Origin of the sequence: Cupriavidus pauculus (assembly GCF_003854935.1) — a bacterium.
Classification (GTDB): Bacteria; Pseudomonadota; Gammaproteobacteria; order Burkholderiales; family Burkholderiaceae; genus Cupriavidus; species Cupriavidus pauculus_C.
In genome coordinates this window covers 850318-907988 of record NZ_CP033969.1, presented here as the reverse complement: position 1 = coordinate 907988, position 57671 = coordinate 850318, and the positions used below count along the sequence as shown (strand labels likewise).

At 69.0% G+C, this 57671-nt stretch carries 49 protein-coding genes, 1 tRNA gene and 1 pseudogene (2 of these 51 only partly in view); 25 read left to right on the top strand and 26 right to left on the bottom strand.

The annotated features are described in order from the left end of the window. Positions 1–819, bottom strand: the 5' portion of a protein-coding gene (locus tag EHF44_RS05835; protein ID WP_124682883.1) for a heavy metal translocating P-type ATPase. 1635 nt of this gene lie to the left of the window's left edge; only the first 819 of its 2454 coding nucleotides appear in the window; the start codon lies at positions 817–819; its stop codon lies beyond the left edge, outside the window. Between the two features lie 173 nt (positions 820–992). Between EHF44_RS05835 and EHF44_RS05830 the strand changes: the two genes are divergently transcribed. Further along, complete coding sequence (locus tag EHF44_RS05830; RefSeq protein WP_124682882.1) at positions 993–1193, top strand: heavy-metal-associated domain-containing protein; 201 nt, start codon at positions 993–995, stop codon at positions 1191–1193. Between the two features lie 48 nt (positions 1194–1241). On the opposite strand, the gene EHF44_RS05825 is transcribed toward EHF44_RS05830, so the two are convergent. From EHF44_RS05825 to EHF44_RS05800, 6 genes are all read right to left on the bottom strand, one after another. Then, positions 1242–1970 carry an OmpW/AlkL family protein gene (locus tag EHF44_RS05825; protein WP_124682881.1) on the bottom strand — a complete coding sequence of 243 codons (729 nt, stop codon included), beginning with the start codon at positions 1968–1970 and terminating at the stop codon, positions 1242–1244. Positions 1971–2258: 288 nt separating this feature from the next. After that, entirely contained in the window at positions 2259–3218 is a 960-nt protein-coding gene (locus EHF44_RS05820; RefSeq protein WP_124682880.1) for a delta(1)-pyrroline-2-carboxylate reductase family protein, read from the bottom strand. 45 nt (positions 3219–3263) lie between these two features. Next, complete coding sequence (gene pbpC, locus EHF44_RS05815; RefSeq protein WP_124682879.1) at positions 3264–5501, bottom strand: penicillin-binding protein 1C; 2238 nt, start codon at positions 5499–5501, stop codon at positions 3264–3266. 9 nt (positions 5502–5510) lie between these two features. Then, complete coding sequence (locus EHF44_RS05810; RefSeq protein WP_437340314.1) at positions 5511–6197, bottom strand: lysoplasmalogenase; 687 nt, start codon at positions 6195–6197, stop codon at positions 5511–5513. Positions 6198–6208: 11 nt separating this feature from the next. Continuing rightward, positions 6209–12190 (bottom strand): alpha-2-macroglobulin family protein, encoded by a 5982-nt coding sequence (locus EHF44_RS05805; protein WP_124682877.1) that lies wholly within the window; start codon positions 12188–12190, stop codon positions 6209–6211. Between the two features lie 92 nt (positions 12191–12282). Continuing rightward, positions 12283–12762, bottom strand: coding sequence for an Lrp/AsnC family transcriptional regulator (locus EHF44_RS05800; protein WP_124682876.1), 480 nt, complete (start codon positions 12760–12762; stop codon positions 12283–12285). A 153-nt stretch (positions 12763–12915) separates the two neighbouring features. On the opposite strand from EHF44_RS05800, the gene phhA reads away from it, so the two are divergent. The 4 genes and pseudogenes from phhA to EHF44_RS05780 all read left to right on the top strand — a co-directional run. Further along, complete coding sequence (gene phhA / locus EHF44_RS05795; RefSeq protein WP_124682875.1) at positions 12916–13857, top strand: phenylalanine 4-monooxygenase; 942 nt, start codon at positions 12916–12918, stop codon at positions 13855–13857. A gap of 127 nt (positions 13858–13984) precedes the next feature. Beyond that, complete coding sequence (locus EHF44_RS05790) at positions 13985–14284, top strand: 4a-hydroxytetrahydrobiopterin dehydratase (protein ID WP_124682874.1); 300 nt, start codon at positions 13985–13987, stop codon at positions 14282–14284. Positions 14285–14388: 104 nt separating this feature from the next. Further along, positions 14389–15093 (top strand): response regulator transcription factor, encoded by a 705-nt coding sequence (locus EHF44_RS05785; protein WP_066737789.1) that lies wholly within the window; start codon positions 14389–14391, stop codon positions 15091–15093. 58 nt (positions 15094–15151) lie between these two features. Then, a pseudogene (locus EHF44_RS05780) lies at positions 15152–16696 on the top strand (sensor histidine kinase); the annotation flags it as partial. A 181-nt stretch (positions 16697–16877) separates the two neighbouring features. Here EHF44_RS05780 and EHF44_RS05775 read toward each other — a convergent pair. Continuing rightward, a complete protein-coding gene (locus EHF44_RS05775) occupies positions 16878–17378 on the bottom strand; it encodes an SET domain-containing protein (RefSeq protein WP_124682872.1) in 501 nt (166 codons plus the stop codon). An 894-nt stretch (positions 17379–18272) separates the two neighbouring features. On the opposite strand from EHF44_RS05775, the gene EHF44_RS05770 reads away from it, so the two are divergent. The 3 genes from EHF44_RS05770 to EHF44_RS05760 all read left to right on the top strand — a co-directional run bounded on the left by EHF44_RS05770 (position 18273) and on the right by EHF44_RS05760 (position 20668). Beyond that, positions 18273–18551: an HU family DNA-binding protein gene (locus EHF44_RS05770; protein ID WP_066737795.1), complete on the top strand. Its 279-nt coding sequence runs from the start codon at positions 18273–18275 to the stop codon at positions 18549–18551. A gap of 243 nt (positions 18552–18794) precedes the next feature. Beyond that, positions 18795–19778: a DUF2272 domain-containing protein gene (locus tag EHF44_RS05765; RefSeq protein WP_124682871.1), complete on the top strand. Its 984-nt coding sequence runs from the start codon at positions 18795–18797 to the stop codon at positions 19776–19778. 107 nt (positions 19779–19885) lie between these two features. Then, positions 19886–20668, top strand: coding sequence for an aquaporin (locus tag EHF44_RS05760; RefSeq protein WP_124682870.1), 783 nt, complete (start codon positions 19886–19888; stop codon positions 20666–20668). Here the strand turns inward: EHF44_RS05760 and EHF44_RS05755 are convergent. Next, entirely contained in the window at positions 20652–22346 is a 1695-nt protein-coding gene (locus EHF44_RS05755) for a carbohydrate porin (RefSeq protein ID WP_124682869.1), read from the bottom strand. The two genes, EHF44_RS05760 and EHF44_RS05755, sit on opposite strands and share 17 nt — an antisense overlap. Before the next feature lie 371 nt (positions 22347–22717). Between EHF44_RS05755 and EHF44_RS05750 the strand changes: the two genes are divergently transcribed. The 5 genes from EHF44_RS05750 (at position 22718) to EHF44_RS28840 (ending at position 29405) form a co-directional block, all read left to right on the top strand. Next, a complete protein-coding gene (locus EHF44_RS05750; protein ID WP_124682868.1) occupies positions 22718–23857 on the top strand; it encodes a TRAP transporter substrate-binding protein in 1140 nt (379 codons plus the stop codon). 132 nt (positions 23858–23989) lie between these two features. Beyond that, positions 23990–24895 carry an EamA family transporter RarD gene (gene rarD / locus EHF44_RS05745; protein ID WP_124682867.1) on the top strand — a complete coding sequence of 302 codons (906 nt, stop codon included), beginning with the start codon at positions 23990–23992 and terminating at the stop codon, positions 24893–24895. A 111-nt stretch (positions 24896–25006) separates the two neighbouring features. Then, positions 25007–26185: a DNA polymerase IV gene (gene dinB / locus EHF44_RS05740; RefSeq protein WP_124682866.1), complete on the top strand. Its 1179-nt coding sequence runs from the start codon at positions 25007–25009 to the stop codon at positions 26183–26185. A gap of 90 nt (positions 26186–26275) precedes the next feature. After that, the gene (locus EHF44_RS05735; RefSeq protein WP_124682865.1) at positions 26276–27466 is read left to right on the top strand and encodes an MFS transporter; all 1191 of its coding nucleotides are present in this window, start codon (positions 26276–26278) and stop codon (positions 27464–27466) included. Positions 27467–27650: 184 nt separating this feature from the next. After that, the gene (locus EHF44_RS28840; RefSeq protein ID WP_124682864.1) at positions 27651–29405 is read left to right on the top strand and encodes a diguanylate cyclase; all 1755 of its coding nucleotides are present in this window, start codon (positions 27651–27653) and stop codon (positions 29403–29405) included. A 30-nt stretch (positions 29406–29435) separates the two neighbouring features. On the opposite strand, the gene EHF44_RS05725 is transcribed toward EHF44_RS28840, so the two are convergent. Then, positions 29436–29930: a hypothetical protein gene (locus EHF44_RS05725; RefSeq protein ID WP_124682863.1), complete on the bottom strand. Its 495-nt coding sequence runs from the start codon at positions 29928–29930 to the stop codon at positions 29436–29438. 384 nt (positions 29931–30314) lie between these two features. On the opposite strand from EHF44_RS05725, the gene EHF44_RS05720 reads away from it, so the two are divergent. The 7 genes from EHF44_RS05720 (at position 30315) to EHF44_RS05690 (ending at position 37797) form a co-directional block, all read left to right on the top strand. Continuing rightward, positions 30315–31283: a Bug family tripartite tricarboxylate transporter substrate binding protein gene (locus EHF44_RS05720; protein WP_124682862.1), complete on the top strand. Its 969-nt coding sequence runs from the start codon at positions 30315–30317 to the stop codon at positions 31281–31283. Positions 31284–31418: 135 nt separating this feature from the next. Next, on the top strand, positions 31419–31892 hold the full coding sequence (locus EHF44_RS05715; protein ID WP_124682861.1) for a tripartite tricarboxylate transporter TctB family protein: 474 nt from the start codon (positions 31419–31421) through the stop codon (positions 31890–31892). 28 nt (positions 31893–31920) lie between these two features. After that, positions 31921–33435, top strand: coding sequence for a tripartite tricarboxylate transporter permease (locus EHF44_RS05710; RefSeq protein ID WP_124682860.1), 1515 nt, complete (start codon positions 31921–31923; stop codon positions 33433–33435). A 122-nt stretch (positions 33436–33557) separates the two neighbouring features. After that, positions 33558–33974 carry a PaaI family thioesterase gene (locus EHF44_RS05705; RefSeq protein WP_124682859.1) on the top strand — a complete coding sequence of 139 codons (417 nt, stop codon included), beginning with the start codon at positions 33558–33560 and terminating at the stop codon, positions 33972–33974. Between the two features lie 8 nt (positions 33975–33982). Then, positions 33983–34876, top strand: coding sequence for a patatin-like phospholipase family protein (locus EHF44_RS05700; protein ID WP_124682858.1), 894 nt, complete (start codon positions 33983–33985; stop codon positions 34874–34876). Between the two features lie 92 nt (positions 34877–34968). Next, on the top strand, positions 34969–36450 hold the full coding sequence (locus EHF44_RS05695) for a dihydrolipoyl dehydrogenase family protein (RefSeq protein ID WP_124682857.1): 1482 nt from the start codon (positions 34969–34971) through the stop codon (positions 36448–36450). Between the two features lie 123 nt (positions 36451–36573). After that, positions 36574–37797: a hypothetical protein gene (locus EHF44_RS05690; protein WP_124682856.1), complete on the top strand. Its 1224-nt coding sequence runs from the start codon at positions 36574–36576 to the stop codon at positions 37795–37797. Between the two features lie 44 nt (positions 37798–37841). Here the strand turns inward: EHF44_RS05690 and EHF44_RS05685 are convergent, their stop codons facing one another. The 10 genes from EHF44_RS05685 to def all read right to left on the bottom strand — a co-directional run bounded on the left by EHF44_RS05685 (position 37842) and on the right by def (position 47187). Next, positions 37842–38180 (bottom strand): helix-turn-helix domain-containing protein, encoded by a 339-nt coding sequence (locus EHF44_RS05685; protein ID WP_124682855.1) that lies wholly within the window; start codon positions 38178–38180, stop codon positions 37842–37844. 58 nt (positions 38181–38238) lie between these two features. After that, complete coding sequence (locus tag EHF44_RS05680; protein ID WP_367613704.1) at positions 38239–38496, bottom strand: type II toxin-antitoxin system RelE family toxin; 258 nt, start codon at positions 38494–38496, stop codon at positions 38239–38241. Between the two features lie 330 nt (positions 38497–38826). Then, positions 38827–38902 (bottom strand) — tRNA-Phe (locus EHF44_RS05675). Between the two features lie 58 nt (positions 38903–38960). After that, entirely contained in the window at positions 38961–39677 is a 717-nt protein-coding gene (locus EHF44_RS05670) for a response regulator (RefSeq protein WP_124682853.1), read from the bottom strand. 57 nt (positions 39678–39734) lie between these two features. Then, positions 39735–42197 (bottom strand): sensor histidine kinase, encoded by a 2463-nt coding sequence (locus EHF44_RS05665; RefSeq protein ID WP_124682852.1) that lies wholly within the window; start codon positions 42195–42197, stop codon positions 39735–39737. Further along, on the bottom strand, positions 42194–43030 hold the full coding sequence (locus EHF44_RS05660; protein WP_124682851.1) for a DUF4390 domain-containing protein: 837 nt from the start codon (positions 43028–43030) through the stop codon (positions 42194–42196). Before EHF44_RS05660 ends, EHF44_RS05665 begins: the two co-directional genes overlap by 4 nt. A 12-nt stretch (positions 43031–43042) precedes the next feature. Continuing rightward, positions 43043–44416 carry a 16S rRNA (cytosine(967)-C(5))-methyltransferase RsmB gene (rsmB, locus tag EHF44_RS05655; RefSeq protein WP_124682850.1) on the bottom strand — a complete coding sequence of 458 codons (1374 nt, stop codon included), beginning with the start codon at positions 44414–44416 and terminating at the stop codon, positions 43043–43045. Between the two features lie 102 nt (positions 44417–44518). Next, positions 44519–45379 (bottom strand): zinc metalloprotease HtpX, encoded by an 861-nt coding sequence (gene htpX / locus EHF44_RS05650; RefSeq protein ID WP_124682849.1) that lies wholly within the window; start codon positions 45377–45379, stop codon positions 44519–44521. A 180-nt stretch (positions 45380–45559) separates the two neighbouring features. Continuing rightward, on the bottom strand, positions 45560–46564 hold the full coding sequence (gene fmt, locus EHF44_RS05645; RefSeq protein ID WP_124682848.1) for a methionyl-tRNA formyltransferase: 1005 nt from the start codon (positions 46562–46564) through the stop codon (positions 45560–45562). Between the two features lie 116 nt (positions 46565–46680). Beyond that, positions 46681–47187, bottom strand: a complete 507-nt coding sequence (gene def, locus EHF44_RS05640) for a peptide deformylase (protein WP_124682847.1) — start codon at positions 47185–47187, stop codon at positions 46681–46683. Positions 47188–47351: 164 nt separating this feature from the next. Between def and EHF44_RS05635 the strand changes: the two genes are divergently transcribed. The 4 genes from EHF44_RS05635 to EHF44_RS05620 all read left to right on the top strand — a co-directional run bounded on the left by EHF44_RS05635 (position 47352) and on the right by EHF44_RS05620 (position 52998). Further along, complete coding sequence (locus EHF44_RS05635; protein WP_124682846.1) at positions 47352–48530, top strand: LysM peptidoglycan-binding domain-containing protein; 1179 nt, start codon at positions 47352–47354, stop codon at positions 48528–48530. 39 nt (positions 48531–48569) lie between these two features. Next, positions 48570–49703 (top strand): DNA-processing protein DprA, encoded by a 1134-nt coding sequence (gene dprA, locus EHF44_RS05630; protein ID WP_124682845.1) that lies wholly within the window; start codon positions 48570–48572, stop codon positions 49701–49703. A gap of 36 nt (positions 49704–49739) precedes the next feature. After that, positions 49740–50147, top strand: a complete 408-nt coding sequence (locus EHF44_RS05625; RefSeq protein ID WP_124682844.1) for a thioredoxin family protein — start codon at positions 49740–49742, stop codon at positions 50145–50147. Positions 50148–50307: 160 nt separating this feature from the next. Further along, positions 50308–52998, top strand: coding sequence for a DNA topoisomerase III (locus EHF44_RS05620; RefSeq protein WP_124682843.1), 2691 nt, complete (start codon positions 50308–50310; stop codon positions 52996–52998). Positions 52999–53056: 58 nt separating this feature from the next. On the opposite strand, the gene EHF44_RS05615 is transcribed toward EHF44_RS05620, so the two are convergent. Continuing rightward, a complete protein-coding gene (locus EHF44_RS05615; RefSeq protein WP_124682842.1) occupies positions 53057–53980 on the bottom strand; it encodes a LysR family transcriptional regulator in 924 nt (307 codons plus the stop codon). A gap of 188 nt (positions 53981–54168) precedes the next feature. Between EHF44_RS05615 and EHF44_RS05610 the strand changes: the two genes are divergently transcribed. Further along, complete coding sequence (locus EHF44_RS05610; protein ID WP_124682841.1) at positions 54169–54417, top strand: hypothetical protein; 249 nt, start codon at positions 54169–54171, stop codon at positions 54415–54417. 65 nt (positions 54418–54482) lie between these two features. On the opposite strand, the gene EHF44_RS05605 is transcribed toward EHF44_RS05610, so the two are convergent. From EHF44_RS05605 to EHF44_RS05585, 5 genes are all read right to left on the bottom strand, one after another. After that, on the bottom strand, positions 54483–54869 hold the full coding sequence (locus EHF44_RS05605; protein ID WP_124682840.1) for a type II toxin-antitoxin system VapC family toxin: 387 nt from the start codon (positions 54867–54869) through the stop codon (positions 54483–54485). Continuing rightward, complete coding sequence (locus tag EHF44_RS05600) at positions 54866–55126, bottom strand: type II toxin-antitoxin system Phd/YefM family antitoxin (RefSeq protein ID WP_124682839.1); 261 nt, start codon at positions 55124–55126, stop codon at positions 54866–54868. The genes EHF44_RS05605 and EHF44_RS05600 overlap by 4 nt, the downstream gene beginning before the upstream one ends. A gap of 113 nt (positions 55127–55239) precedes the next feature. After that, complete coding sequence (locus EHF44_RS05595; protein WP_124682838.1) at positions 55240–55677, bottom strand: hypothetical protein; 438 nt, start codon at positions 55675–55677, stop codon at positions 55240–55242. A gap of 255 nt (positions 55678–55932) precedes the next feature. Then, positions 55933–56127, bottom strand: a complete 195-nt coding sequence (locus EHF44_RS05590) for a YbdD/YjiX family protein (RefSeq protein WP_092138396.1) — start codon at positions 56125–56127, stop codon at positions 55933–55935. 18 nt (positions 56128–56145) lie between these two features. Continuing rightward, positions 56146–57671 carry the 3' portion of a carbon starvation CstA family protein gene (locus EHF44_RS05585; protein ID WP_124682837.1) on the bottom strand. It continues 550 nt past the right edge of the window, so the window shows 1526 of its 2076 coding nt (coding positions 551–2076); its start codon lies beyond the right edge, outside the window; it ends in the stop codon at positions 56146–56148.

Here is a 57671-nt window from a genome sequence, read left to right as displayed (position 1 = left end):
GGCGGCGCTTTCGAAATAGAGATGCGGCATGGCGTCGCCGGCCTGCAGCAGTTGCCAGACCGACAGCGCGTACGCCGCCGACGTACCCAGCGCCACGAGCAGGTCCATGTTGCCCGCGCCGGCCCGCACGGCCTTGTAGCCGGCCTTGTAGAAACGCCAGCCGAACACGAACTGCACCGGCGTGGCCAGCACCCACTGTACCCAGCCGGGCAGCATGGCGTGGATGCCGAACCAAGCGAGCACCATCGGCGCCACCAGCGGCAGCGACAGCGCCGCGGCGATGCCCACCGGCCACGGCCCCGACCAGAAATCGACACGCGCTGGCGCCTCGCCCTGCCCCGGCGCGGCCGGGTCCACCACGGGCCGGGCGCCGTATCCGGCGCGCGTCACCGCCGCCGCCAACTGGGCCACATCGGCCGTGCCGCGCAGGACCGTGACGGTCGCCCGTTCGGTCGCCAGGTTGACCTGGGCCGCCTGCACGCCGGGCACGGCGCTCAGCGCGCGCTCCACGCGGCCCACACACGACGCGCAGGTCATGTCGGCGATGTCCAGTTCCACCTCGTCGCGCGGCACGTCGTAGCCGGCGTCGGCCACGGCCTGGGCCGCTGCCGCCAGCGCGGCGCCGTCACGGGCGTGCAGCGTGGCCTGCTCGGTGGCCAGGTTGACGGCCACGTCTTGCACGCCGGGCACCTTGGCCAGCGCGGTTTCCACGCGGCGCACGCACGACGCGCAGGTCATGCCCTCGACAGGCAGGCGCCATTCGGCAAGCGGTTCGGCCGCGGCGGGGGCGGATTGCAGGGTGGATGCGGAAGTCGACATGGAAGCGGGTTTGGCAAGGGCGCGGGGCGCGATGCATGCACTCTGGACCTTACCATCATTGGAAGGTCAAGGTGCACGGCGGGACGACGGCGGGCTTGCGCTTCCCACGGTGGGAAGGTTCATACTCCGTTGCGTTACCTTCTTCCCTATCCACGTCACCAAGGAGTCACACGATGATCCAGTTCCAGGTCGAAGGCATGTCCTGCAATCACTGCGTCGGCGCCATCACGCGCGCGGTGCAGGCGGTGGACCCGGCCGCACAGGTTTCGGCCGACGTGCCGTCGCAGTCGGTCAAGGTCGAATCGGCGGCCGACCGCCACGCGCTGCAACAGGCCATCGAGACAGCCGGCTACCCGGTCAAGTCGGCGGCATGAAAAAAGGGCACCCGAGGGTGCCCTTCCTGTTTCTGGTCCCGGCCGGGATCAGAACTTGTAGCCGACGTTCAGGAACGTGACCACCGGATCGATCTTGATCTTGGTGTGCGATTCGACCTTGGCGCCGTTCGGCAGCGTGGTCGTGAAGTGGGCCGTGCTGGAGATCGGCACGTACGACACCGAGAAACCGACGAACCACTTCTCGTTGATGGCGTAGTTGGCGCCGACGTTGAACACCGGGTTCCACGACGAGCTGGCCGTGGCCGACATCCGTGCGCCCGGCGCGAATTCCGCGTTCACAAAGCCCTGGTTGGTCACGGTTTCGCTCGTGAACCACGTGTAGTTCACGCCGATGCCCACGTACGGGCGGAACTTGGTCTTGGCGTCGAAGAAATGCCACTTGGCGACGATGGCCGGGCTCCACTGACGCACTTCGCCCAGCTTGCCGTACTTGGCGTAGTCGCGGTCGCCGCTCACGTCGTGCTTCGGCGGAATGCCCAGCACGAACTCGGCCGAGATGTTGTCGGTGAAGAAATGCGCGAACGTCAGGCCGGCCGTGTCGGCCGTGTCGATCGACGCGCCCGTGTTGGGACGCTGCACGCCGCCGGTGGGGCGGCCCGCGATCGAGTCGATCGTCAGGAATTGCGAATCGCCGGTGGGCATCACCCGCATCCACCCCAGGCTCACGATGTTGCTGCCCGCGGACTGGGCCTGTGCGGCGCCAGCCAGTGCCATGGCGGCGCCCGCCATCAGCATCTTCTTATAGATCTTTTTCATTGTTCCTCTTACTCCATCCTCTTTGGAATACCACCACTGCAGGCGGCAATTATCCTGCCTGGCTCTCTCGGACTGTTTCAAACACGGGACGCGATGATAGAAGAAATGCCCTAAAGGCAGGGTTAACCCAAAAGATGGCGAATGAATTTCGCCAATTTGCATGCAAAACGACGCGCCGGCGCAACGGTCGCGTTTCACAAATGAAAAACCACTCGCCGGGAGTGGTTTTGTTGCCGGATAGCCGGCGCTGAAACACCCGTTCGGAATGGTCCGAAAGCCGGTTGGGCGTCACCTGCCGCTGGCGAGGATGCAGGCGGCGAGGTCCCAGAGCGCATAGCCGACGCTCTTGAACACCAGCGGACTGCCGGCGCGCGCCCGCAGCGCGTCGGCCTGCAGGATGGCGGTCTCGAACGGCTGCACGGTCTGCCAGTCGATGCCGGCCTGCAGCAGGTCGCCCGCCTCGTCCTCGATGCCGAACAGCGTGTCCGCAAGCAGCCGGCCGGCGGCCGAAGCGGTGCGACACAACTGCGGCGGCAGCTCGCACATGTCGGGCCGGAACGCGCCCACGGCGGCCACGAAGTGCCGATCGCTCCACAACCCGCTATCGAGGTCCGGCAGCACCGGCGACCGGCTCGACGTCACCGTGACGACCATCGACACACGCGGCAGCACGGCGGCCACACCGTCCACGACCTCGGCAGCCACGCCCAGCAGCCGGGCCTGCGCGGCCAGCGCCTCGGCCTTGTCGCGCGTGCGCGATTGCAGCCAGACCTTGCGCACCGGCAGCCCGGCGATGAACGCTTCCAGATGGGTTTGCGCCTGCACGCCGGCGCCGACGATCAGCAGTTCGCCGGCGGGATCCGGCGCGAACGACTGCGCGGCCAGCAGCGACACGGCGGCGGTGCGCCGGCCCGTGACGGTCGGGCCGTCCAGCATCGCCACGCGCTGGCCGGTATGGGCGTCGGCCACCAGCACTTCGCCCAGGATGTTGGGCAGGCCACGCGACGGGTTGTCCGGATGGACCGTGATGTTCTTGGTCATCACGATGTCGCGGTTGCAGGCCGGCATCACCAGCAGCGTGCCCTGCCCCTGCGCGGCGTCGCCCACCGGCAGTGCGATGCGCGGCGGCGCCATGGCCGTGCCGTCGCGCAGTTCGCCGAGCATCGACGCAATGGCCAGAGCCAGTTCGGGATACGGCAGGCGGGCCGCCGTGGAGGCGGCATCGAGGGTTGGCAACTGGGCAGTCATGGGCGTCGGACGTGAGCGATTGGAAGCGCCATTGTCGCGCACCGCTCAGCGCACCGGCGCGCGCGGCGCCGACACCTTCTGCACGGCCGCCTTCGGCGCCACCCCGTCGCGCACCGTGGCGCCGCGCACCTCGATGCCGATCTCGTGCACCACCTGCCCGCGCGCGTCCACCAGCGCCACGCGATGGCGCCCAGGCCACGGCAGCCACGCCACCTGCCCGCCCTTGCCCAGCGGCTGGCCGTTCAGGCGCCAGCTCACGGCGTCGGCGGTCTGGCCGGTCAGCCCGTCGGCGTGGAACCACACGCGCTGCGCCGCCGGCGGAATGTCGGGATCAAGCGCGAAGATCGTCCCGTCGGCGGGGCTGGCGATGGCTGGCGTGCCCTGCGACTTGCCGGGCTTGCCCACGCCCACGCGCTGCATCGTCGTGCCGGCCAGGAACACTTCCTCGCGCGCCGGCTCCAGGCCGTCCTCGAACTGCAGCGTGATGCGCTCCACGCCACCGGGCATGGCCGGCGCCCGGCTCGGCGTGCCGCGATGCAGCGCCTCCATGACCTCGTGCCACACCGGCGCCGCGCCAGAGACGCCCGACACGTCGTGCATGGCCGCGCCGCTGGCGTTGCCGACCCACACGCCTACCGTGTACCGCTGCGACCAGCCGACGCACCAGTTGTCGCGCATGTCCTTGCTGGTGCCGGTCTTCACGGCGGTCCAGAAGCGCGTGGTCAGCGGACTGTCGAGCCCGAACGTCCGCGCCCGGGCATGGCGATCGGCCAGCACGTCGCCAATTACGTACGCCGCCGCCGGCGACATCACCGCGCGCGACGCCGGCCGCGGCGCATCCATCGCCATGCGCGGCGGTGCATAAGTGCCCGCATTGGCGAAACTGCGATAAGCGTTGGTCAGCGACAGCAGCGACACATCGGCGCTGCCCAGCGCGAGGCTGTAGCCGTAGTAGTCGCCCGACTGCGTCAGCGGCAGGCCCAGCGACACCAGCCGCCGATGAAAGCGGTGCGGCGTGACCATCACGAGCGTGCGCACGGCCGGCACGTTCAGCGACGACCCCAACGCCGCGCGCAGGCTGACCCAGCCCGCGTAGCGATGATCGTAGTTCTGCGGAATGTAGAGGCCGCCGCCGGTGGGCAGGTTCACCGGCCGGTCGTCCAGCAGCGACGCCGCCGTCAGCCGCCGCTCCTCAATCGCCTGCTCGTAGAGAAACGGTTTCAGCGTCGATCCGGCCTGCCGCAGTGCCGCCGCGTGGTCCACTTCCGCCGCCGCCGACAGCGCGCCCGACGAGCCGACATAGGCCACCACGTCGCCACTGGCGTTGTCGATGACCACCACGGCGCCGTCCTCGACATTGCGCCCGGCCAGTTCGCGCAGGTGGCGCGCCAGGCTGTCGGCGGCCACGCGCTGCATGGCCGCGTCCAACGTCGACACGATGCGCGCCGGCGGGGCCGTGCCAGCCGGCGCGGCCGCCCGGGCGCGCGTCACCAGCAGCCGTGCCAGATGCGGCGCAAGGTTGGCGTCGCGGCGCGCGTGCATGCTGTCGGCGCCCGCCCGGGTCGACTTCGCCAGCACCAGCGCGGTGAAGCCGTCGAGCCCGTCGCACTCGCGCGGCTGCCGCATCTCGCGCAGGATGCCGCATGCCCGGCGGGCCACCTGCTGCGCCGACGCATTCGGACTGCGCACCAGCGCCACGGCCACCGCCGACTCGCGGGCATCGAGACCGCTCGGCACCTTGCCGAACAGCGTCTGCGACATCGCCGACAGCCCCACCAGTTCGCCGCGGTACGGCACGAGGTTCAGATAGGCTTCGAGGATCTGGTCCTTGCTCCAGCCGCGTTCCAGCGACGACGCACTGATGGCCTGCCCCACCTTCTGCCCGAAGCTGCGCCCGCCACGGGCGCGCAGGTCGTCGTCGAGCAGCCCGGCCAACTGCATCGTCAGCGTCGACGCGCCGCGCGTGCGCGTGTTCCAGAGGTTGGCCCACGCCGCAGCGGCCACGCCCTGCCAGTCCACGCCGCTGTGCGCGTAGAAGCGCCGGTCCTCGGACAGCACGATGGCGGTGCGCAGCGCGGGCGATGTATCGGCCAGCGTCACCCAGTCGCCGCGCCGTGCCTGGAAGTCGTCGCGCACGCGTGCCACGGGCTGCCCGTGCCGGTCGGTCACGACGATGTCCGCGCTGCGCCAGTTGCCGCGCACCTCGCGGAACGTGGGCACGGCCTGGGCCACCGCCGCCCACAGCAGCAGCACGCCCGCCAGTGCCCAGGTGCCTCGCTTCATGTCACACCCTCACTCGCCGCGCCCCGCCACCACGCCCGCCACCAGCAGCACCTGCGCGATGGCATAGGTCCACCAGATGCCAAGCTGGTACGTGTCGAACGGCGACAGGAAGCGCGCCGTGCCGATCAGCGCATCGGACATCACGAAGCACAGCGCCCCGATGGCCGCCAGCGGCGTGGGCAGCCGCGCCAGCAGCGCCGCGCAGGCCATGGCCGCCAGCACGCCGATGTAGGCCACCACGGGCCACGTCAGCGGGCCCAGGTTCGGCCAGAAGCGGCCCAGCAGCGCACCCGCCGCGCCGATCACCAGCCCGCAGCCAACCAGCCGGTGCGGCCGCAGGTCGGCCCCGAGCGGCACGAACAGCCGCAGGTAGGCCAGGTGCGCCATCAGGAAGGCGCCCAGCCCGCCGATGAACGAGATCTTCAGGCCCGGCATCGCCAGCAGGAAGTCGCCCAGGCCCGAGAACACCAGCGCGGTCACCAGCCAGCGCCGCTCGGGCCGGGGCCGGTGGAACCACGCCGCGCGCGCCAGGAGCAGCGCCATCGCCGTCTTCCACACCGGCTGGTAGGCAATCTGGCCGGTCAGCGGCGTGCCGGCCGGCAGTTCGAGCGACACCTGGAACAGCAGCACGCCGTAGGTCACGCCGGCCAGCACACCGGCGAACCACCATTCGCGCACGCGCGGGGGCATCCGCATGGCGATCCAGTTCACTTGGCGGCCCCCACGGTCAGCCTGGCGTTGGGCGTCTCGCCGAACACGTCGGGCGCATACATCGCCTCCACGCGGCTCGGCGGCAGCGCGAACTCGCCGGCATTGTTGAGCCGCACCGTGTACTCCACGGCCAGCGTCCCCTTCGGCACAAAGCCGAAGTACTCGCGATAGGCTTCCGGCGTGCGTTCGACGAAGTCCGACCATGCCGACTTCTGGTCGCGCGTGGCGATGACCGAATCGCGGCCAAGCCCGCTGCCCAGGATCGTCGCGCCGGTCGGCACCGGGTCGCTGACCACCACCATCGTCATGTCGGCCTGCGCGTCGATGTCGAGCCGCACGCGGTACGTGTCGCCGCGCGACCACTTGCCCGCCACCGCCTGCTCCACCGGCGTCACGGTGCGGCGGATGCGATACCCGGCCGCCACCGGTTCGCGCAGCGGCACGGCGGCCAGCGCGCGAACCGTGGCCCACGGCCGGCCCGCGCCCTGCTGATCCACCTGCAGCGGGGCCGGCGCACCGGGCGTACCGGAAGCAGCCGCCGGCCAGGGCAGGTCGACCATGCCGCTGGCCACGCCGTCCTGCCGCGCGGCCTTCGCCCAGTCGAACGTGCGCGAGGCATCGCCAAGCGTGGCGTGCACCGTGCCGGCCACCGGCGTCTTCTCGTAGACCTGCGCGTAGCGGCGGATCGCCATCACGCCCCAGGCGTTGGCCGTGGTCGTCATCCACGCGCCGCGCGTCTGGCGGCCCAGCAGGCCGGTCACCAGCTGCGGCACATCGTCCTTCCAGGCCGGGAGCTGCGACGCCAGCGCCAGCAGCTTCGCCGCATTGACGTCGCCGCCAGACATCAGCCACCACCAGTTGTCGCTGCGCTCGGTCGAGAACACCAGCCGCGTGCCCTGCACGGTGAGGCGGCTGCGCAGCAACTGCGTGGCATCGGCCATGCGCTTGTCGCGCTCGGGGATGTCCTGCACGCGCGACAGGATGCCGAGCCAGTCGATCAGCGCCGACGTGGGCCACTGCTCGGGCAGGATCTGGATCGACCCGAGCATGCGCGCCTGGGCCTTGCCGGTCCGCGACAGCGCCTCGATGGCGGCCAGCTTGCGCACGTCGAGGTCCATCGACGCCGACGCCGGCGCCCAGCGCGGCGGCGCGATGCGGCCCTCGACAAAGGCGGCCAGGCCGCGCTCCATCTGCGCGCGCTGCGCGTCCGGAATCCGCATCGGCAGGCCCGCGCGCGACGCCTCGTCGGAGATGGCCAGCAGGTAGGCCGTCAGCACCTCGCTGCCGCGTGCGCTGTCGCTCGCCAGCGGGTAGTACGCGGCCAGCCCGTCGGTGTCCAGGTACGACGGCAGCTGCGCCATCAGCGCATCCCACGCGGCCGCGTCGCCCATGCCGAGCGATTTCGACGAGCGCTGCTCCAGGCAACTGTACGGATAGACGCGGAACCATTCGCGCACGCCCGGCATGCCGCCGGCCAGCGACGACTGCACCGACACCTGCATGCCGCCGCGCAGCCGGCCCGACGGATCGGCCAGCGCGCCGGCCGGCGCCTGCACCGGCACCGACAGGTTCGGCGTCAGTTGCGCCAGCGTGGCCTGCTGCACGGTCACGGGCACGGCCGGCACGATCTGCTGCGCGATCTTGAGCTTGTCGCTGGCGCCGCCCGTGCCCTTCTCGGCCGCGGCTACCTCCCACATCACGGTCCCGGCGCGGCTGAACGCCAGCAGCGCGGGCGCGGTGACGTCCCAGCCAATCTCGCGCGCCTCGCCGGCCGGAATCTGCACGGTCTGGGCTGGCAGCGCCTGGGCGTCGACCAGCGTGGCGCGCGCGATGGCTTCCACGGTCATCGCGCGCTGGGTGGTGTTGCGCAGCGTGAACATCGCGCGATAGCGGTCGTCCTCGCGCACCAGGGGCGGCAGGCCCGAGATCATCTGCAGGTCCTGCGTCGCGGCGATCGTCGCGCTGCCGCTGCCAAAGCGGTTCACGCCCAGGTCGGCCACGGCCACGATGCGGAAACTCGTCAGCGAGTCGTTGAGCGGCACCTCCAGCGCGGCCTTGCCCTCGGCGTCGAGCTGCACGCGCGGGTTCCACAGCAGCAGCGTGTCGAACAGTTCGCGCGTGGGGCTCTTGCCGCCACCGCCGCCGGCCGGCACGGCCTTGCGGCCATAGTGGCGGCGCCCGATGATTTCCATCTGGGCCGTCGACGTCTCCACGCCGTAGCTGCGCGGCCGGACCATCGCGTCGAGCAGGTTCCAGCTCGCGTTCGGCATCAGCTCCAGCAGCGCCTGGTCGACGGCGGCCAGCGCCACTTCGCCATTGGCGGCCGGCTTGCCGTCGGGCAGCTTGACCTGCACCGTCACGCGGGCGCGGCCGCGCACCGGATAGCTGGCCTTGTCCGGCGTCACCGAGACGTCCAGCCGGTAGGCGTCGCTGCCGACGCGGATCTGCGCCAGCCCCAGGCGGAACGCGGGCTTGGACAGGTCCACCAGCGGCGACGGCGCCACGTACTCGCGCCCTTCGCTGCGGAACGCGCGCCACCAGTCCATCGGCTGGCGCCAGCCCCACTGGAAGAACGAGTACCACGGCACCTCGCGCAGGCGGCCGCGCAGGCTCAGCACCGACACGTAGACGTTCGGCCCCCACTCGGGCTTGACCTTGAGCTTGATCGTCGGATCGCTGCCGTTCAGTTCGACGACCTGCGTGTCGAGGATGCCTTCGCGCTCCACCGCCACCAGCGCCGTGGCGCGGCGGAACGGCATGCGCACCTGGAACACGGCGGTGTCGCCGGGCGCGTACGACTTCTTCTCGGGCAGCACGTCCATACGGTCGTGGTTCTCGCCGCCGAACCAGAGTTCACCCTGGCGGGTGACCCACACCGTGGTGGCGGCCTGCGCCGCGCGGCCGTCGCTGTCGCGCGCGCTGGCCACCAGCTCCACCTCGCCAGCCTGCGACAGCGCCACGTCGCAGCGCGCCCGGCCCTGCGCGTCGGTGCGCGCATCGCACACCACGCCCAGGTCCTTGGTCTCGCTGCGGTTGTCGTAGCGGTAGAAGCCCCCGACCACGCGCTTGCGCGCCGACGTGGTGATGCGCGCGCGGGCCTTGATCTGCACCGGCGACTCGGCCACGGGCTTGCCCTGCGTGTCCAGCACCACGGCCTGCACGGCCAGCTTCTGGCTGACCGATACCCAGTTGGCCGCGCGGATGCCCACCACCACGGCCGACGGCCACAGCGGCACGGTCTGCCGCAGCGTCTGGATCTCGCCGTTCGGATCGGCAAAGCCGGCCTCCAGCACGAGGTCGCGCGGCGCGTCCACCTTCGGCAGGTCCTTGACCGTCAGCTTGCCGTTGCCGTCCTTGTCCAGCGTCAGCGGCAGCTTGTCGGCCACCAGCTTTTCGGATGCGTCGGGCGACGACGCCTCGTCCTCTTCCTCGTCGCCGCTGCTGCTCTGCTGCGCCGCGCGCGGGACGTCGAACGAGAACTCGTCGTAGTCGGCAAAGTTCACCGACTTGTTGCGCATCAGCGCCGACAGCCGCACCGGCAGCCCGGCCGCGCCGCCGCCGTTCAGGTAGTGGATCTCCACGCCCACCGGCACCTCGGCCGGGGCGACCAGCGCGTTGCCTTTCGCCTTCGGGTCCTTGGCCACCGACAGCGTGCCGGCCAGCACCGGCAGGCGGAACGCCTCCACGCGGAAGCCGCCGCTTGAGAGCGTGCGGCCGTCGCCGTAGACCAGCGCCACGTCGTAGACGCCGAGCTTGGCCGATGCCGGCACCTGGAACGCGTTCTCGGCACTGCGTCCGCCCGTGGCCGTGGTGCGCCACGCCAGCGGCATCTCGTACGTCTGGCCGGTGCCCTCGTGCGTGATCACGAGCTGCGTCGGCATGGCCTGCGGCAGCGCAAAGCCCTGCGAGGTCTCGTTGCGGATCAGGTGCTTCATCGACACGGTCTCGCCCGCGCGCAGCAGCGTACGGTCGAACACGGTATGGGCGCGCACGGTCTGCTGCGGGCTCAGGTCGGTGGGCACGTTGAAGCGCCACGTCTCGATGCCGCGGTTCCAGTTCGACATGACGAACGCCATGTCGGCCTTGCCGCGCGCCTGCGGATGATCGGCGCCGATGCGGGCCGACACGAAGTAGCCCTCCATGCCGTTGTCGCAGTCTTCGTAGCGGCGGTCCGGCAGCTTCGCAAAGCGCGCGACGCCGGTGGCGTCGGTGGTGCCCTGGCCCAGCAGCGTGCCGTCGCAGCTGCGCACGGCCACGCGGGCGTTGGCAACGGGCTTGCCGTCGTCCAGCCCCGTCACCCAGGCCAGGCCGCTCATGTCGCCGTCGCCCTCGCCGCGCGCCAGCTTGAAGTGGACGCCCAGATTGGTGACCAGCGCGGCGGTGCGCACGTACATCGGCACCGGCTTGCCGAGCAGCGCCGCGCCCAGCATCGGCGAGGCGATTTCCACGACGTGGAAGCCCGGTTCGGGCAGCGGGATGCCGACCACCTCGAACGGGCGCGGCGTGGTGTCCGTCGATTTCGGGATGGCCAGCTTGCCGGCGCCGGGCACGCCTTCGAGCAGCGACACCGAGCGCGTCTCGATGGCCGGCGCGTTGCGCGGCACGCGTACCTTGTACGGCGGCTGTCCGGCGCGGATGGCCGCAAGCTGCTCGCGCGTCCAGGTGTTCTCGTGCATGCGCTTGACCATGCCGAACCAGCGCAGGATGGCGCCGTCGTCATCCACCTTGAGCCGCGCCACGGTGCCCGGCTGCGCGCGCACGGCCAGCGCCGGCAGGTCGGCTTCGACATTGCGCAGCGTCACGGGCAGCAGCGGTGGATAGTCGTTCGGCGACTTGCCGCGCGGCAGGTCCGCAAAGCGCTCGACCACGCCGAACGGCGCGGCGGCGAACTTGGCCAGCGGCGGCAGCGCGGCCGTGGTCAGCTTGATCGGAAACAGGTCGGCATTGGCCAGCGCGCGGCCGCTCTCGTCCTTGAGATCGCGCGGCGCCTCGATGGTCAGGCTGGCCTTCTCGGGAAACGGACCCTTGAACGTCACGCTGGAAACGGGTGCGTCCGGGGCGTCGTCGGGATCGAAGGCGGGCGCCTGGCTGCCGGCTGGCGTCTTGAGCACGATCTGCGCGGCGGCCTTGCGTGCGATGGGCGCCGTGAACGTGACGGTCATCGGCCGCAGCGGGGTGCAGGGGGCCTCGGCCCGCTCGCGCTCGCAGGTGAAGCCGGCGGTGAACGGCTCCCGCACCTGAAAATCGAAGCGGCGCGCCGCCGTGGTGGCCAGGCCGGAAGGTGTGGCGATGCCGGCGTCCAGCACGAGCTGCATCCGCGCGCCGGCTGGCAGGCGCTGCTGGCAGGTCAGCAGGTGCACGGCGTCGGCGTCGCGCTTGACCACTTCCTTCCAGTGCAGCGCCTCGATCACGCCGTCGCGCTCCTTGCCGGTCAGCAGCCGCACGGGGATGCGCTCGCCCAGGCCCTCGGCCTGGCACCAGGCGTGGCTGCGGATCGATCCGGCCGTGGCGGCGCCATTGAAACGCAGCGCAAACACCTGGTCTTCCTCGATCTCGCCGCCCGACGGCCGCGCCGAGATCACGACCGGGCCGCCGGTTTCGAACCGGTACTCGCCCTTGCCCGCGTACGCCTTGCCGGCCACGCTCTTGAGCCCGGGCACCACCTGCACGGCGCAGCGCACGCCGGGCGGCAAGTCGCGCTCGAAGTCGTAGACCCAGTTGCTGGCGTTGACCCAGCGGCCGCTGCCGCCCACCGCGCCGCCGGTGCAGGACACCGTGGCCGGCGCCTGGGCCTTGAGGTCGCCCATCGGCACCATCGGTTCGTCGAAGCGGATGGCCACCTGGCGGACCTGCGGATTCACCCCCTCGGGCGAAAAGCGCGTGATCTGCGCGGCCGTGGCGGCCGGCGCCCATGTCAGTGCGCTGAAAACGAGACCTGCTGCGGCGGCCGCGGCTACCGTGGCGATCCTCCCGATCATGCTGCCTTCTCCCGAATTGGCTCCGCGCGAGGGTGACATGCGCCCGTGGCAAGCGCAAGCCTCTGCACATTTCGGCAGAACGAACCGCCGTTCTAGCGCAAATGGGCCAGCGGCAGCGGTCCCTCCTTCTTGAGCGGGGTAAGCACGATGTTGGACCGAATGCTCTCCACGCCCGGCACCCGCATCAGCCGCTTCATCGTGAAATCGGCCAGCATCGGCAGGTCCTGCACGACCACGCGGATCAGGTAGTCGGCCTCGCCGGCCACGGCGTAGCACTCCTGCACCTCCTCCAGCAGCATGATTTCCTCGCCAAAGCGCTCGATGATCGTGTCGCCGTGGTGGGCCAGCTTGACGCTGATGAACACCATCACACCCAGCCCCAGCGCGGGCAGCGACAGGTTGACCCGGTAGCCGGTTATCACCCCGTCGGTCTCCAGGCGGGCCAGCCGGCGCCCGACCTGGCTGGGCGACAGGTGCACCCGCTCGGCCAGTTGCTGGTGGGTGGAACGGCCATCGGCCTGCAGCGCGGCCAGCAGGGCCAGGTCGTAGGGATCGAGAAGGGCAGTAGGCATGGTTGCAAGAATCCTGCATGGGTGGATGACGGTACGCGGATTATATGCACGGCATGGCGCCAAGCCCCCAACTTTGCGCGCATTCTGCGCGATTGGCTGGCTAGACTATGCAGGAAATCCGCAACGGATCGACAAATCAAACGGAGACGCCGCATGACCCCCTCGGCCACCACGCCCCGCGCCGACCAGCCTGCGGGCAACTTTGCCGGCACGCTGACCGCCAAGCTCAAGGAACAGTTCGAGGAAGGACTGCTGTCCGGCCAGGAGCTGCGTTCGGACTTCACCATCGCCCAGCCGGTGCACCGCTACACCGACACCGACCACGCAACGTGGCGCAAGCTCTACGACCGCCAGGCGGCGATGCTGGAAGGCCGCGTCTGCGACGAATTCCTGCAGGGGCTGGCCACGCTGGGCATGGCGCGCGACCGCGTGCCCGATTTCGACCAGCTCAACGAGATGCTGATGCGCGCCACGGGCTGGCAGGTGGTGGCGGTGCCGGGGCTGGTACCGGACGAGGTGTTCTTCGAGCACCTGGCCAACCGGCGCTTTCCGGCAAGCTGGTGGATGCGCAAGCCCGAGCAGATCGACTACCTGCAGGAGCCCGACTGCTTCCACGACGTGTTCGGCCACGTGCCGCTGCTGATCAACCCGGTCTTTGCCGACTACATGGAGGCGTACGGCAAGGGTGGCCTGAAGGCCGCGCGGCTGGGCGCGCTGGACATGCTGGCGCGGCTGTACTGGTACACCGTGGAATTCGGCCTGATCCGCACGCCGCAGGGGCTGCGGATCTTCGGCGCCGGCATCGTCTCCAGCCAGGGCGAATCGATCTACAGCCTTGATTCGGCCAGCCCGAACCGGATCGGCTTCGATTTGCGCCGTATCATGCGCACGCGCTACCGGATCGACACGTTCCAGAAGACGTACTTCGTGATCGACAGCTTCGAACAACTGTTTGACGCCACGCGCCCGGACTTCACCGACCTGTACCCGACGCTGCGCGCGCTGCCGACGCTGGGCGCGGGCGACATCGCCGAGGGCGACCGGGTCATCCACGCCGGCACCCGCGAGGGTTGGGGCGACAGCGACGACATCTGAGCCGCCACCCGCCCCGCCATCCCGCTTTGTGAAACAATGCCTGCCATGCCCCGCGGCCCCGCCGTGGCCCGGGGCGGGCCGGCTTTTGTTGCGCTCCCGCAGACAACCCTTCAGATCGAGCCCAATCATGACCCCTCTCTCGCAAGACGCCCGCAAGCCCCTGCTGGCCGCGCTGCCCGGCTGGACGCCCGTCCAGGACCGCGACGCGATCCACAAATCGTTCCGGTTCGCCGACTTCAACGCCGCGTTCGGCTTCATGACGCGCGTGGCGCTGCACGCGGACAAGGTGGATCACCATCCCGAGTGGTTCAACGTGTACAACCGCGTGGACATCACGCTGTCCACGCACGACGCCAACGGCCTGACGCAGCGCGATATCGACCTGGCGACGTTCATCGAGCAGGCCGCCGCCGGGCTGGCCCGCTGACGCCGCCGGCGCGGCCCGCGCTGTAGGCCAACTGAAAGGCAGGCCGCGGGCCCGGCCTGTACAATCGGCGACATTGTTTCCGTTTCCATGTCACCGGTATCACCATGCGTATCCTGCTGATCGAGGACGACCGTCAAATCGCCAGCGGCGTGGAGGCCGGGCTGTCCCGCGCCGGCCACCAGGTGCGCGTGGTGCATGACGGCGTCTATGCCACCGACCACCTGCTCAAGGAGCAGCACGACCTGGTCATCCTGGACCTGGGCCTGCCCGGCATCGACGGCATGACGCTGCTGGCCCGCTACCGCGCCCGCAACCGCACCACGCCCGTCCTGATCCTCACCGCGCGCGACGAACTCGAAGACAAGCTGTCGGGCCTGAACGCCGGCGCCGACGACTACCTGGTCAAGCCCTTTGCACTGCCCGAGCTGGAAGCGCGCGTGCGCGTGCTGCTGCGCCGCAGCCAGCATGGCGAGGCCGCGCCCGAGCGCGACGTGCGGTTGGGCCGGCTGCGCCTGTCCGGCAACGACCGCCGCATGTTCGTCGATGGCCGGCCGCTGGAGCTGTCGCCGCGCGAATTCGCCGTGCTGGAGCTGCTGCTGCAGCGCCAGGGCCGCGTGGTCAGCAAGGCGCAGCTGCAGGACCACCTGGCCACGTTTGCCCATCCGGCCGGCGAAGGCGGCGACACGGTCGGCGATACCGCCATCGAGGTCTACGTGCACCGCGTGCGCAAGAAGCTGGAGGACGCCGACGTCGAGATCGTCACCGTGCGCGGCTTTGGCTACCTGTTGCAGATCCGGGCCGGCCACTGAGCCGGCACCCCGCGGCCGGCGCCTGCCGGGCCGCCTTTCGATGACGCCCTGAATCGCCATGTGGCCGCGTTCGCAATCCTCTTCCGCCCCGCCTGGCGACGCGAGCGCGCCGGGCCGGCGCCTGCGCGGCGGCCTGGGCCGCGGGCGCCAGCGCGCCGCCACCCAGCGCGGGACGTCGAACCCGAGCCTGCGCATCCACCTGCTGCGCGCGCTGGCCACGCCGCTGTTCGCGCTGGTGCTGACCAGCGGCTCGCTGTCGTACTGGCTGGCGGCGCACTACACGACGCAGGTGTTCGACCGCGCGCTCTATGGCGTGGCCAACAACATCGCCCAGCAGATCCGCATTGCCGGCCCCCGGCTTGAGCAGGACATCCCCGTCATCGCCCAGACCCTGGTGGAAGCGGAGGGATCGGACCGCATCTACTGGCGCATCCACGGCCCGGACGGGCTGATCGGCGGCATGGACACGTGGCTGGGCTACGGCACGGGCCAGACGTCGCTGCACGACGCGCGGCTGTTCTACGCGTGGTTCAGCGGCCGCCAGGTGCGCGCGGTGCGGCTGCCGGTGAGCCTGCCGAGCGCGGCCGCCGATGAATTGGGGACGACGGGGGCCGAGGTGCAGGTGCCGCGCGGGCCGATCGTGGTCGAGGTGGCCGAGCTGCTGGACCGGCGCGAGACGGCGGCCAACGAGATCCTGCTGTCGGTCTCGGTGCCGCTGATCCTGCTGCTGCTGGTGGGCAGCCTGATCCTGTCGCACGTGCTCAAGGAAGAGCTGGTGCCGCTGCAGATCCTGACCGACAAGCTGAACCGCCAGACCGCGCGGTCGCTGGCGGCGCTGGACGAAACCCAGGTGCCGGCCGAGGTGGAGCCGCTGATCCGGGCGCTCAATGCGCTGCTGTCGCGGCTGCGCGACGCGCTGGACGCGCAACGCAAATTCATCGCCGACGCGGCGCACCAGCTTCGCACGCCGCTCACGGCCGTCAAGCTCCATGCCGACCGCGCGGTCGAGGCCGATTCGCTCGACGTGGCCCGCCACGCGCTGCGCGAGGTACAGACCGCGGCCGACCGCGCCGTGCGGCTGTCGAACCAGTTGCTGTCGCTGGCGCGCGCGGAGCCGGGGCTGTCGCTGGAACGGCTCGGGCCGGTCGAGCACTTCGACCTGGCCGAGCTGGCGTTCGAGACCGGCGCGGAATGGGTGCCGCAGGCGCTGGCGCGGCGCGTGGACCTGGGGTTCGAGGTGTTGCCGGGCCCCACCTTCACGGGCGGCGCGCCGGCCATGGTGCGCGGCAACCGGCTGTTGATGCGCGAGGCGCTGTCGAACCTGATCGACAACGCGGTGAAGTACGTGCCGGCCGGCGGACGCATCACCGTGCGCGCCGGCGGCGAGACGATGGGCCACCGCGGCATGGCCGTCGTGATGATCGAGGACAACGGGCCGGGCATTCCGCCCGCGCGCCGCGAGGAAGTGTTCAAGCGCTTCTTCCGGGGCGATCACACGCCGGGCGCCCCGACGCTGCAGGCCGCGCCGGGCGGCGCCGGCCTGGGGCTGGCCATCGTGCACGAGATCGTGACGCTGCACCAGGGCACGATCCGGATCGAGGACGTGCCCGCGGCCACCGCTTCCCCCACCTCGTCGGCCACCTCGTCGACGACCGCGCCGCTGGCCATGGCCGGCGGCACCGACGAGCCCTCGGCGCCCGAGGCGCTGGCCCGGCGGCCCTCCATGCGCTTCGTGATCCGGATACCCTGCGAGGCGCCGGGCGCCGCCGCCGGCTAGGCCCCGCCTACTTGCCCTGCTTGTCCTTGGGCGCCAGCATCGTGCCCCGGCACTTGGGGCTGCCGCAGCGGCATTCGTATTCCTTCTTCAGCTTCTTGGTATAGCGCGCGTCAATGACCAGGCCGTAGTCATAGAAAAGCTCCTCGCCCGGCGCGATGTCGCGCAGCGCGTGGATGAAGACGCGGCCCTTCTTCTCGCGTGCCTCGCAGTTCGGGTCGCACGCATGGTTGATCCAGCGCGCGCGGTTGCCGCCGTACTTGGCGTCGATCACGTTGCCGTCGTCCAGGCTGAAATAGAACGTGTGGTTCGGGTCGGCCGGATCGTGCGGATGGCGCTTGAGCGCCTCTTTCCAGGAAATGTGCTCGCCCTTGTATTCGATCACGCGCTCGCCTTCGGCAATCGCGCCGATCGCGTAGACGCCCTTGCCATGCACGCCCGACTGGCGCACCTCGATGCGATCGCTGGCGGTCTTCTTCCCCTTCTTGGCGTCCGTGGCCTTGTCCGACATAGGTTCCCGTGTGCGGTTGATGCGCGCCGGCCCAGTCCGGCGCGAACCGGATGATACCCGCGCGGCCGTGGCAGGTATACGCATCGGGCACGTATACCGATGTGGATAACCGGGGCGATTTTTGTGGATAAGCGCGCGGGTTTGGTGTGGGTTGCCTGGGGCTGGCGTGGGGAACGTATACGAACAAGTCGACCGGTATACGTGCCTCAACCCGTCCGGAAGGATGAGTCATCCCGCGCCGCCAACAATCCGTCCCCGGGGTTTTGGTATACGTAAACGCTTGATTGCGTTGGCGTATACGCGGTTATCCACAGAAACGGGCGTGGCTTACCTGTTACTACTATTCGTATACATAAAAGAAAGATGTAAACCATACGGAGGAGGAAGGCAGCCGGCCCGGTATACGCCAACCTGCCAGGCCCGCCGGTGGATCTGGCGCAAATCGATCGCGATGAAAATTTGGGCAGGCCGGAACGTGGCTGCCCGGTTGTCGGCGGTATACCCCGCCCGGCTCCCTGCGCAGCGGTATACGCGCCTTCTGCGGGCCCTCCAGGGGCGTATACGTCGCAGGACACCCTCCGGGCTGTCGCAAGCCCTCAAGCGCGCCAGGGGCCCTCTGCGGGCGTATACGGGCGTCCCGGTGATGCCGGGGCATCTCCCCCACCCTGCCGACGGACCCGGCCGAATGGCTGGCGCCGCCCCCTCGCAGACCGTGCCGATGCCCGCCAAGCCAGCGCTGAAGCGGGTTCGCGGCGCGTACCCGTAACAAACTGTTCCCGGTGCGGCGTGTCCGACACGGTATGATGTGGCCCGCGGCGTCTTTGCCGGGGCGGCTTCCAGCGGGAGCGCCCGGGCAGGACGTCAGTGTTTTTTCAACTCGAGACGGAGTGAAGCATGACGAAAACCGAACTGATCGACGCGATCGCAGCCGGTGTGGACGGTCTGACCAAGGCCAAGGCCGAACAGGCCCTGAACGTGACCCTGAACGCCATCATGGATGCCGTGGCCAAGGGCGAGACCCTGAGCCTGATCGGCTTTGGTACCTTCAGCAAGGGCGAACGTGGCGAGCGCATGGCCCGCAACCCGCGCACCGGCGAAGAAATCAAGGTGGAAGCTGCGAAGACCGTGAAGTTCAAGGCAGGCCAGAAGTTCAAGGACGCTGTGAACCAGTAATGGCGACGACGGGCACGCCTACGCGCCCGCCTCGCATGACCCCGCCGTGCCGCCGCCCGGGCCCTGAAGCGGCGCAGGTGCGCAGCGCGCGGGGACGTTATCCACACGATTTCCCGCCCAGCTCCGCGCGCGGAATCGCACAGCCGGCAACGCCACGCTGCACGATCCCGGCCACCGCGCGAGAATGTCGTTCACGCTTGGCTACTCAAGGCCTTGCGCCAGATCAGGATTCACGGGCCTGACATGTTGCACCGATTGCTCGCGCGCAGATTTCCACAGCCTTATTCACAGCGCTTTTCACACAAGCTTCCACAGCATTCTCCACAGGCGCCGAAGCGTCGCTGGCAGACGCTGACGGCCGCGGTTGCCCTGGCCGTGCTGTGCGGTTGCACCACGGCGCCGCCACGTACCGCGCGGCCGCAGGCCCCGGCCCTGCCCGACCCCGAGCGCGTGGTCACGCCCGCCGGCGCAACGCCGCGCGAGCGGATCGTCGATATCGCGCTGCAGGAGTGGCGCAAATGGGGCAGCCAGGTGGTCCATATCGGCCGCGACGATTCGGCCTGCGTCACGCACAGCCCGCTGCCGGCTCCGGCGCCCGCCGTGGCGGCCAATGGCCTGGGCATTGGCGCGGGCGCGCAGCCGTCGGCCGACGTCGACATGGAAAACGATGGCGACGCGGAATGCCTGCGATTTCCCGATGGCACCGGCATGGAAGCCACGCCTCAGGGCTGCCGCATGGCCCAGCGCTACTGGGGCATCGTCGGCGAGGCGCCCGACTGCCGGCAGGTCACGCAGGGCGCGTGGGCCTGGTCGGCCGTGTTCATCTCTTGGATCATGCGCAAGGCGGGGCTCGACAACGACCAGTTCCTGACCGGCCAGTCCCATTCGATGTACGTGGTGGACGCGCGCGACGGCATTTTGCCGCGCCCGGCGTTCCACGTCGAACCGGTGCCCGGGCTGCCGCGTCCCGGCGACATGATCTGCGCCGGCCGCGGGCGCGACAAATACCTGTCGGATCCGTCCGAGATCGGCTTCGGCACCACGCCGATGCATTGCGACATCGTCGTCGAGGTCGACCGGGCCGCCAACGTGGTCAAGGCGATTGGCGGCAATGTGCAGCAGTCGGTGTCGATGGACGTGATCGACCTCAACGACGCGGGCCAGCTCGACGGCTTCACGAATTCGCACATGCCGTGGCTGCTGATCCTGCGCAACGACCTGCAATAGCCGGGCCGATTCGGTACCGGCGGTCGCTTCTCAACATCGTCCCGCTGCATTGACGGGGGGTTGCCCGCCACGGAACACTGCGCGATCGCTTTTCGACGATTTCCCGCATGTCCACCGCTGTCGCCCTGCCCGCTTCTCCCGACCCCCTTCCCGATGTACCGAACCTGCCGCGCCGGCTCGTGGCCGAAGCGCTGGGTACGGCCCTGCTGGTCGCCATCGTGGTCGGGTCCGGCATCCGGGCCGAGCGCCTGGCCGCCGGCGATACGGCGCTGGCCCTGCTCTGCAACGCACTGGCCACCGGCGCGGGACTGGTGGCGCTGCTGGTGTCGCTGGGGCCGGTGTCCGGCGGGCACTTCAATCCGGTCGTGAGCCTGTCGCAACTGGTGCAGGGCCGCCTGCCGGCGCGCGAGGCGGCCGGCTACATGTGCGTGCAACTGGCGGGCGCGGTAGCGGGCGTGATTGCCGCCCATCTGATGTTCGGCCTGCCGCCGCTGGCGTTGTCCACGCAGCCGCGGACCGGTATGCCGATGTGGTGGAGCGAATACCTGGCGTCGTTCGGGCTGGTCGGGCTGGCCATGGCCACCGGGCGCTTCCGGCCCGGCCTCGTGCCCGGCGTGGTGGCCGGCTATATCACCGCCGGCTACTGGTTCACATCGTCCACGTCATTTGCCAACCCGGCTCTGACGCTGGCCTGCGCGCTAACCGATTCCTTTGCAGGTATTCGTATGATGGATGTTCCGGCATTCATCGGCGCCCAGACATTTGGTGCGATGAATGCCACGCTGCTGTTCCACTGGCTGTGCCGGCCGGCGGCGACGCGGGAAAAGCAGCGTCCGGCAGCGCCCGCGCGGGCGTGGCGCCGCCGTGCCGGCGTTACCAGCGCCGATTGAGCTGCACGCCGAAGATCGACCCGGTGGCCTGCGAGGCCCAGGCGTCGGCCGGGGCGGCGAACGTGATGCCATCCACGTCGTTGGCGCGGCTGTAGGTGTAGAACGCGCGCAGGTTGGCGTTGCCGGTGGACTTGCCCAGCGTCAGCGTGGGCGCCACGGTAAAGGCGGTGCGCTGCCCGCCGACGCCAAACCCCGACGAGATCTGGTCGTGCGCCACCTCGAAGGTCAGCTTGAACTGGTCGTTGGCGACAAAGGCCGGCCGTACCCGCGTGGCGGCCCATTGCAGCGTGCCCATCCCCGAGCGGTCGAGCTGCAGGCTCGATTCCACCGATCCGGCCAGCCCCGAGCGGCCCTTCCACTCCATCGATTCCGACACCCGCACGCGCGACAGCTCGTTGCCCATGCCCGAATAGCCGGTCATGGCCGTGCGCGACCCCTGCCCGTACTGGAAGCCGAGCCGGTTGGTGCCGTAGAGCACGCCCTTCTGCTCGTGCATGGCCGATGCCCACCACGCGCTGCCGGTGTCCTCGATCTGCGACAGCGGCTCCACGCGCGTGAAACCGAGCCGCACCGAGCCGTCATCGTTGGTGCCGATCGGTGCGGTCAGCACCGAGTGGTAGCTCGGCAGCTTGGCGCCGTTCAGGTCGTTGCGGGCGGTGTACTGGTAGCTGAGCCCGAAATCGCCGAGCCTGGCGTTGTCGATGCCGAATCGCATCGACGAGGAATTGGGCGGCAGCAGGCCCGACGACATCAGGAACGGGCTGCTGTCGCGGCGGCCGGCCCAGACGCTGGCGCCGTCAAGCACCGACAGGCCGGACAGCCCGCTGACCGACGTGTAGAAATTCGGCACCAGCGCGTACGGGTCGACCGCGGCCGCGTTGCCGTTGACCGATGTCGCATTGGTGCCCTTGGCCTGCGCCACGAGCTGCACCTGGGCGCCGCCGCCGATGTCGGCCACCGATTCGCGGATCTTGACCTCGCCCGAACTCGTGCACGCCAGGCCCTGGCCGAAGCTGGCCGACGGCGTGCCGCCGCCGGGGCAGGCGCGCTGGGTGCCCGACCGGTCTTCCACGGCGGCCCGGCCGCTGTAGCCGAGGCGCCAGACCGAGTCGCCTGCCGGATCGTCGGCGGGCAACTGGGACCGCAGCACTGGTGGGGCGTCGGAAGGCGTGGCGGGTGGCGTATCGGACGCACCGGAGGGATCGCTTGCCGCCGCGGTGGCGTCCGCACTGTCGGTCCGGCGTGCCACGAAGGGCTCCGGCTGGGCCGGGAATTCGCCGAGCCGGTTCGGGAACAGCACCAGCGGCGGCGGAGGGGGCGGCGGCGGGGCCAGCGCGTCGGGCGGGCCGACGAAATCCGGATTGGCGTCGGCCGCAGTCTCCGGCGCTGCCTGGGCCACCGTGGCCGGGGCGGCATCGACTGCATCGATTGCGCTCGCAGCCTGGATCACGTCGGCCAGCGGGTCGGCCGGCGCAGCGGTGGGTACGGCGGCCGTCGCCACGGCGGATGCCACCGGGCTGACCACGGGCGCCGCCGAGATCAGCGGCGGCCGCGTCAGGGCCGTGGTGGCCGGGCCGCCGGTCTGCGCGCACGCGGCCACGCCCCACGCGGCCAGGATGGCGGACGCAAGGCGGCGGCGGGGCAGCAGGCGGTCGGGAAGCAGTACGGATTCCAGCATCGAAACAACGGTCAACGGCGTCGGCGCGATCGGACGGAGGATCTGGCGGTGCGATCGAAAGCCGGACGAGGGCTCCGGTTTTAACAGGCGAATTTTTTGACCGCAAGCCGGGTTACAAAATCCCGCCAGGTCGTCACAAAGCGTTGGAAAAGCGTTGGAAATCCCACATTGCGAAACTGCCGGCGCACCGTTTGCGGGCATCGCGCGGCCCGGGGTGCAAACCGTTGTGTCCGTGCCGAATTCCTAGCGAAAACCCCCATCCCGAAGGAAAGCCGTGCCCAAAAGGCCACCGCTATAATCGTCCGACCTGTCGGTTGGGCAACACATTGGCGCCCAGGCAGTTCCGCATACATATAAGAGAGGAGATGTCCATGGAACGTCGTTCCTTCCTGTTGAAGGCCTCGGCCGTCGCCGCTACGGGTGCGCTGGCTGCCTGTGGCAAGGAAGACAAGCCCGCGGCGCCGGCCGCATCGGCCAGTGCCCCGGCCGCGCCCGCCGTCGTCGGCAGCAACCCCGCCGTGGAATGGCGCCTGGCGTCGAGCTTTCCGAAGTCGCTCGACACGATCTACGGCGGCGCCGAGACCCTGAGCCAGCGCGTGAAGGAACTGACCGACGGCAAGTTCAACATCAAGGTGTTCGCGGCCGGCGAAATCGTGCCGGGCCTGCAGGTGCTGGACGCCGTGCAGAACCAGACCGTGCAGATCGGCCACACGGCCGGCTACTACTACTTCGGCAAGAACCCCACGCTGTGCTTTGACACCACCATCCCGTTCGGCCTGACCGCGCGCCAGCAGAACGCCTGGATGCTGCAGGGCAACGGCATGAAGCTGATGCGCGAGTTCTTCAAGGAATACAACGTCGTCAACTTCATGGGCGGCAACACCTGCGCCCAGATGGGCGGCTGGTTCCGCAAGGAAATCAAGACCGTGGCCGACCTGCAGGGCCTGAAGTACCGCGTGGCCGGGTTTGCCGGCGTGGTGCTGTCGCGCCTGGGCGTGGTGCCGCAGCAGATTGCCGGCGGCGACATCTACCCGGCGCTGGAAAAAGGCACGATCGACGCGGCCGAGTGGGTGGGCCCGTACGACGACGAGAAGCTCGGCTTCTACAAGGTGGCGCCGTACTACTACTACCCGGGCTGGTGGGAAGGCAGCGCGCAGCTGTCGTTCTACGCGTCGCAGCCGGAATTCGACAAGCTGCCGGCCCTGTACAAGCGCGCGCTGGAAACGGCCACGATCGAGGCCCACACGAACATGATGGCCAAGTACGACACCGTGAACCCGCAGGCGCTGGCCCGGCTGCTGGAAAACGGCGTGAAGCTGCGCCCGTTCTCGAAGGAGATCATGGAGGCGTGCTTCAAGGCCACCCAGGACGCCTACGCCGAGGAAAGCGGCAAGAACGCGTCGTTCAAGAAGATCTACGACGACTGGCGCGTCTTCCGCAACAACGAGGCCGCATGGTTCAACGTGGCCGAGCAGGCGTTCTCGCAGTTCAGCTTCGCCCGCAAGCTGTAAGCGCTGGCTGCCCGCCATCCGAAAGACCCGGCTCCGGCCGGGTTTTTTCATGGCAAGGACCCTGCCCGGCGCCTGGCGCCACACCCCGGTAGAATCCGCCCCACAACGGGACACTACCCGGGAATCCTCCTCATGCAACTCGGCATTTTCTACGCCCTGCTGGCGTACATCATCTGGGGCCTGCTGCCCCTCTACATCAAGTCCCTGCACGGCGTGGCGCCGCTGGAAATCCTGCTGCACCGGATGGTCTGGTCGCTGGTGTTCCTGGGCGCGATCGTGCTCTGGCGCCGCCATTTCGGCTGGCTGCGCGAGGTGGCGGCCCGGCCGCGCCTGATCCTGAACTTCGCGGCCAGCGCCGGGCTGCTGTGCGCCAACTGGTTCCTGTACATCTGGGCCGTGTCCGCGGACCGCGTGGTCGACGCCAGCCTGGGCTACTTCATCAACCCGCTGTTCAGCGTGCTGCTGGGCGTGCTGCTGCTGCACGAGCGGCTGCGCCCGGTGCAGTGGCTGTCGATCGCCATCGCGGCGGCCGGCGTGTTCTGGCTGACGTGGACGGCCGGGCATCTGCCGTGGATCGCGCTGGGGCTGGCGGCGTCGTTCGGCGGCTACGGGCTGCTGCGCAAGACCGGCGCGCTCGGGGCGCTGGAAGGGCTGTCGCTGGAAACGTTGATCCTGTTCCCGGTGGCGGCCTCGGCACTGGCGTTCCTGTTCCTGACCGGGCAGGACACCACGCGCGCCGCAGCCACGGGTACGCAAGTCCTGCTGCTGCTGGCCGGGCCGGTCACCGCGGTGCCGCTGCTGCTGTTCGCGGCCGGCGCGCGGCGCATTCCGCTGTCGCTGCTCGGCCTGCTCCAGTACGCCGGGCCCACCATCCAGCTCGGGCTCGGCATCTGGCTCTACCAAGAGCCGTTTCCGGCGCAGAAGCAGATCGGGTACGCGCTGATCTGGATTTCGCTGGCGATCTACGCAACGGAAGGCGTGCTGGTCAGCCGCTTCGGCCCCAAGCGGGTCATCGATGTAAAAAATGAAGTGGCATGAAGATGATCGAAAATCATTGATGCTGGGAATAATCCACCCGCGTCGCGCCCTATTCCTGAAACCAGGCCGCCGCACTATACTGTACGTTTATACAGTATAGCCGCGCCCCCAATGTCTTCCACCGTGCCCCGGCGCATCGCCCATCTCGACATGGACGCGTTCTATGCGTCGGTGGAACTGCTGCGCTATCCGGACCTGCGCGGCCAGGCGGTGGTGATCGGCGGCGGGCGCAACGCCATTCCCGAGACCCTGCCCGACGGCTCGCGCCGCTACGCGCGGCTGCGCAACTACGTGGGCCGGGGCGTGGTGACCACGTCGACCTACGAGGCCCGGGCGCTGGGCGTGTTCTCGGCCATGGGCATGATGAAGGCCGCCAAGCTGGCGCCCGACGCCATCCTGCTGCCGACCGACTTCGACGCCTACCGCCGGTACTCTGGCCTGTTCAAGGCGGCGGTCCGGACATTCACCGGACAAATAGAAGACCGCGGCATCGACGAGATCTATATCGATCTGACTGATGTCGACGGCGACGCACGCGATGTGGCGGCGCGCATCAAGGCGGCCGTCCACGACGCCACCGGCCTGACGTGTTCGATCTGCGTGGCGCCCAACAAGCTGCTGGCCAAGATCGGTTCGGAACTCGACAAGCCCAACGGCCTGACGATCCTGACGCCGGCCGATATCCCGCTGCGGATCTGGCCGTTGCCGGCGCGCAAGGTCAATGGCATCGGCCCCAAGGCGGCCGAAAAGCTCCAGGCCATCGGCATCGAGACGGTCGGGCACCTGGCCGAAGCCGACCTGGGGCTGCTGCAGGCCCACTTCGGCCGCAACTACGCAAGCTGGCTGGTCGAGGTGGCCCACGGGCGCGACGAGCGGCCGGTGGTGGTCAGTTCCGAGCCGAAGTCGATGAGCCGCGAGACCACGTTCGAGCGCGACCTGCATCCGCGCGGCGACCGCCCCGTGCTGTCCGAGCAGTTCACCAAGCTGTGCATGCGCGTGGCCGACGACCTGCGCCGCAAGGGCTATGTGGGCCGGACGGTGGGCATCAAGCTGCGCTTCGACGATTTCCGCACCGTCACGCGCGACCTGACGATGACCGCGCACACGGCCGATGGCGGCGAGATCCGGCGCGGCGCCACCGAATGCCTGAAGCGCATCCCGCTGGAGCGGCGCATCCGGCTGCTGGGCGTGCGCGTCAGCGCGCTGATGCCGGCCGCCGAGCAGGGCGACAACCCCGCGCCGGTGCAGGAGGCGTTCCGCTTCGACGATGAGGACGAGCTGGACGAGTAAGAAACCCCGCCGCCAGCACATCTATCTATCTCCCGGTAGAATCGGCGGCGCTCCCGGCCCGATGCCGGGGCATCATCCCGAGCCGCCCCCATGACCTCCACCACTGCCGCGCGCCCCGCCGCCCCCGCCGCCTGGATCACCCCCTTGCTGGCCGTGGCCTGCGGGATGATCGTCGCCAACCTCTACTACGCCCAGCCGCTGGTCGGGCCCATCGCGCAGGCGCTGCACCTGTCGCCGGAAATCGCCGGGCTGATCGTCACGCTGATCCAGATCGGCTACTGCGCTGGCCTGCTGCTGCTGGTGCCACTGGGCGACATCGTCGAGAACCGCCGCCTCGTGCTGGTGCTGGTGGCCGGCTGCGCCGTGGCACTGGTGGCCGCCGCGCTGGCCACGCACGCGGGCGTGTTCCTGATCGCCGGCTGCATGATCGGGCTGTGCTCGGTGGCCGTGCAGGTGCTGGTGCCGTTTGCCGCCCACCTGGCGCCCGAGCACGCGCGCGGGCGCGCCGTCGGCAATGTCACCAGCGGCCTGCTGATGGGCATCATGCTGGCGCGCCCGGTGTCGAGCCTGGTGTCCGACGTGTTCGGCTGGCACGCGATCTTTGCGGCGTCGGCCGTGGCGATGGTGCTGCTGGGCGTCGTGCTGGCGCGCAAGCTGCCCCGGCGGCAGCCCGCGCCGGGCCCGAACTACCTGCAGACGCTCGGCTCGATGGCCCACCTGCTGCGTACCCAGCCGGTGCTGCGCCGCCGGGCCGCGTACCAGGCCAGCATGTTCGGCGTGTTCAGCCTGTTCTGGACCACCACGCCGCTGTACCTGGCCGGGCCGGCCTTCCACCTGTCGCAGACCGGCATCGCGATCTTCGCGCTGGTAGGCGTGGCCGGGGCGATTGCCGCGCCGATGGCCGGCCGCTATGCGGACCGCGGCCACGGCCGCCAGATGACCGCGCTGGCCCTGGCGCTGGGCGCCGGATCGTTCCTGCTCAGCCGCGTGGGCGCCGAGGGGTCGATGCTGTCGCTGCTGTCTCTGACCGTGGCAGCGGTCTTGCTGGACTTCGCCGTGTCGACCAACCTCGTGATCGGCCAGCGCGCGATATTCTCTCTGTCGGCCGAGCACCGCAGCCGGCTCAACGGCCTGTACATGGCGATCTTCTTCGTGGGCGGCGCCATCGGGTCGTCGGTCGGCGCCTGGGCCTATGCGCGTGCCGGCTGGCCGCTGGCAAGCTGGATCGGCTTTGCCCTGCCCGCGCTGGCGCTGGTCTACTTCCGCACCGAGCCGCGCTGAAGTCGTCGGCTTACTACGTCTCCCTGCACCGCCACGCCGCGCCGTGATGCCGGCTTGATCGCCGGCAGGTGCCGGCGATGGCACGCGCGCATCGGCTGCACTACACTTGGCCGCTGAAGTTCCGAGCAGCAGTCGTCGTGCCATAGCCCGCCACCGGCGGCGGGCCTTGCCGGGGAGACGTTCGATGACGTGGCGCAAAATGCTGCCGCGGCCGCGCTGGCTGCCGCGTGCGGCGCTGATGCATCCGCAGCGCGTGGTGGTGGTGGGCTTCGGGCTGGCGATGCTGATGATGTTGATCGTCGGCGCGCGCGACCTGTACCAGTTGCGCGAACGCGTGCTGTCGCTGCGCCAGCACGAGCTGACCCTGCGCGCGCTGGGCGTGGAGGCCGTGTTCGCGGCCGAGCGGTCCAAGCTGACGTTCGTGCGCGATTACGCGCAGCAACTGATCTCGATCCACGAGGCCGGCCTGGCCGAACCCGACCCCGCCGTGGAGCGCGCCTTTGCCGCGCGCAACACGCCGGTCTGGCAGATGGACGTGCCGCTGGGCGACGCGCCGGTGGTGGGCGTCGCGCCGGCGCTGCTGGAACCGCTGGAAGGCTTCGAGCGCCGCGACGCGGACCTGCGCGCCGACCTCTACGCGGCCCGCCAGCTCAGCCACGTGCTGGGCCTGAGCCTGCACAGCACCGAGGACCGCGACGGCACGGTCACCTTCATCTCCAGCAACGGGCTCTACGTCACCTACCCGCCGCGCGGCCCCGACAAGGCGCCCGCGCTGTTCCAGCGTTTCAGCAACATCGCCTACTACCGCGAACTGCTGCCCGCGCACGATGCCTCGCAGGACCTGCGCTGGACGCGCCTGTACACCCAGTTCGAAAGCACCGAGCTGCGCACCACGCTGAGCATCCCGGTCTATGTGTCCGGCCGTTTTCGCGGCGTGGTGGCGGTGGATGTCAAGCTGCCCCGCCTGCGCGCGCTGATCGGCACGCCCGAAGAGGCGCAGGTGTCGCGCCTGCTGATGGACCGGCGCGGCGCGATCATCGCGGCCAGCCAGCACAGCATGCGCGTCGACATGCGCTGGCCCGAAGACGTGGACCCCGCCTGGCGCCGCGTGCCGCCGCAGGACCTGTTCGACAAGGGCGCCGGCCGGCGGCACGCGGACGACGCGTACCTGCTCTACCAGCCCGTGGGCGACCAGGGCAACTGGATGCTGCTGGAAACGTTGAGCGACACCGACCTCGCGCGCGCCGTCATGCAGCGGATCAGCGTGCCGCTGCTGGCGATCTGGCTGGCGCTGCCGCTGCTGATGTTCGTGACGCTGCGCGTGGTGACGCTGCTGTTCAACCACTACCTGGCCGCCGGCGAGAAAATGCAGCGGCTGGCCGAGACCGATCCGCTCACCCAGCTTGCCAACCGCCGGCACTACAGCGAGCAGTACGGCAAGGCCGCGGCGCGGCGGCGGCGCGACGGCTCGCCGCTGGCCATGCTGATGCTGGACATCGACTTCTTCAAGCGCGTGAACGACCGCTGGGGCCATGCCAGCGGCGACCTGGTGCTGGTGGCGCTGGCCGGCGCGCTGCGCGCGAACCTGCGCGAGCCGGACCTGCCCGCGCGGCTGGGCGGCGAGGAATTCGCGGTGCTGCTGCCCGACACCACGCTGGCGCAGGCCACCGAGACGGCCGAGCGCCTGCGCCGCGTGGTGGAGGCCACGGTGGTCGCACCGGCCGCCGACGCGCCGCCGCAGGCGGACGGTGACGGCCGCATCCGCTTTACTGTGTCGATAGGCGTCGCAGAAGCCGGGACCGACGCGTGCCCGACACTCGATGCCATGCTGGCGACGGCCGACCGCCGTCTATATGCCGCCAAGCAAGCGGGCCGCAACCGGGTGTGCGCGGCTGATGCGCCGGCCGGCAATGCACCGGTGCCGCCTGTTCAGGGATGAGGCAGTTCATGGCCACTCCTTCGGCTGGGGTCAACGCAACAGGAACGCGATGTCGTCGGCCGTGATGACCGACACCGGAATGCCCTTGCGCCGCTGGAACAGGATGTGCTGCTGCACGCGGCTGCGCTGCTCGGCAAACGTGGCCGGGTCGATCGGCGTGCCGCTGCGCGCGTAATGCTGCACCAGCAGCTTGTAGGCACGGTGGCGGATCTGCAGCGTCTCGTTGTCGGCGCGCAGGCGCTGCCATTCGGCGGGGCTCAGGTCCAGCGTGTGGTTGAGTTCGTCGACGGTACGCGCGTGCAGGTCGCGGTAGAGATCGCGCTCGGCTTCGGCGCGGTGCAGCTCGTCGCGCAGCGCCATGATCTTGTGCTGCAGCTTGAGCGTCTGCCCGACGGCCGCCTGCATGCCCTTGGCGGCTTCCAGCGCCTGGCTGGCGGCGGCCATGGTGCTCTTCCACAGGCCGCGGTCGGCGTTGGCGTCGAGCTCCGGCGGCCAGCCGTCGGCGGGCTTGATGGTGGTATCCATTGAATGACCCCTGAAACGTCTTTTTCTTGACTGCACCCGAAAGCCGGTCTCCCGGCAGGTCCCGAAACGGCCAGCGCCTCGTGGTGCGCCGGTCCTTGTCATGGCGTTGCACTGTCCGGCCGGCAAGTCGGTGCGGCAGGCAACTGAAACCAATCGTAGTGAGATGTCAGACGTGCGCCAAGTCAAAGATGTGCAGATCTGATTTGGTCGCTGCGACGATGCCAAAAAACGACAGGGCGGCCGGCTACCCCACGTAAACCCCGATCGCCGGACGGCCGTTTTGACAGGGTTTTGACAGTTTCGCGCTTCTAGAATCCGGGCCATGGCCGCCGTTGTGTCCGCACGGCAACCACCGAACATTCCAAGAACAGACAGGAGACCGCGATGCCCCGCACGCTTGCCCGCTTGACCCACGCCCTCGCCGCATCGGCCGCGCTGGCCGCCGCCGTGGCGGCCGCCCCGGCCTACGCGGTGGACAACCTCAAGGTGATGATCGGCGCCAACCCCGGCGGCGGCTACGACCAGACCGGCCGCTCCATCGGCGCGGCCATGGTGGCGGCCGGCACGGCCAAGACGGCGTCCTACGACAACAAGGGCGGAGCGGGCGGCACCATCGGCCTGACCCAGTTCGTCAACACCGACAAGGGCAACCCCAACGCGCTGATCGTGACCGGCGCGGTGATGGTGGGCGCCATCGAGACCAACCGCCCGCCGGTGACGCTCAAGAACGCCACGCCCATCGCACGCCTGTTTGCCGACACGATGGTCATCACGGTGCCGGCCAGCTCGCCGATCAAGTCGATGAAGGACCTGACCACGCAGCTCAAGGCCAACCCGGGCAGCGTGAGCTGGGGCGGCGGCTCGAAGGGTTCGATCGACCACATCCTGGCCGGCCTGATCGCCAAGGACGTGGGCGTGGACCCGAAGAAGATCAACTACGTGCCGTTCCAGGGCGGCGGCGAGGCGTCGGCGTCGATCCTGGGCGGCCACGTGACCGTGGGCATCGCCGGCGTGTCCGAATTCCTGCCGTTCATCAAGACCGGCAAGATGCGCGCGCTGGCCGTGACGTCGAAGGACCGCACCGCCGACATCCCGACGCTCAAGGAACAGGGCGTCAACGTGGAAATCTACAACTGGCGCGGCGTCTACGGCGCGCCCGGCATCAGCGCCGACCAGCGCAAGGCCCTGATCGACGCGGTGGTCAAGGGCACCGAGAACAAGGTCTGGAAGGACGCGCTGCAGAAGAACGACTGGACGCCGTTCCTGCTGACCGGCGACGAGTTCGGCAAGTTCGTGGACGCCGAGTCCGCGCGCCTGGGCGCCACGCTGCGCGAACTGGGCGTGGCCAAGTAACGATCGCGCCCGGCCGGGGGACCCGCCGCCGGCCCGCGCCGGCCCGCCGCCCCCCAAGCCCGAATCACCCTGTCGCCCTGCCCCGCGGCCGCCGCCTGGCCCGCGCGGGCGACGGGCGCCCTGAAGAGTCCCACCATGAAACCATCCCACGTCTGCATCGGCGCCGCCGTCCTGGCGCTGTCCGTGTTCTTCTTCGCCGGCATCCCGGGCATCTCGGGCGACGAGGGCTACGCCGGCCTGTCGCCGCGCTTCGTGCCCACGCTGGTGGCCATCGGCCTGGCCGTGTGCGGCGCGCTGCTGCTGTGGCAGGGCGTGCGCGGCGGCTTCCGCAACATGCCCGAGGAAGACGCCGAGCTGCCGTCGGCCCCGCACAACTTCAAGGGGCTGCTGTGGGTGGCGGCCGGCCTGGTGGCCAACATGGCGCTGATCGGCACGCTGGGCTTCGTGTTCTCGTCGACGCTGATGATGGTCTGCGTGGCGCGCGGCTACGGCAGCCGCCGCATCGTGCGCGACGCGCTGATCGGCCTGCTGCTGACGGTGCCGATGTGGGCGCTGTTCGATTTCCTGCTCGGCATCAACCTGCCGCTGCTGCCGGTGGCCGGCTTCTGAGCCGCCGCAACTACGGGAGGACCCTGACATGGATACCCTGAACCAGCTCATGCACGGCTTTGCCGTGGCCATCACGCCGATCAACCTGATGTGGGCGCTGGTCGGCTGCTTCCTGGGCACCGCCATCGGCGTGCTGCCCGGCATCGGCCCGGCGCTGACTGTGGCCATGCTGCTGCCGCTCACGGCCAAGGTGGAACCCACCGCCGCGCTGATCATGTTCGCCGGCATCTACTACGGCGCCATGTACGGCGGCTCGACCACGTCGATCCTGATGAACACGCCGGGCGAGTCGTCGACCATGGTCACGGCGATGGAAGGCAACCTGATGGCCAAGAACGGCCGCGCCGGCCCGGCGCTGGCCACGGCCGCCATCGGGTCGTTCGTGGCCGGCACGATCGCCACGGTGCTGCTGTCGATGTTCGCGCCGGTGGCGGCCGACGTGGCGCTGCAGTTCGGTCCGGGCGAGTACTTCATGATCATGCTGCTGGCGTTCACGACGGTATCGGCCGTGCTGGGCTCGTCGCTGCTGCGCGGCATGACCAGCCTGTTCCTGGGCCTGGGTATCGGGCTGATCGGCATGGACTCGCTGTCGGGCCAGACGCGCTATTCGATGAACATCCAGGAGCTGTACGACGGCGTGGACATCGTGGTGGTGGCCGTGGGCCTGTTCGCGGTGGGCGAGGCGCTGTTCAACGCGTTCTTCCCGCAGCCGGACGGCACGTTCAACCGGCTCAGTTCGGTGCACATGAACAAGTCCGACTGGAAGCGGTCGATCCCGGCGTGGATCCGCGGCACGTTCATCGGCTTTCCGTTCGGGCTGATCCCGGCCGGCGGCGCGGAGATCCCGACCTTCCTGTCCTATGCGGCCGAGAAGAAGCTGTCCGACCACAAGGACGAATTCGGCAAGGTCGGCGCCATCGAGGGCGTGGCTGGGCCGGAGGCGGCCAACAACGCGGCGGTGACCGCCACGCTGGCGCCGCTGCTGACGCTGGGCATCCCGACGTCGAACACCACGGCCATCCTGCTGGCGGCGTTCCAGAACTACAACCTGCAGCCGGGGCCGATGCTGTTCCAGACCTCGGGCGACCTGGTCTGGGGCCTGCTGGCGTCGCTGTACATCGGCAACGTGATGCTGCTGGTGCTGAACCTGCCGGCCATCGGCCTGTGGGTGCGCATGCTGCGCGTGCCGACGCCGCTGCTGTACGGCGGCATCCTGATCTTCGCGGGGCTGGGCGCGTACGGCATCCGCCAGTCGTGGTTCGACCTGCTGCTGCTGTTCGTGATCGGCCTGCTGGGCATGGCGATGCGCCGGTTCGACTTTCCCACCGCGCCGGTCATCGTCGGCCTGATCCTGGGGCCGATTGCCGAGAAGCAGCTTCGCAACGCGCTGTCCATTGGCCAGGGCGACTGGAGCCTGTTCGTCAAGCAGCCGATCTCGGCCACCATCCTGGCGATGACCGTCGGCGTGGTCGTGATCCCGCGCCTGCTGCGCTGGCACGCCGGTCGCACGGCCGCGCGCGCCGCGGCCGACAACGCGGCGTAGGCCGCCGCCGGCTGATCCCGTCGGGCGCCCTCCCCGGCCGCATGGCCGCCCGGAGGGCGCGGGCGCGTCCGGCCCCTGTATCATTGGCGCAAACCATATCCGCGCGCCGAGGAGACCGGGACGTGCCTGCCAACACCTTCACCCTTGCCGACATCGACGCCACGCTCGACCGCGTGCTGGCCCCGTGGGTGCGCCAGCTTGGCCTGCGCGCCGAAGCCGTGGACGCGCAGGGCGTGACGCTGCGCCTGCCGTTCCAGGAATCGTTCCGCCACGCCGGCGGCGTGGTGTGCGGCCAGGTGCTGATGTCGGCGGCCGATACGGCGATGATCGTCGCCATTTCCGCCGCGCTCGGCGCGTTCCGGCCGATGACCACGGTCAGCCTGACCACCAACTTCATGCGTCCCGTGATCGACGGCGACGTGCAGGTGCGGGCCAACGTGCTGCGCCTGGGCAAGACGGTCGTGTTCGGCGAGATCGAACTGACCGGCCAGGACGGCAAGCTCGCCGTGCAGGCCACCACCACCTACGCGCTGCTTTGAATCCCGCGATGTCCACGTCCGCGCACCAGCCCTTCGACCAGATCGTCTTTGCCGGCGGCGGCAACCGCTGCTGGTGGCAGGCCGGATGGTGGGACACGGTGGCGCCGGAACTGGGCCTGCGGCCGCGCGTGATCGCCGGCATCTCGGCCGGGGCCGCCACGGCCTGCATGGTCTATGCGCACGATTCGCACCAGACCATGGCCTACTACCGCGACGTGCTGGCCAACAACGCGCGTAACGCGTACTGGGGCAACCTGCTGCGGCGCGAGCGCGTGTTCCCGCACTACGGCATCTATCGCAACGCGCTGCTGTCGCTGTTCGGCGACAACCGGCTGCAGCGGCTGCAGCAGGCGCCCGAGATCCGCATCGGCGTGGCGCATATCCCGCGCTGGACCGGCCCGCGCCTGGCCGTGGCGGCCGGGCTGCTGGCGTACAACATCGACAAGCACCTGCTCAAGACGCTGCATCCGCGGCTGGGCCGCAAGCTGGGATTCCACCCCGAATTCGTGCTGGCGCAGGATTGCCGCTCGCCCGAGGCGCTGGCGGACCTGCTGCTGCAGTCGGCATCGACGCCGCCGTTCACGCCGGTGCTGCGCCGTAACGGCCGCGCGGTGCTGGACGGCGGGCTGGTCGACAACGTACCCGTCGATGCGCTCGACGCCGCGCCGGGCAACGTGCTGGTGCTGGTGACGCGGCTCTATCCGCGCCCGCGCCGCTTCGTCATCGAAACCGGCGGCCAGCGGCGGCTGTACCTGCAGCCGTCGCAGCGCGTGCCGATTTCGAGCTGGGACTACACGCGGCCCGAAGCCATGACACACGCTTACGAGCTGGGCCGGCGCGACGCGGCGACGTTCCTGCGCGAGTGGCCCGACATCCAGAAGGAACTGCTGCCGGCGACATAGCGGGAACGCGCCCCCGGTGGCGCCGGTCGATTGGTTGGCAAGCGGCGGTATCGTCCTTTCGCGCGATACGCCGGACAGGCAAGGAGGATTGAATGGCAAGACGTCAGGCATCAACCGAAACCCCAACCCCGGCACCGGCCACCAAGCCGCGCCGCCGTGCCAGCGAGGCCAGCGCCGAACCGGTGGTGGAGCGCGTGCCGCGCCGGCGCGACGCGAAACCGAAGGCCCGCCAGGCAGACCTCGTGGTCATCGGCGCCGGCTCGGGCGGCGTGGCCGCCGCGCGGCGCGCCGCATCGCTCGGCGCGCGCGTGATCCTGGTGGAACGCGACGCCATCGGCGGCACCTGCGTCAACCGCGGCTGCGTGCCGAAGAAGATGCTGTCGTACGGCGCCGGGTGGGCGTCGATCCTGTCCACATGCCTGTCGCACACGGGCGGCAAGGAAGACTGGCGCGACGCCATCGTGCGCGTGAACGCCGAGGTGGCGCGGCTCAATGCCTCGTACAAGCAGCGGCTCAACGAGGCCGGCGTCGAGATCTGGCACGGCGCGGCCACGTTCAACGACCAGGGCGACGTGCTGGTCGGCAACGAGGTGGTGCGCGCCGGCAAGGTGCTGATCGCCACGGGCGCCAGCCCCATCGACTTGCCCGTGCCGGGCGGCGAGCTGGTCAGCTCGTCGGACGACCTGTTCACGTGGCAGACGGTGCCGGCATCGATCGTGGTGATCGGCGGCGGGTATATCGCGGTGGAAATGGCGTCGATTCTGTCGCGCTATGGCGTCAAGGTGGACCTGCTGGTGCGCGAGGACAGGCTGCTGCCGAAGTTCGACCACGACATCGCCGCCGCGCTGGCCGAGGCGCTGGTCGCCAAGGGTATCCGCGTCCACTTTCGCGCGGAGGTGTCGATGGTGTCGCAGTCCAACGGTGCCTTCGAGGTGTGCTACACGCAGGCCGACAACCCCGGCCGCCAGCAGACGGTGCGCGCGCAGGCGGCGCTGGCGGCCATCGGGCGCAAGCCGAACGTGTCGGAGCTGGGGCTGGAAGCGCTCGGCGTGAAGCTCGACCGCAAGGGTGGCATCGTCGTCGACCGGCAGTTCCGCAGCAGCGTGCGCGCCATCCACGCCATCGGCGACTGCATGGCCGACAACGTGCACCTGACGCCGGTGGCCGTGGCGCAGGGCCGGTGGCTTGCCGACCGGCTGTACGGCAAGCGCGGCGACCGTGTCGACTTCGATTTCGTGCCGACGGCCGTGTTCTGCGAGCCGGCCATCGGCGCCGTGGGGCTGACCGAGGCGCAGGCCATCGAGGAAGCCGGCGGCAAGGCCGACCGCGTGCGTACGGAGATCCGGCGCTTCGTGTCGCTGGAAAACCGCTTCGGCGGCGTGCCGCAGCCGTCGGTGTTCAAGCTCGTGTTCAACGCGCGCAACGACCGCCTGCTCGGCGTGCATCTGATGGACGGCGCGGCACCGGAAATCGTCCAGACCATGGCGCTGGCGCTGCGGCTGGGCGTCAAGGCGTCGCATCTGAAGACGACGATGCCGCTGCATCCGAGCGTGGCCGAGGAACTGTTCGGCTGAGCCTTCGGAGGCCGGAATTCGTCGATTTACGCAAAGCGTGACAGCGCCGTTGCATTGCTAGGCCACGGGACGGGGAGTGCTTAGAGTGGCCGCCAGAAAGCATCCTGGCGTATCCCCTCGACCATGAAACCGTTCCGTCTCGTCGCGGCGCTGCCGCTCGGCATCGCCGTCCTGCAAGGCTGCGGCATCCAGCCCGCCGCCGCTCCCGCACCCACCCCGCGCGCGGCCTCCGCGGCCGTGTTGACCCTGCCCATCGCACGCGGCGAGCGCTGGATCGCCGACGCCACCGACGCCAGCGGCCAGCCGCTGCGCATCCTGCTGGACACCGGCACCACGTTCGCGCTGTTCGATGCCGATGGCCCGGTCGCCACCCGGCCGCTCGCGCAGGCAGACCGCGACCGCCTGCTGGCGCAGGGAGCGATCCTGCGGCCCGTCGATGCGTCGGGACTGGAAGTGGAGACGCCGACCGGATCGACATGGATGCCGCTGGGCCTGGCGCCGGCGCTGCGCATCCAGCACTGGTCCATCCCGGCCGGGCAGCTCGCGATGGTGTCCGACCTCGACGGCTTCAACGCCCGCGCGAACCGGCCCATCGACGGCATCCTGGGCATCGAGGCCATGCGCCAGTTGACGTGGCGTGCCGACCATGTGGAAGGCCGCCTGACCGCATACGCTGACACCCCGCCCGCGCACGACTGGCAGCAGTGCACGTTCCTGACGCTGGAAACGTCGCAGCGCATGCCGGTAATCCCCTACGCGCTGCCGCCGGACCGCGGCGGCTTCCTGGGCATCGACACCGGCTCGAACGGCGAACTGACGATTCCGACTGACGATTTCGACCGCATGGCCGACGCCCGCGAATTCGACGGCCTGGGCTGGACCTGGGGCCACGGCCTGTCCGGCGAGCCTGCGTTCGCACGCGAGGGCCTGCTGGCCGGCATGCAGATCGGCCGCCAGCGGCTGCCGAAGCTGTCCGTGGAACGCCGCGACATCAGCCCCCAGATCGGCCTGGGCGTCCTGGCCCGGATGGACCGCTTCGAGCTCGACTTCCGCCACTACCGCTTCTGCTTCGACATGACCCCCGACGCGCGCGACAGCCAAGTCTCCACGCTCGGCGCGGCCCTGACCCGCACCGACGCCGGCATCCGCGTGCAAGCCCTGACCCCGGAAGGCCGACTCGGTCGCAGTGGCGCACGCGAGGCCGACGTCATCGTCACGATCGACAAGACGGACGTGGCAACGCTGACCAGCGCGCAGATCGAGGCACGGCTGGAAGACCCGAAAACCGCGGAGATCGGCGTGCGGCGGGCGGGGAAGATGGTGGGGGTGGGATTGGTGAGGATGTAGCCGTCAGGGCTGGCTCGATCAAGCGCCAGCCGGGCGGGAATCTGTCACCAGTCGAGCTGCTGGGGCGCGATGCCCAGTGCGGCGGCGATCTTCTCGCGGCTCGACTTGCGCAGCTTGTCGCTGCTTTCCTGCTGGGCGTAGGCGCCCTGCGTGATGCCCAGCTTCGCTGCCACCTGGGCCTGTGTGAAGCCCAGATGTTCGCGCCACGCCTTCACCGGCGTTGCGCCATCGACAGCGCGGCTGACCACTTCGTGCGGCACGTAGTTGGGATCGCGCTGCCGCTCGGCGCGCCGTTCAGCCATGTACTGGGCGTAAGGGACCACCACATACTCCGGCTTGCCGTCCGGGCCGTGGATGATCTGGAAGTTGTTGGGTGCGTTCATGGGATGCCCCTGTTGATATGCGTGGGTGCGGTGGGGCCGGTTTGCTCCGGGCCGTCTGTCAGTAGGTCTGTTCGTTTCGAAGTTTCACTTCCTGTATCGACACGATCCTCACCTTCCCATCGAAATCGAATATCACGCGATAGTTTCCAATCCGCAGCCTGTAGCCGGACGTCTCGCCTTTAAGCTGCTTGACGTTGGCGCAGTCCGGCATGCCCCTCAATGCGTCCACTCCATCGCGTATCGGCCTCTGATGCTGAGGGTCCAGCTTGCGTAACTCCTTGGCAGCCTTCACCGACCAGAGGATCGTGTTTTCCAATGGCTTTTCCATGGAGACCCTATTATACGTTTTTTATTAGTTTTTCAGCACGAATATTAGTTTTGCCGCTTGCGCCAGGCACAGCCGACGTGCAGCGTTCGAACCGTACTACTGGCTGGCAGGTCCGTTCGTTGACACTCGTCAGCAGAGCTGACGGCAGCAGGATTTTTGGCGTGCGAGCGATGAGCCGAAGACTTCGGCTTCGTGCAGCGGGATGGGTCTAGCTGAATGCCAGGAGATGTGGCGTGGATGGTGGCTCTCGGGCGAGAGCACGCGACGGAACTGCGACGCAAAACAAAAACGGACGCCAAAGCGTCCGTTTGCGAATTCTGGTGGCCTGGGACGGAATCGAACCGCCGACACAAGGATTTTCAATCCTCTGCTCTACCGACTGAGCTACCGGGCCAAAGAAGCGAAACTATAACGGGCGGGACCGGACGCGTCAAGCGTTTTCTGAGCGGCGCTTACTGCTCGGTTGGCTCGGGCTTGTTGCGGCCCAGTTCCACGCCAAGCTGCTTGAGCTTGCGGTAGAGGTGCGTGCGCTCCAGGCCCGTTTTCTCGGCCACGCGCGTCATGCTGCCGTGTTCGCGCACCAGGTGGTATTCGAAGTAGGCCCGTTCGAACAGGTCGCGTGCTTCGCGCAGCGGCATGTCGAACGAGAACTGCATCTCGCCCTCGGGCACGCCGCGCGACGGGTTGCCGTTGGTGGCGGTCTCGGCGGGCGTCTCGGCCGGCGCGGCGACGGTGCCGGGCGCTTCGGGCGTGCCGGACGGCGTCATCGGGGCGGCGGCCACGGGGGCGGTGCGCGGGCGCTCGACGCCGCGGGCCAGCCCGGCTTCCACGGCCGACAGCAGCTTCTGCAGCGCGATGGGCTTTTCCAGGAAGTTCAGCGCGCCGATCTTGGTCGCTTCCACGGCGGTATCGATCGTGGCGTGGCCGGACATCATGATCACCGGCATCGTCAGATAGCCTTGCGCCGACCACTCCTTGAGCAGCGTGACGCCGTCGGTATCCGGCATCCAGATATCGAGCAGCACCAGGTCGGGTGTGGCCTGCGCGCGGAATTCGCGCGCCTTCTGGGCGTTTTCCGCCAGCTCGACCACATGTCCTTCGTCACTGAGGATCTCCGAGAGCAGTTCCCGGATTCCCATTTCGTCATCGACTACGAGGATCGTTGCCATACTTCCCCTCTTAACCCCACCGCAGCGCAGACCGGAGGCGCCGGTGCGCTAGATTGACTAAGCCAGCTTAACGAACAGGATCGAGATCTGGGCACCCGTGATCTCGCTACCGTTCATGCGATTGCGCAGTTCGATGCGCGCGCCATGTTCGTCAATGATCTTCTTCACCATCGCCAGCCCGAGACCCGTACCCTTGGCTTTCGTGGTCACATACGGTTCGAACGCTCGACTCAGGATGCGCGGTGCGAATCCGGGACCATTGTCCGTAATGGACAACTTGACGGCTTGCCGGTCTTCGCCGGCGGAATCTTTGTATTCTACAGTCTCGGTGTGCAGAGTGATATGGGGCGCCGCCCTACCGGCCGCGACGTTGTCCGCCGCCGCATCCTGCGCATTCTGCAGCAGGTTGTGGATGACCTGGCGCAGTTGCGTGGGATCGCCCTTGATTTCAGGCAGGCTGGGGCCCAGCGCCGCATGAATCACCGGGTGCTCGTGCACGGCCGGATCGTCGATGCCGTACAGGTGCAGCACCTCCGCCACCAGGCCGTTCAGCGCCAGCGACTGCATCACCGCCGGCGGCGTCCGCGCATAGTCGCGGAAGTCGTCCACCATGCGTTTCATCGCCGCTACCTGGTTAACGATCGTGGTGGCCCCGCGCTTGAGCACTTCCGCGTCGGACTGTTCCAGCTTGGGCGACAGCTTCATCTGCAGGCGCTCGGCCGATAGCTGGATCGGCGTCAGCGGATTCTTGATCTCGTGGGCCAGCCGCCGCGCCACCTCGCCCCACGCCACCGAGCGCTGGGCCGAGATCACGTCTGAAATATCGTCGAACACCACCACGTAGCCCGGTTCGTCGCGGCTGCCGCCCGGCAGGTGGGCGCCGCGCACCAGCAGCGTGAGCGGCTGTTCCTCGTCGCCCTGGGGCAGTTCGATCTGCTTCTGCCAGTGCTGCGCGCCGCCCAGCACCTCGCGCGTGGTCTGCTCGGAAAACGCCTGCCGCACGATATCGGCGAAGTCGCCCATGCCCGGAATCTGCTCCACCGGCTGGCCCAGCACGCCGCCCAGCGGCTGGCGGAAGATGCGCTCGGCGCCGGGGTTGGCCGTGATCAGCGTGAAGCGGCGGTCGAAGACCAGCACGCCGGCGGTCAGATTCTGCAGCACGCTTTCCAGGTATGCCTTCGACTGCTCCAGCGCCACGCGGTTGTCTTCCACCGCCATGCGGGCCTCGGCAAGCTGGCGCGTCATCTGGTTGAACTGCTGCGTCAACTGGCCCAGCTCGTCGCGGCTTTTCAGTTCGCGTTTGGGCGACAGGTCGCCCTCGGCCACCTCCTTCGTCCCCTGCAGCAGCATCAGCAGCGGCCGCGCAAGCTGGCCGCCCAGCAGCAGCGCCAGCATCACGGCGATGAACACGGCCAGGAACAGCGTCAGCGTCAGCGTGCCGATGTACATCTTGCGCAGGCCCGTGCGGCCCAGCGCCTTTTCCTGGTATTCCTGGTACGCGCGCTGAACTTCGTCGGCATTGCGCGCCAGCACGGCCGGCACCGGGTGCACCACCTGCAGGTAGCGTTCCTCGCGCACGGTGTCGCCGACCAGGCCGAAGCCGGTGGCGGGCGCGTCTTCCGGGCGGCGTTCGATCGACAGGCCCGAGCCGGCCCAGCGGCTGCCCGGCGGCACCAGCCGGCTGCGGGCGCGCGCGGCGGCCGCGGCGGCGTTGGCGCTGGCCTGCTCGGCATCGTCGGGCGTGGCGGCCGGCGCCGGGCCCAGCGGGATGATCACGCGGATGCGGTACAGGTGGCTGCTGTCGACGTTGACCGGCGGCTTGTCGCCGCCCGTGGGGTCGGTGCCGCCTTCCACGGCCGCATAGCCACCGGCCATGCGGGCCTGCTCGGCCAGCACGCCCGAGGGGATGTCCGGCACCAGCGCGGCGTAGCTGCTGGACGCGGTGGCCAGCACGCGGCCGCTGCCGGTGAAGATCGCCGCTTCCTGGATGCCGTACTGCTCGCGCAGCCGGTTGAGCTGCAGCGAACTGGCCATGCTCGACGCGCCGGTAAGCTGGTCCGCCATCAGCCGCGCCTTGCCCTGCAGGTCGGCAAGCTGGCTGTCGATGGTGGAGCGGCCCAGGTTCAGGCCCGCCTCCAGCGCGTTCTCCACGCGCACGTCGAACCACGATTCGATGCTGCGCGACACGAACTGCAGCGACACCAGGTAGATCAGCACGCCCGGCAGAACGCCCACCACGCCAAAGAACACGGCCAGCTTGCTCATCAGCCGCGTGCCGAACTTGCCGCGCCGGTAGCGGATCCACAGCGTCAGCGCCAGCGCGCCCACCGTCAGCACCAGCAGCGCGCCAACGACCAGGTTGACCTTGAAGAGCAGCGTGAAATAGCGGTCGAAGAACTCGGTATTGGCCGATGCCCCGGCCAGCAGCCCCACCAGCACCAGCGCCAGGAAGACGATGATCGCCACCACCACGCGATACAGCACGCGGCGGAACTTGCTATCCCATGGATTGCGGTTCATGGCTGGCTGGCCGGCTGGACCAGTTGGTTGGGCGACAGCACGTTCGACACGGTCTGCGCGAACGGCGTGCGCACCTCGGCCGACGGGGCCGACGCGGGCGCGGGCGCCGATCCCGGCATGGCCGGCGGCGCGGGTGGCGCCACGGGGGGCGCGGGCGGCGGCGGGGGTGGCGGCGCGTCGAGATTCGTCGGCACCGTGTAGTTGAAGCGCTTCCAGTCCGACGACAGGTTCCAGTCGCGCGTATTCACCGCGTTGATCTGGAACGGCTTGGGCAGCTGCGAGAGGTCCAGCCGCATGCGTGTCTCGGCGTGATAAGTCTCGCCCAGCTTGACGTCCCGGCGCTCGAACACGCGCCAGCCGCGCACCTGCTGGATGAACTGCAGCGCGCCCTTCAGGCGGTTGAACGGCAGTTGCAGGCCGCCGGTGGAGACCCGGTACTGCCGCGTCAGCGGCTGGTACGACAGCCGCACGGCGCGCGACGTGTTGACCGGCTTCTCGTCGAACCAGTACCAGCGCGCGCGCGACAACTGGAAGTCGACGACGAAATAGAGCGAGATGCCTTTATGCAGCGCGTCTTCCAGCGCCGGCGGCAGGTCGAAGTCGAACGCCGCGGCAAGCTCGAAGCCGCCGTCCTGGTAGTCGATGCGCGCCTCGGTGGTCTCGATCAGCTGCGCGCTGGCATGGGGCACGTGCACCAGCAGCGCCAGCATCAGCAGCGCCACGGCATACCACGCGCGGCACAGCCCCCACGCGCCGGCCAGCGGTGCTGCCGGCCATCCGCGCACCGCGCGGCCGGGGGCACGTAGGACGAACAGGCGCAGCAGGCTGGGCATGGGTGGATGGGTTCAGGCGCGTTTCTGGAAGCGGGCGTAGTAGAAGCCATCGTGGTCCGATGGCAGGCTTGCCTGGCCGGCAATCCCGCGACCGGCCGTTTCAGGCGCCTCGATGCCGGGCAGCAGTTGCCCCGGCGCCTGCAATCGTATCGCATCTGGAAGCTGCGCACCAAACCAGCGCGCCTGCGCCTCGCCTTCCGTTGGGAAAATAGAACAGGTCACGTAGACCAGGATGCCGCCCGGCTTCAGCAGCGGCCAGAGCTGCGAGACGATGCGCCGCTGCTCGGTCATGAGCCTGGCCACGTCCGATTCGCGCCGCAGCCAGCGGATATCGGGATGGCGCCGCACGATGCCCGACGCGGAGCACGGCACGTCGGCCAGGATGCGGTCGAACGGCTGTCCGTCCCACCAGTCCTTCGGACGGCTCGCATCGCCGACGATCACGTCGGCACGCTGACCCAGCCGCGCCAGGTTGTCGTGGATGCGCGCGGCGCGGTCGGCGTCGCTTTCCACGGCCGTGACGTGGATGTCGGCCAGCTCCAGCAGGTGACCGGTCTTGCCGCCCGGCGCGGCGCAGGCGTCGAGCACGCGCATGCCATCGGCCACCTCGCACAGCGGCGCGGCCAGTTGCGCGCCGGCGTCCTGCACCGACACGTCGCCCTCGGCAAAGCCGGGGATCTGCGTCACCGGGAACGCGCGCACCAGCCGCACGGCCTGGTCGCCCACGGCCACGCCGGCCAGCCCGGCGTTGGCAAGCGCCTGCAGGTAATCGGCCACCGAGATGCGCCGGGTGTTGACGCGCAGCGTCATCGGCGGCCGCGCGTTGACGCGCTCGGCCAGCGCCATCCACTGGTCCGGATAGGCGCCGCGCAGTTGCGCCAGCCACCACGCGGGCAGGTTCCAGCGCGCTTCGTCATCGGCCATGACCTTCGGCATCAGCGACTGGCGCTCGCGCAGGAATCGACGCAGCACCGCGTTGACCAGCCCCCGCGCATGCGCGGTCTTGGGCTCGGACGCCGCCGCGCTGACGGCCTGGTCGACCACGGTGAACGCGGCATAGCCGCCGCGGCCTACCTTGCTGCCGTCGCCGTCCTCGCCCTCGATCAGCAGCGCCAGCGCCACGGCCAGCAGCGAATCGACAAGGGCGCCGGGCGGGCGCGTCACCAGTTCGGTGACCAGCGCGCGCGTGGTGCCGAACAGGCGCACCGAGCGGTAGGCCAGGTCCTGGATCGCGCCGCGCGTGGCGGCGTCGCGCACGCGGTCCAGCCGCAACTGGGTGGCTACGTCTTCGAGGGCCTGCGGCAGGGCCGTGCCTTCGTGCACGCCGCGAACGGCCGCGGCGGCACCGAGCATCTGGAAGGCAAGGGAATCGTGAGGCAGGCGCATGGGAAAAATCTGTCAGGCAACGTCGGGGAATGGCGCGGGCACAAAAATGCCCGCCGGTTCCGGAGGGAACTCAGCGGGCAGTTTACCCGGAGTCGCGGGGCGTCAGGCCGGATACGTGCCGGTCTGGGCCATGTGCATCAGGCGCGCAATGCGTTCCTCGGTGGCCGGGTGGGTCGAGAACAGGTTGGCCACGGCCCCGCCCGACAGCGGGTTCATGATCATCATCTGCGCGGTGGCCGGGTGCGCCTCGGCCGCCTGGAACGGGATGCCCTGCGCGTAGCGGTGGATCTTGTCCAGCGCGGCGGCCAGCGCCTGCGGGTCGCCGCTGATCTCGGCGCCGCCGCGGTCGGCCTCGAACTCGCGCGCCCGCGAGATCGCCATCTGGATCAGCGACGCGGCCAGCGGCGCCAGGATGGCCACGGCGATGCCGGCGATCGGGTTGCTCCGGTTGCCGTTCTCGTCGCGCCCGCCGAAGAACATCGCCATGTTGGCCAGGGCCGAGATGGCGCCGGCCATGGTGGCGGCGATGGTCGACGTCAGGATGTCGCGGTGCTTCACGTGCGCCAGTTCGTGCGCCATCACGCCGCGCAATTCGCGGTCGGACAGCACGCGCAGGATGCCGGTCGTGGCGGCCAGCGCCGCGTGCTCGGGGTTGCGGCCCGTGGCAAACGCGTTCGGCGCGTCCTCGTTGATCAGGTACACGCGCGGCATGGGCAGCTGTGCGCGCTGCGCCAGGTCCCGCACCATGTTGTAGAACTGCGGCGCGGTGCTGGCATCCACTTCCTGCGCGTTGTACATGCGCAGGACCATCTTGTCCGAGAACCAGTAAGAAAAGAAGTTCATGCCGAGCGCGATCAGCAGCGCGAACATCATGCCGCTGCGTCCGCCGATCATTCCGCCGATGACGATGAACAGCGCCGTGATGGCGGCCATCAGCATGAAGGTCTTGACCCAGTTGAACATGGCTTGCTCTCCAGAACGATCGTTTCGATCACGCGCGTACCCGCCCCTGCGGGACGCGATGACCGTTAGATAGGGTCCGGGCCGCGGAAATTCAATGTCGGCGGCAGGGTTTTGGCGGCGGGGTGCGCCGGGCGGGCGGGGCGCGGGAAGTGTCTCAGGCGCCGCCCCGGGCCTTGCAGGTCAGCCGGGCGTGCCGGGGACCTGGCAGCGCGTGCCGGGGGGCAGCGGCATGCCCTGCAGGAATTGCTGGGCCGGCTGGCGGCGGCCGCCCGGCTTCTGGAGTTCGGTCACCTGCAATGCGCTGCCCCCGCCGCACGCGATGATCACGCCGGCGGCGTCGGCCGCCAGCACGGTGCCCGGCGGATGCGGCAGGCTCGTCGCGGCGGCCAGCGGCAGCGCCTGCCAGCACTTGATCAGCGTGTCGCCCACCTGGATCGTCGCGCCCGGGAACGGGTTGAACGCGCGCACCTGGTTGGCCAGCGCGGCGGCCGGACGGGTCAGGTCCAGCGGCGCTTCGTCCTTGGCGATCTTTTCGGCGTAGGTCACGCCCGCCTCGGGCTGCGGTGTGGCGGCCAGCGGCTGGGCGGCGGCCAACTGGCGCAGCGCGTCGACGATCATGCGCCCGCCCAGTTCGGCCAGCGTGTCGTGGAGCGTGCCGGTGCTGTCCAGCGGGCCGATCGGCACCGCCTCGCGCGACAGCATCGCGCCGGTGTCGAGCCCCTCGTCCATCTGCATCAGCGTGATGCCGGTCTCGGCATCGCCGGCCTCGATGGCACGGTGGATCGGCGCCGCGCCGCGCCAGCGCGGCAGCAGCGAGGCGTGGATGTTCAGGCACCCATGGCGCGGCAGATCCAGGACTTCGGCCGGCAGGATCAGGCCGTAGGCGGCCACCACCATCACGTCGGGCGCGATGTCGGCCAGCGTGTCGACGGCGGCGCCGGCTTCCTCGGGGTACTTGCCGTGGCGGCGCAGCGAGCGCGGCTGCAGCAGCGGGCCCAGGCCCTGCTCGATGGCAAACTGCTTGACCGGGCTGGCCTGCAACTGCATGCCCCGCCCGGCGGGGCGGTCCGGCTGGGTCAGGACGGCCACCACCGGAAACCCGGCGGCGTGGATGGCCTCAAGGGCCGCGCGCGCGAATTCGGGGGTGCCGGCAAACGCGACGCGCAGTGGCTGGGCTTGAGTCATGACAGAAATCCGCGTGTGGAAACGACACCGGCCGCATGGCGGCCGGTACGGGATGAAGCGTTGGAAGGTGTAACGATAGCAGACGCCACCGCCGGTGGCCGCCCCCTGTTACATCCTCACATGCGGGCGCGCACGCGCTTCTGGAGCTTGCTCCTGATGCGGTTGAGCTTGAGCGGCGACAGGTATTCGACGAAGACCTTGCCGTCCAGGTGATCGATCTCGTGCTGTATACATACAGCCAGCAGGTCGTCGGCGTCGATCTCGAAGGTCTCGCCCTTCTCGTTCAGCGCGCGCACCTTGACGCGGTCCGGCCGCTCCACGCGGTCATAGACTTCCGGCACCGACAGGCAGCCCTCTTCCCAGACCTTGCGGTTGTCGCTGGCCCAGACCACCTCGGGGTTGATGAAGACCATGAGCTGGTCGCGCGTCTCGGAAATGTCGATGGTGATCACGCGCTCGTGCACGTCCACCTGCGTGGCGGCCAGGCCGATGCCGGGCGCGTCGTACATGGTTTCGGCCATGTCGCGGACGAGCTGGCGGATGCGGTCGTCCACCACCGCCACGGGCTTGGCCACCTTGTGCAGGCGAGGATCGGGGTAGGTGAGGATGTCGAGTTTGGCCATGATGCTCGGGCGCAACGCCGGTTGCGGTCGCCTGCCCGGCCGGCGTTGCGGCGTGCAGGGTTTCCATGCAGAATCGGGGCGCTAGTACAAAAATTCAAGGCGCGCCGCAGCAGGCACGCTCTACCTAGGGTCAATCCGGTCGTTCTCCCGACCGGTTCAGGAAAATGCGCGATCTTACCAAAGAACAGGCGGCGTCGGGCCGCAGGCTGCACGCGTTCACCCTCAGCATGCTATGTGCTGCCGGCATCACTGCCGGCGCCGCGCTGGCCGTCCAGGCCGCGGAGCTTAGCGTCTCCCCGGCGCAGCTGGCCGAGGCCGATGTCACTGCCCAGCAGGGTATCCCCGTTTCCGAACTCGCGCCCAACGCGCCCAGCCAGTACACCGTGCGCTCGGGCGACACGCTGTGGGGCATCTCGGGCCAGTACCTGCGCCAGCCGTGGCGCTGGCCGGCGCTGTGGGGCATGAACCGGCAGCAGGTCCGCAATCCGCACCTGATCTACCCCGGCCAGATCCTGTACCTGATCCAGCGCGATGGCCGCGCGTACCTGTCCACCACCGGGCCGGGCGGCGCCAGCGGCGGCGATGCCCGCCTGTCGCCGCGCGTGCGGGGCGAAGGCCCGGACGGCGACGCCATCCTGAGCATTCCGGCGTCCGACATCGAACCGTTCCTGCGGCGCCCGCTGGTGGTCGACAAGGGCACGATCGACACCTCGGCGCGCATCGTCGCCCTGCCCGACGCCCGCGTTTACATGGGCCGCGGCGACACCGGCTTCGTGCGCGGCATTGCGCCGGCGGACGCGGCGGTCGGCAGCGACTGGCAGGCGTTCACGCCCGCGCAGCCGGTGCGCGACCCGGTCACGCAGGCTGTGATCGGCTATGAGGCGCAGTTCCAGGGCAGCGTGCGCGTGCTGCGCGGCCCCGAGGGCCCCGACGCCGTGTCGACCGTGGAAGCCACGCAGTCGCCGCAGGAAATGGGCGCCGGATCGCTGCTGCTGCCGCAACCGGCCCGCGAACTGGTGCGCTACGTGCCGCACGCGCCGGACACCCCGGTGCAGGCCCATATCGCGGCGGTCTATGGCGGCGTCCAGTACGGCGGCGCCAAGCAGGTAGTGGTGCTGAACATGGGCACCAATGGCGGCCTGGAGCCGGGGCACGTGCTGGCGCTGTCGCGCGTGGGCGGCGTGGTCAAGGATCCGACCGACAACAACCGCACGATCACGCTGCCGGACGACCGCTATGGGCTGGCCTACGTCTATCGCGTCTTCCCGGGCCTGGCCTACGCGCTGGTCACCGATGCCAGCAACGTCATGAAGGTGGGCGACCTGGCCACCACGCCGCAGTAACCGGCTGGCCTGCGCATGGCGCGGGCCACGGTGTGACCGATGAGCGATACGACACGCGACCCGGCCGAAGTGGCTGCCTGGGTGCGCCTGACGGCCACCCCCGGGGTTTCCGCGCAGGCCGGCCGGCGCCTGCTGGCCGCCTTCGGGCTGCCGCAGGCGCTGCTGGCCCTGGGCGCGGCCCGGCTGCGCGAGGCTGCCGAGCCCGCCGTCGCCCGCTTGCTGGCCGCCCCGCCAGACGCCGACGTCTCCGCACGCATTGCCCGCACGATCCAGTGGCTCGCCGAGCCCGGCCACTATCTCGTGACGATGGCCGACGCGGCCTACCCCGCCCGCCTGCTCGACCTGGCCGATCCGCCGCTGGTGCTCTATGTCAATGGTGACGCGGGCTGCCTGGGCCGCCCGTCGCTCGGCATCGTCGGCGCCCGCCATGCGACGGCCCAGGGTGTGCGCAACGCGGGCGCGTTCGCGTCGGCGTTTTCCGAGGCCGGCCTGAGCGTGGTGTCGGGCCTGGCGCTCGGCATCGACGCCGCCGCGCATGCCGCGGCGCTGGCCGGGCCGGGCGGCACCGTGGCCGTGGTCGGCACGGGTGTCGACATCGTCTATCCGGCGCGGCATCACAAGCTGGCGCACCAGATCGTCGATGCGGGCGGCGCCATCGTCAGCGAATTCCCACTCGGCACGCCGGGCCTGCCGAACCACTTTCCGCGCCGCAACCGCATCATCGCGGCGCTGGCGCGCGGGGTGCTGGTGGTGGAGGCGGCCGAGCGCTCGGGGTCGCTGATCACGGCGCGGCTGGCGTCGGAGATCGGGCGCGAGGTCTTTGCGATTCCCGGCTCGATCCACGCCGAGCTATCGCGCGGCTGCCACAAGCTGATCCGGCAAGGCGCCAAGCTGGTGGAGACGGCGGCCGACGTGCTGGAGGAATTCGGCGACCTGCCGCAGGTGCCGCCAACCGCCGCGACCGTGACGCCGGCCCCGGCGCCGCCCGCGCCTGGCCCGGCCACCGCCGGCGACGCTTTCGGCCCGGCGCTCGCCTATGATCCTGTCACGTTCGACGTGTTGTGCGCGCGCGCCGGCATGGCGGCGGAGGCGGCCTCGGCGGCGCTGTTGCAGATGGAACTGGCGGGCGCGGCCGAGCGGCTGCCGGGCAACCGCTTCCGCCGTCTGGCATGATCCGCGGTATTGCCCTTGCCTCACATCCCGACTGCCATGGCCGTTTACTTTCCCGAGCAGGACCCCGCAACCGTGCGCCAGGCGCTGCTGGCCCGCCCCCAGGGGCGGCTGGTGGCCTGCCTGTGCGCGGACTGGTGCGGGACGTGCAAGGAATACCAGCCTGGATTTGCGGCGTTGGCGGCACGTTATCCGGACGACTGTTTCGTCTGGATCGACGTCGAAACCCACTCGGACTATCTGGGCGAGGACATCGACATCGAAAATTTTCCTACTGTATTGATTCAGCCCATCGCGGGCGGGGCGCCGCAGTTCTACGGTACTGTGCTGCCCCACCTGGATGTGCTGGAGCGGATGCTGGCGCGCGGCGCGTCGATGGGCGCCCCGGCGTCGGACGTGCCGGAAGTGCTGCCCTGGCTACTTGGCAAGGTGGGCGGCAACGGTTGAGCGCCGTCAGGCCGGCGGGCGGCGTTTGCTTGCACCGCCGTCGAAACCGCGCTTATTATTGGCGCCTCAAAGCCCAGGCGTGGTGTTTACATAGTTTGCTGTGAATTTCAAGAGGCGCGAACTGCCCTTCCCGGCAGTGGTTGCCACAAGGACCCGTTGAATGTCTAAAGCCCTCATCATCGCGGAAAAGCCTTCGGTCGCCGCCGATATCGCGCGCGCCCTCGGAGGCTTTACCAAGCACGACGAGTATTTCGAGAGCGACGACTACGTGCTGTCCTCGGCCGTTGGCCATCTGGTGGAAATCGCCGCGCCTGACGAATACGAGGTCAAGCGGGGCAAGTGGAGCTTCACCAACCTCCCGGTCATCCCGCCGCACTTCGACCTGCGCCCGATCCCCAAGACCGAGTCGCGCCTGAAGGTGCTGAACCGGCTCATCAAGCGCAAGGATGTCACCGCGCTGATCAACGCCTGCGACGCGGGGCGCGAGGGGGAGCTGATCTTCCGGCTGATCGCCCAGCAGGCGAAGGCCAAGCAGCCGGTGCGCCGGCTGTGGCTGCAGTCGATGACGCCGCAGGCGATCCGCGACGGGTTTGCCGCGCTGCGCGAGGACGAGGACATGCTGCCGCTGGCCGATGCCGCGCGCTGCCGGTCCGAGGCCGACTGGCTGGTCGGCATCAACGGCACCCGCGCCATGACGGCGTTCAACAGCAAGGGCGGCGGCTTCTTCCTGACCACCGTCGGGCGCGTGCAGACGCCGACGCTGTCGATCGTGGTGGAGCGCGAAGAGAAGATCAAGCACTTCGTGCCGCGCGACTACTGGGAAGTGCGCGCCGAGTTCATCGCCGCCGCCGGCCTGTACGAAGGCCGCTGGTACGACCCGAAGTTCAAGAAGAACGAGTTCGACCCCGAGGCGCGCGAGTCGCGGCTCTGGAGCGAGGCCGAGGCCAAGAGCATCGTGGCGGCGTGCCGCGACAAGCCGGGCACGGTCACCGAGGAATCGAAGCCGTCGACGCAGCAGTCGCCGGCCCTGTTCGACCTGACCACGCTGCAGCGCGAGGCCAACTCGCGCTTCGGCTTCTCGGCCAAGAACACGCTGGGCCTGGCACAGGCGCTGTACGAGAAGCACAAGGTGCTCACGTACCCGCGTACCGACGCCCGCGCGCTGCCCGAGGACTACCTGGACACGGTCAAGCAGACCATGGACATGCTGGCCGACAGCTCGCCGAACTACCTGCCCCACGCCAAGAAGATCCTGGCGCAGGGCTGGGTCAAGCCGAACAAGCGGATCTTCGACAACAGCAAGATCAGCGACCACTTCGCCATCATCCCGACGCTGCAGGCGCCGAAGAACCTGTCCGAGCCCGAGCAGAAGCTGTACGACCTGGTCGTGCGCCGCTTCCTGGCCGTGTTCTTCCCGGTGGCCGAGTTCCAGGTGACCACGCGCATCACCGAGGTGGCCGGCCATCACTTCAAGACCGAAGGCAAGGTGCTGGTCAACCCGGGCTGGCTGGTGATCTACGGCCGCGAGGGCCAGGGCAAGGACGACAAGGACGCCAACCTCGTGCCGGTGCAGAAGGACGAGAAGGTCAAGACCGACAAGGTGGAAGCCGTCGGCCTGACCACGCGCCCGCCGGCCCGCTACAACGAAGCCACGCTGCTGTCGGCCATGGAAGGCGCCGGCAAGCTGGTGGACGACGACGCGCTGCGCGAGGCCATGGCCGGCAAGGGCCTGGGCACGCCGGCCACGCGCGCGGCCATCATCGAAGGGCTGCTGACCGAGAAGTACTTGGTGCGCGAGGGCCGCGAGCTGATTCCGACCGCCAAGGCGTTCCAGCTGATGACGCTGCTGCGCGGGCTGGGCGTGCTGGAACTGACGCAGGCCGAGCTGACCGGCGAGTGGGAGCACAAGCTGTCGCAGATCGAGCGCGGGCGGCTGAAGCGCGACGAGTTCATGCGCGAGATCGCGCAGATGACGCAGCAGATCGTCAAGCGCGCCAAGGAATACGACAGCGACACGATCCCCGGCGACTACGCGACGCTGGACACGCCGTGCCCGCAGTGCGGCGGCCAGGTCAAGGAAAACTACCGCCGCTTTGCCTGCACGGCCTGCGACTTCTCGATCAGCAAGATTCCGGGCGGCCGCCAGTTCGAGATCGACGAGGTCGAGGAACTGCTGCTGAAGAAGGAAATTGGTCCGCTCCAGGGCTTCCGCAGCAAGATGGGGCGCCCGTTCGCGGCGATCCTGAAGCTGGCCAAGGACGACGAAGGCCACTGGAAGATGGAGTTCGACTTCGGACAGAACGACGACGAAGACGACGAGCCCGTCGATTTCAGCGAGCAGACGCCGGTTGGCCACTGCCCGAAGTGCAACGGGTCGGTGTACGAGCACGGCATGAAGTACGTCTGCGAGAACGCCGTCGGCAGCGAGAAGACCTGCGACTTCACGACCGGCAAGATCATCCTGCAGCAGGAAATCTCGCGCGAGCAGATCGGCAAGCTGCTGACCGCCGGCAAGACCGACCTGCTGACCGGCTTCAAGTCGTCGCGCACGGGCCGTAACTTCAAGGCGTTCCTGGTCAAGCAGCCCGACGGCAAGATCGGCTTCGAGTTCGAGGCCCGCGAGCCCAAGGCCGGCGCCAAGCCGGGCGCGAAGACGGCGGCCAAGACCGCGGCAAAGACCGCCGCCAAGGGCGATGACGCCGCCGAGGCCGCGCCGGCGAAGGTGGCGGCCAAGAAGGCGCCTGCCAAGAAGGCCCCGGCCAAGAAGGCGGCAACCAAGACGGCCGCCAAGACCGCCGCTGCGAAGAAGTCGCGCACGGCGGCCAAGCAGACGGCGGAAGCGGAAGAGTAATCGCGGGCGGCTGACGTCCGCGGCAGGCAGAACGGCGAGGCGCATGCCTCGCCGTTTTCTATTTGGCGACGGCCTTGGCGACGCTCTCGCCGGCGCGCTGCTTGCCTTCCTCCAGCAGGAAGTCGATGAACGCGCGCACCTTGGTCGGCAGGAACTTGCGGCTCGGGTAGACCACGCTCACGTCGCGGCGCGGCAACTGGTACTGCGGCAGGATGTGCACCAGCCGGCCGGCCTCGATATTGGGCCGCGCCAGATACGACGACAGCATCGCGATGCCCATGTTGGACAGCGCCGCCTGGTGCGCCAGCTCGGCGTTGCTGCACAGCAGGCCGGGCCGGATCGGCACCGTGACCTCGCCTTCGGGGCCGGACAGCGTCCACTCGTGCTCGGCGGTCGGCAGCCGCATCGCGATGGCGCGATGGCTGGACAGGTCATGGGCGGTACGCAGCGGCGGGTGCTCGCGCAGATAGCCGGGCGACGCGCACAGGATGATCTCGGCCGAGATCAGCGGGCGCGCCACAAGATGGGATCCCAGCCCCAGATCGGACAGCATCACGCCGACGTCGCGCCCCTCCTCGACGATATCGACCATGCGGTCGGACAATTGCACGTCGAACACCACGTCGGGATACATCTGGTGGAAGCGTTCCAGCGTCTGCGGCAGCAGGTGCAGCCCGAACATGACCGGCGCCACCAGCCGCAGCGTCCCGGATAGTGATTGGCTCCGGGCCGTGACGATGGATTCGGCTTCCTCCACGTCCTCCAGGATCTGCGCGCAGCGCTGCAGGTAGGTCTCCCCGGCGTCGGTCAGCGACAGGCTGCGCGTGGTGCGGTTCAGCAGCCGGGTGCCGAGGTGGCTCTCCAGATCGGCCACGTAGCGGGTGACCACGGCGTTGGACATTTCAAGTTGCTGCGCCGCACGGGCGAAGCTGCCAAGTTCGACCACCTTGGCGAAGACGCGCATCGATTGCAGCCGATCCATGACATAGTCCCCCGACTAAGCCGTGAACTTTTACACGGCGCGCACAGTTTATTGTTGAAACCACAATCAATCATTGTGGAGGCATGTATTTATTCATATCAGGGGAATGCCTAATATCCAGTCATCAGATGCCGCGCCGCAGCAATACAGGTTTTCCCGGCATCCAAAGCAAAAGTGAAGGATACGCCATGAAGCGCCAACTCGCCCTGATCGCCACCCTGACCCTCACCCTGGCCGCTGCCCCCGCCTTCGCCAAGGCCGGCAAGTTCGACCCGTTCACCGACGGCGCCAAGGCCACGAAATTCGATCCGTACACGGACGGTGCCAAGGCTGGCAAGTTCGACCCGTTCACCGATGGCGCGAAGACCGGCAAGTTCGACAGCTTCACCGACGGCGCCAAGTCGTTCGACGTCTACACCGACGGCGCGGCCATCTAAGCTACACCGGATTCGCAAAAAGCCCGTACCAACCGGTACGGGCTTTTTTGTTTTGGCGGCGAGGGTCAGACCAGCCGCGCGGTCGGCCTGTAAGCCATCATCTTTGCGTCGGCGGTCAGCAAGGTCATGCCTTCGGTCAATGCCTGGGCCACCAGCATCCGGTCGAAGGGGTCCTTGTGGTCGGCATTCATTGCCAGGCCATCCAGCGTCCGCGCATGAGACTTGGCGAGCGCCAGCGACTGATATCCGCAGAGGTCGAACATGGCCGAGGCCTGGGTGGCTGTCAAAGGCAGCTTCCCCAGGCCGGCCTTGATGCCGATTTCCCACAGGCTGACCGTCGATACATGGATCTCGTTTGCGGGATCGTCGATGAGCCGCGCCGCTGCCTGCGACAGCTGGGGCGCAGCCGTGGCAGCCCACAATGCAATGTGCGTATCCAGGAGCAGTCTCAATCCGTGCCTCCCTGGAACATGGCCGCGACTTCGTCGTCACTGGCGTTGATCTGCTCCAGAGACAGGTCCTCCAGCGCGCCCGCGAAGATCGCCCTGCCCCCGCCGATCCGCTGCGAGAACGCGGGCTGCACAGGAACGAGCCTGGCCGCAGGCTTGCCGTTCCGCGCAATGATGACTTCCTGTTCGTTGCCAGTCTCCAGGGCTTCCACAAGCTTGGAAAGCTGGCTCTTGGCATCGTGCATGTTGACGGTAAGCATGGCATCCGCGCTTAGCTAATATACTTAGCTAGTGTAGCCAGATTTCGCCCCGGCCGCCATCAGCCGATTCTCAAAATCAAAACGGGCCCCACAGGGCCCGTTGTCGCTTGTCATCAGTCGTGATGACGATGGCGGCGATGCTTGCTGCGCTTGTAGTAGCGGCGGTCGTCGTCGTACGAATTGCTGCGCGACACGTTGCCGCCCAGCGCCGCGCCTGCCGCGCCGCCCAGGCCCGCGCCCACCAGGCCGCCAGTGCGGCCGCCCATGGCGTTGCCCGCTGCCGTGCCGGCGCCGCCGCCCAGGGCGCCGCCGATGATGGCGCCGGTGCGCTCGCGGCGGTTCGACGTCAGCGCGCCACCCGCGCCGCCGCCCACCGCACCGCCGATCACGGCGCCGGTGCTGCCACCCAGGGCGCCGCCTACCGCGGCACCCGCCACGCCGCCCAGGCCACCGCCCAGTGCGTTGTTCAGGTCACCCCCTGCAAACGCCGGCAGCGTAGCCGCCGAGAGGGCAAGAGCCAGAGTCAGATTGCGAAGAGGTTGGCGAGACATCGTATTTTCCTTATGTGGTGTGTATCTGGAAGCGGAGTGTAGAGAAGCAACCCTGCCCTTGCTGTAACCAGTTGTGAAGCCCTGTAACCCGCTGCAGAAACGGTTTCGAAGCATTAAAAACCGATGCTCCGGCGCAACAGCGCGCAATAGTACGTCACAAAGTCGCAGACGAAAAAAAGCGGCCCGGGGGGGCCGCCTTCGTCAGACTGGTGCGACGGGGCGGGCAACCGCAGGCCGGCGCCCCGCCCCGACAGGTCAGCAGCACTTGCCCTGGCCGCCGCCGTAGCGGGCCTCCTGACGCTCGCGGAAGAATTCCTCGTACGTCATCGGCGCGCGGTCCGGGTGGGTGCTTTCCATGTGGGCCACGTAGGTCTGGTAGTCGGGCAGGCCCACCATCAGCCGCAGCGACTGGCCCAGGTAGCGGCCCATGGTACCGATCTGTTCGAGCATGGCGGTGGCCCTCCGGGGTCAGTGCGATGCGGCCGAAGCCTGCGCCGGCAGCGGTTCGAACGGCGTCTCGCTGTCGGTGCGGCGGGTGGCGCCACGGGCCTGCATCGCGGTCTTGAAGCCGTAGAACACGATCGACAGCACCACGAACATGAACAGCGCGCACAGGCCGGCGTCCAGGTAGTCGTTGAAGACGATGCGGTGCATCTGCTCCATCGACTTGGCCGGCGCCAGCACCTTGCCCTCGGCAATGGCGGCGCTGAACTTCTCGGCGTGCGTCAGGAAGCTGACCTTCGGGTCGGCGCTGAACAGCTTCTGCCAGCCAGCGGTCAGCGTGCAGATCAGCAGCCAGACCGTGGGCACCAGCGTCACCCAGGCGTACTGGCCGCGCTTCATCTTGACCAGCACGCACGTGCCCAGCACCAGCGCCACGGCGGCCAGCATCTGGTTCGAGATGCCGAACAGCGGCCACAGCGTGTTGATGCCACCCAGCGGATCGACCACGCCCTGGTACAGGAAGTAGCCCCAGGCCGCCACGGTCAGGCCGGTGGCGATCAGGTTGGCCGACAGCGACTCGGTCTTCTTCAGCGCCGGCACGAAGCTGCCCAGCAGGTCCTGCAGCATGAAGCGGCCGGCGCGGGTGCCCGCGTCGACGGCGGTCAGGATGAACAGCGCCTCGAACAGGATGGCAAAGTGGTACCAGAACGCCATCATGGCCTGGCCGCCCACCACCTGGTGCAGGATGTGCGCGATGCCCACCGCCAGCGTCGGGGCACCGCCGGCGCGCGAGATGATCGTATTTTCGCCAACATCCTTGGCGGTCTGGATCAGCACGTCAGGCGTGATGACGAAGCCCCAGGTCGACACGGTGGCCGCCACGGCCTCCGGCGTCGTGCCGATCACGGCGGCCGGGCTGTTCATCGCAAAGTAGACGCCCGGCTCGATCACCGACGCGGCCACCAGGGCCATGATGGCGACGAACGACTCGGCCAGCATCGCGCCGTAGCCGATGAAGCGCGCGTGCGTCTCGTTTTCCAGCAGCTTGGGCGTGGTGCCCGACGAGATCAGCGCGTGGAAGCCCGACACCGCGCCGCAGGCGATGGTGATGAACAGGAACGGGAACAGGTTGCCCGACCACACCGGACCGCCGCCGGCCGCGAACTGCGTCAGCGCGGGCATCTTCAGCTCGGGCGCGACGATCAGGATGCCGATGGCCAGCGCGATGATCGTGCCGATCTTGAGGAACGTGGACAGGTAGTCGCGCGGCGCCAGCAGCAGCCACACGGGCAGCACGGCGGCCACGAAGCCGTAGCCGATCAGCATCCAGGTCAGCGCCTTGCCGTCGTACGTGAACAGCGGCGCCAGCGTGGCGCTCTCGTGCACGTACTGGCCGCCGACGATGGCCGCCATCAGCAGCACGAAGCCGATGACCGACACCTCGCCGATGCGGCCAGGGCGGATGTAGCGCGTGTAGATGCCCATGAAGATCGCGATCGGGATTGTCACGGCCACGGTGAACGTGCCCCACGGCGAATCGGCCAGCGCCT

Bases quoted from the DNA above. Each gene is read 5' to 3' on its own strand.
- EHF44_RS05805 (WP_124682877.1), bottom strand. From the start codon at position 12,190: ATGATCGGGAGGATCGCCACGGTAGCCGCGGCCGCCGCAGCAGGTCTC.
- EHF44_RS05785 (WP_066737789.1), top strand. From the start codon at position 14,389: ATGCGTATCCTGCTGATCGAGGACGACCGTCAAATCGCCAGCGGCGTG.
- EHF44_RS05750 (WP_124682868.1), top strand. From the start codon at position 22,718: ATGGAACGTCGTTCCTTCCTGTTGAAGGCCTCGGCCGTCGCCGCTACG.
- EHF44_RS05685 (WP_124682855.1), bottom strand. From the start codon at position 38,180: ATGAACGCACCCAACAACTTCCAGATCATCCACGGCCCGGACGGCAAG.
- EHF44_RS05765 (WP_124682871.1), top strand. From the start codon at position 18,795: ATGTTGCACCGATTGCTCGCGCGCAGATTTCCACAGCCTTATTCACAG.
- EHF44_RS05810 (WP_437340314.1), bottom strand. From the start codon at position 6,197: ATGCGGATGCCCCCGCGCGTGCGCGAATGGTGGTTCGCCGGTGTGCTG.
- dinB (WP_124682866.1), top strand. From the start codon at position 25,007: ATGTCTTCCACCGTGCCCCGGCGCATCGCCCATCTCGACATGGACGCG.
- EHF44_RS05830 (WP_124682882.1), top strand. From the start codon at position 993: ATGATCCAGTTCCAGGTCGAAGGCATGTCCTGCAATCACTGCGTCGGC.
- def (WP_124682847.1), bottom strand. From the start codon at position 47,187: ATGGCCAAACTCGACATCCTCACCTACCCCGATCCTCGCCTGCACAAG.
- htpX (WP_124682849.1), bottom strand. From the start codon at position 45,379: ATGTTCAACTGGGTCAAGACCTTCATGCTGATGGCCGCCATCACGGCG.
- EHF44_RS05715 (WP_124682861.1), top strand. From the start codon at position 31,419: ATGAAACCATCCCACGTCTGCATCGGCGCCGCCGTCCTGGCGCTGTCC.
- EHF44_RS05695 (WP_124682857.1), top strand. From the start codon at position 34,969: ATGGCAAGACGTCAGGCATCAACCGAAACCCCAACCCCGGCACCGGCC.
- EHF44_RS05735 (WP_124682865.1), top strand. From the start codon at position 26,276: ATGACCTCCACCACTGCCGCGCGCCCCGCCGCCCCCGCCGCCTGGATC.
- EHF44_RS05615 (WP_124682842.1), bottom strand. From the start codon at position 53,980: ATGGATCGGCTGCAATCGATGCGCGTCTTCGCCAAGGTGGTCGAACTT.
- EHF44_RS05790 (WP_124682874.1), top strand. From the start codon at position 13,985: ATGACCCCTCTCTCGCAAGACGCCCGCAAGCCCCTGCTGGCCGCGCTG.
- fmt (WP_124682848.1), bottom strand. From the start codon at position 46,564: ATGACTCAAGCCCAGCCACTGCGCGTCGCGTTTGCCGGCACCCCCGAA.
- EHF44_RS05595 (WP_124682838.1), bottom strand. From the start codon at position 55,677: ATGTCTCGCCAACCTCTTCGCAATCTGACTCTGGCTCTTGCCCTCTCG.
- EHF44_RS05760 (WP_124682870.1), top strand. From the start codon at position 19,886: ATGTCCACCGCTGTCGCCCTGCCCGCTTCTCCCGACCCCCTTCCCGAT.
- EHF44_RS05755 (WP_124682869.1), bottom strand. From the start codon at position 22,346: ATGCTGGAATCCGTACTGCTTCCCGACCGCCTGCTGCCCCGCCGCCGC.
- EHF44_RS05770 (WP_066737795.1), top strand. From the start codon at position 18,273: ATGACGAAAACCGAACTGATCGACGCGATCGCAGCCGGTGTGGACGGT.
- EHF44_RS05825 (WP_124682881.1), bottom strand. From the start codon at position 1,970: ATGAAAAAGATCTATAAGAAGATGCTGATGGCGGGCGCCGCCATGGCA.
- EHF44_RS05600 (WP_124682839.1), bottom strand. From the start codon at position 55,126: ATGCTTACCGTCAACATGCACGATGCCAAGAGCCAGCTTTCCAAGCTT.
- rarD (WP_124682867.1), top strand. From the start codon at position 23,990: ATGCAACTCGGCATTTTCTACGCCCTGCTGGCGTACATCATCTGGGGC.
- EHF44_RS05670 (WP_124682853.1), bottom strand. From the start codon at position 39,677: ATGGCAACGATCCTCGTAGTCGATGACGAAATGGGAATCCGGGAACTG.
- EHF44_RS05720 (WP_124682862.1), top strand. From the start codon at position 30,315: ATGCCCCGCACGCTTGCCCGCTTGACCCACGCCCTCGCCGCATCGGCC.
- EHF44_RS05700 (WP_124682858.1), top strand. From the start codon at position 33,983: ATGTCCACGTCCGCGCACCAGCCCTTCGACCAGATCGTCTTTGCCGGC.
- EHF44_RS05665 (WP_124682852.1), bottom strand. From the start codon at position 42,197: ATGAACCGCAATCCATGGGATAGCAAGTTCCGCCGCGTGCTGTATCGC.
- EHF44_RS05620 (WP_124682843.1), top strand. From the start codon at position 50,308: ATGTCTAAAGCCCTCATCATCGCGGAAAAGCCTTCGGTCGCCGCCGAT.
- EHF44_RS05800 (WP_124682876.1), bottom strand. From the start codon at position 12,762: ATGCCTACTGCCCTTCTCGATCCCTACGACCTGGCCCTGCTGGCCGCG.
- EHF44_RS05590 (WP_092138396.1), bottom strand. From the start codon at position 56,127: ATGCTCGAACAGATCGGTACCATGGGCCGCTACCTGGGCCAGTCGCTG.
- EHF44_RS05660 (WP_124682851.1), bottom strand. From the start codon at position 43,030: ATGCCCAGCCTGCTGCGCCTGTTCGTCCTACGTGCCCCCGGCCGCGCG.
- EHF44_RS05820 (WP_124682880.1), bottom strand. From the start codon at position 3,218: ATGACTGCCCAGTTGCCAACCCTCGATGCCGCCTCCACGGCGGCCCGC.
- rsmB (WP_124682850.1), bottom strand. From the start codon at position 44,416: ATGCGCCTGCCTCACGATTCCCTTGCCTTCCAGATGCTCGGTGCCGCC.
- EHF44_RS05775 (WP_124682872.1), bottom strand. From the start codon at position 17,378: ATGTCGGACAAGGCCACGGACGCCAAGAAGGGGAAGAAGACCGCCAGC.
- EHF44_RS05710 (WP_124682860.1), top strand. From the start codon at position 31,921: ATGGATACCCTGAACCAGCTCATGCACGGCTTTGCCGTGGCCATCACG.
- phhA (WP_124682875.1), top strand. From the start codon at position 12,916: ATGACCCCCTCGGCCACCACGCCCCGCGCCGACCAGCCTGCGGGCAAC.
- EHF44_RS05625 (WP_124682844.1), top strand. From the start codon at position 49,740: ATGGCCGTTTACTTTCCCGAGCAGGACCCCGCAACCGTGCGCCAGGCG.
- EHF44_RS05635 (WP_124682846.1), top strand. From the start codon at position 47,352: ATGCGCGATCTTACCAAAGAACAGGCGGCGTCGGGCCGCAGGCTGCAC.
- pbpC (WP_124682879.1), bottom strand. From the start codon at position 5,501: ATGAAGCGAGGCACCTGGGCACTGGCGGGCGTGCTGCTGCTGTGGGCG.
- EHF44_RS05610 (WP_124682841.1), top strand. From the start codon at position 54,169: ATGAAGCGCCAACTCGCCCTGATCGCCACCCTGACCCTCACCCTGGCC.
- dprA (WP_124682845.1), top strand. From the start codon at position 48,570: ATGAGCGATACGACACGCGACCCGGCCGAAGTGGCTGCCTGGGTGCGC.
- EHF44_RS28840 (WP_124682864.1), top strand. From the start codon at position 27,651: ATGACGTGGCGCAAAATGCTGCCGCGGCCGCGCTGGCTGCCGCGTGCG.
- EHF44_RS05725 (WP_124682863.1), bottom strand. From the start codon at position 29,930: ATGGATACCACCATCAAGCCCGCCGACGGCTGGCCGCCGGAGCTCGAC.
- EHF44_RS05690 (WP_124682856.1), top strand. From the start codon at position 36,574: ATGAAACCGTTCCGTCTCGTCGCGGCGCTGCCGCTCGGCATCGCCGTC.